Source organism: Micromonospora sp. NPDC005161 (genome assembly GCF_053599855.1).
Window position 1 is genome coordinate 55,961 of record NZ_JBSFYQ010000020.1, and the last position, 57,671, is coordinate 113,631.

The following is a 57,671-nucleotide window of genomic DNA, read 5'->3' on the forward strand; positions in this document are numbered from 1 at the left end:
CCGGTGGCCGGGTGTTCGAAGGCCGTCTGCCGGGCACCCCAGTGCACCAGGTCCCGGCTGGTGCGGTAGGCGACGATGTGGTGGCCACCGGCCGGTGTGCTGTTGGCGGTGTAGTACATCACCCACTGGCTGCCGACGCGGGTGACCATCGGGTCCCGGCCGTCGAAGCCGTCGGTGAACAGGGGGTTCGCCGGGTGGCGGGTCCAGGTCTTGAGATCCTTCGACGTGGCCAGCTGCATCCGGTAGGCCGTGTGGTCCGCCGTGCCGCCCGCGTAGTACATGTAGTACGTGCCGCCGTGGAACAGGACGTACGGCGCCCAGATGTGGCTCTCGCCGGCGGCGGGGTCGGCCTCCAGCGCGAACGGCTGCTTCGTCCAGGGCCCGCGCGGAGACGGCGCCGTGGCGTGGCCGAAGAACCGCTCGTCGAGCGGGTTGGCGGGCTCAGCGTGGGTGATCGCGAAGATGTGCCACTCGCCGGTACGGCGGTCGCGCACCATGGTGTGGTCGTTGTAGTACCAGCGCTCGTTCTCGCCGACGCTGGGGTCGTAGACGGGCACGAAGTCACCGGCGCCGACCACGGTGGACCGGTTCTCGTACGGCTGGTTGTCGATCGCAGGCGGGTCGGCCGCCCAAGCCGGAACCGGTGTCGCGATCAGGCTCAGGGCGGCCGCTAGCAGCACGGACAGCCGGCCAACGCGGGACGGTAGGCGGGACATCGCTTTCCTCCAGGGCTCGATGCGGGTTTGCGGTGACGGCTTCCGGTGGCTGATTCGCCGGTCGTTCGGTGGTGCGGGCCCGCCCAGCCATCGCGGCGGGCCCGCAGCCGCGGAACTGTTACTGCTTGCCGCCGAGCTCGGTGTAGGCCTGCACAGCGTTGTCCTTGGTGATCTGCATCGTGCCGAGGGTCGTCGACTTCGGCACGTCCTTCGTGCAGTCGACCAGGATCTTCTTGGCCAGGTCGATCGCTTCGCGTCCGCCGGTCGCGTACTGGAACGTCGCCTGCAGGCGACCCTGCTCGACCGCCTTGATGCCGCCGGACGGGACCGGCAACGCGTCGATCCCGGTGAACTTGATCGCGGTCTCCTTGCCGGCGGCCTTCGCCGCCAGGTAGGCGCCCTCCGCCATCGGGTCGTTGTGCGCGTACACCGCGTCGATGTCCGGCTGGGCCTTGAGCATCGCGTCCATCACGCTCTGCCCCTTCTCCCGCAGCCACTCAGCGGTCTGGGTGGCAACGATCTCGATCTTCGGGTTGCTCGCGATGCCGTCTCGGAAGCCCTGGGCGCGCTCGGCGGCCGGGGTGGAGCCGGGCAGGCCGGAGATCTCGACGACCTTGCCGCCCTGCGGCAGCAGCGTCTTGGCGTAGTACTCGCCCGCCGCCTTGCCGATCGCCACGTTGTCGCCGCCGATGAACGCGGTGTACGCGTCACCCTCGACCTTGCGGTCGAGCACGATGACCGGGATGCCCTGGTCGTACGCCTTCTTCACCACGCCGGTGAGCGGCTTCGCCTCGTTCGGCGAGATGATCAGCAGGTTGATCTGCTGGGAGAGGAAGTTCTCCACGTCGGCGACCTGCTTGCTGTTGTCCTGGGCCGCGTCCGAGACGACGACACGGAACCCGGGCACGGCCTTCGCCGCGGTGGTCACGTCGTCGTTCATGACCTGCCGGTACGGCTCGGCGTTGTTGGCCTGCGACATGCCGATCAGGAACTCCTTGCCGCTGCCGCACTGGGAGGAGGCGTCGGTGCCACCGTCGCCGCCGTCCTTCTCGACGCTGCATCCCGTGGTGACCGCGAGCGCGGCCAGTGTGAGGATCGTGATGGCTCTTCGGGCGTAGCGCATGTTTCCTCCATGGTGGTGGTGGGTCAGGCGATGCGGGGACGAAGCCTCTGCAACGCGGCGGCAGCGACGATGACCAGTCCCTTGACGACCAGCTGCACGTTCGCGTCGATGTTGTTGAGGGCGAGGATGTTGTTCAGGATCCCGAGCAGCAGGGCGCCGGCGATCGTGCCGCCCATGGATCCACTGCCACCGGCGAGACTCGTCCCGCCGATGACCACGGCCGCGATCGCGTCCAGTTCGTAGCCGGCACCGTCGTTCGGGCTGCCCTGGTTGAGCTGACCGGCGTGGATGATCCCGGCCAGCGCGGCGAGCAGGCCGGAGATCGCGAAGACGGTGACCCGGACGCGCCGTACGGGCACGCCGGAGAGCCGGGCGGCCTTTTCGTTGCCGCCGATGGCGTAGACGTGTCGCGCGAAGGCGGTGCTGCGCAGCACGAGGAGCGCGCCGACGCCGATGGCGAGGAAGAGCAGGGCCGGCACCGGTAGTACCCCGTTGATCGAGCCGCTCAGCAGCGAGAACGTCTCGGGCGCCTCCTGCGGCCCGTCGCCGTAGGCGATCGGGATGCCCAGCCCGCCCGACCACATCCGGGCGATGCCCCGGGCCGCCTGCAGGCCGGCCAGGGTGACGATGAAGGACTGGATCCCGAGGCGGGCGACGATCGCGCCCTGGGTGGCCCCGAACGCGGTGCCGATGAAGAGCACGATCAGGACCGTCGGCACGATGCCCAGGCCGCTGTCGACCATCAGGGTGGCCGACCCGACCGCGGCGAGCCCGAGCACCGCCCCGACGGAGAGGTCGATGCCGCCGATCAGGATGACGAACGTCATGCCGACGGCGATGATGCCGATCTCCGAGACCGCCCGGACGATGTTGGCGAGGTTTCCGGAGCTGAGGAAGACGTTCTCGCCGTTGCGGGACGGCGACACGGCGATCGCGATGAGGAAGACAGCGACGAGCCCGAACAGGCTCTGGAATCGGAAGAAGTTGTCGACGATCGCCTGCCGGTCGTTCGGCAGTCGGATCGCCCGGCGGCGGGGCGGTGTCTCCGGCGGCGATTCGGCGAGGCTGGTGGGGTTGGGCGGATTCATCGAGACTCCTTGACGTCGTCCCCGTTGGCCGCGGCGAGGATGGCTTGTTGGGTGGCGGAGGCGCGGGGCAGCACGGCAACCGTGCGACCGCGGTGCAGGACGACCACCCGGTCACAGAGGCTCAGCAGCTCCGGCAGCTCCGACGAGGCGAGCAGGATCGCCATGCCGGAGTCGGCGAGCCGGTGCAGCAGGTGGTAGATCTCGGCCTTGGCGCCGATGTCCACCCCTCGGGTCGGCTCGTCGAGCAGGAGCAGTCGCGGACGCATCAGCAGTTGCTTGGCGAACACGATCTTCTGCTGGTTTCCGCCGGAGAGGGTGGCCACGGCGATCGACGGTGACGCCGCCTTCACCGCCAGGGTGGTGAGCTGTGCGGCGACCGTTCGGCGCAGCAGCGGGCGGCGTACCAGCCCGAGTGTGGTCAGCGACGACAGCGCGGAGAGCACGACGTTGTCCGCCACGGAGTGCTCCAGCATCAGCCCCGCGCCGCGCCGGTCCTCGGGCACGAACGCCACCCCGTGCGCCAGTGCCGCCCGGGGCCCACCCGGACGGTACGGCCGGTCGCCGATCAGCACCTGGCCGGTGTGCCGGCCGGAGCCGCCCGCGCCGAACAACGTCTCCAGCAGTTCGGTACGCCCGGCGCCCATCAACCCGGCGAGGCCGACGATCTCTCCGGAGCGCACCGTGAGGTCCACGCCGGCCGGCTCGGTCCGCCCGGGTACCGGCCGGCGGGGCGTCACGGCGAACCCTCGTACGTCGAGCAGCACGTCACCGGGTTCGTTGCGGCCCTCGCCGAAGAGCGCGTCGACCGACCGGCCGACCATGAGCTGGATGATGTCGTCGCGGGAGGCGACCCGTGGGTCGACGGTGCCGGCGACGCTGCCGTTGCGCAGCACGGTGACCCGGTCCGCGATGACCTCGATCTCCGCCATCCGGTGCGAGATGTAGACGATGCCGACTCCGGCTCGGCGCAGCTCGGCGATCGTCGCGAAGAGCCGTTCGACCTCGGCGTCGGCCAGTGCCGCAGTGGGTTCGTCCATGATCAGGACTCGCGCGCGCAGCGACAGGGCCCGGCCGATCTCGACCAGCTGTTGCTCGCCGACGCGCAGTGACCCCACGAGCCGACGCGGGTCCAGGTCGGCGCCGAGTGTCCGCAGGTGCGCCGCGGCCCGCCGGCGCATCTCCCGGATGTCGACGGTACCCAGGCGGGTGCGCGGCTCCCGCCCGAGGAACATGTTCTCCGCGATGGACAGCCCGGCCACCAGGTCCAGCTCCTGGTGGATGGTCGCGATACCAGCGCGTTGCGCATCGGCCGGGCCGCCGAAGCTCACCGGCTCCCCGTCCACCTCGATCGTCCCGTCGTACTCGGTGATCACACCGGAGAGAACGTTGATCAGCGTGGATTTGCCGGCTCCGTTCTCGCCGAGCAGCGCGTGCACCTCACCGGCGGTGACGGTGAGGTCGATGTCGCGGCAGGCGTGCACGCCGCCGAACCGCTTGCCGATGCCGGTCATCCGGACCAGCGGCCGATCTGTCATGCGGCACCTCGTGGCTCGTCTGCGGGATCTGGGTTGGACGGAGTCGGAGACCCGTGCTCTGGGCCTCCGACTCCGACCGGTCACGAGGTTAGGCGAGCCTCGATGTAGTCGAGGCCGGCCAGGTAGCCGCTCGACGCGGCGGCCTTGCCGGTCACCGTGAGGGTGAGCGTGTGCCGGCCCGCGGTCAGCTCCCGCTGGCCGTAGTCCAGCGGGTCGCTGACGATCACCCCCGGCGAGTGGTACGCGTCGAACGCCTCGCCGATCCCGGTGCCGTCGATCGCCACCGTGTTGGTGCCGTAGTCCCCCGCCAGCGTCTGCACCAGCCGCAGCTGGTAGGTGCCGGTCGTGGGCACCTCGAACGCCACCGTCACACTCCGGTTCGGCGCGTTTGGTCGGAACCACAGCTGTGCGCTCCGCGACCATTGGATGCCACAGCAGTCGCCCTGCACCTCCGCCGGTGCGTCGGCGGAGACCGCGGGCAGCAGCGATTCGGCTTCGATCCGCAGCGTGTCGCCGGTGGCGGCCGACGCCGGCGCCGAGTAGGCGCCGAGGTTGCCCGCGGCGTCCACCGCGCGTACCCGGTAGTACCAGGTCTCACGAAGGCCCAGACCGCTGTGCTCGAAGCTCGGCCGTGTCGTGGTGCCCACCCGGTTGTCCGGTCCGGGCGTGAACCCGGCCTTCCGCGAGGCGAACACCTGGTAGCTCGGCGCGTACACGTCGTCGGAGGCCGGCCGCCAGGCCAGCGCCACCGCGTTGGTGGTGGCGCTGGTCGCGGTGAGCCCGGTGGTCTGGCTAGGCCTGGTCCTGTCGACGAAGGGGGTGACCTCGCTCAGCACCGCGTACCGTGCCGCGGACCAGGCCGGGGCTCCGGCGGTCGGCGTCAACGTGACGGTCACCGTCGACCTGTCGCGGGTGAGCGTGGGCGGCAGTCGGAACTCGTCCTCCAACCAGCGGTGGGAACCGTTGGCCAGCGGCTGCGACCAGGTGCCGGCGTCCCGCCCGTCGACCTGCACGGCCACCGACTGGTACCCGGTGGACTGGTCCCCCACCCGGCGCAGGACGGCACCGGTGTTGTCCCGGTCCAGGGCCACCCGGAACCGGATCGGCGTGGCCGAGGCGCGGGTGTCGTCGGTGACCGGCCGGGGTGCGCCGTCGTCGCCCTCGAAGGTCGCGGTGAGGACTTGGCGCTCGCCGCCGGAGGAGTACGCGTGCGCCGACTCGCTGGCGGCGTCGCCGACGTCGACGGTGTCGGTCCAGCGCTGAGCGACGGTGTCCTGCCCGTACCAGTAGGCGGTCGAGCCGTACCGGGCCGGATCCTGGTCGCCCGGACCGTGCTCGATGCCGAAACGCAGGTCGGTCGCGAATGACACCGCCTCGGCGAGCATCAGCCGGTACGCGCCGGTGCAGTCGTACTGGCAGCCGTAGTCGCTGACCTCGTGGGCCGGGTTGCCGTTGGTGGGCGCCGAGAACGTGCCGTGGTTGAAGTACCAGCCGCTCTCGTAGAAGTCCTCGGTCCCGGTGCCGTGGATGCTCGGGCTCTGCGCGCCGTCCACGTAGACCCGCTCATCGCCCTCGAGGTAGTTGCGTTGGTTGCCCGCGGGGATGTGCCCCTCCATGGTGTGCGTGACACCGACGAACTTTCCACGGCCGGCGACGTCGAGGAAGGCGTGGTCGGCGCCGGGGGTGGTGTCGGCGCTCGTCGCGGTGGCCCGGAAGTGTCCCGCCGTGCCGGTTGGGCGCAGTGCCGGCGCCCAGTGCGCGGAGCGTGCGGTGGTCACGGAGGCCGCCGACGTTGTGATCGGCACGCTGGATCCGTTGCGCAACTCGATGCTGAACCGTGACCGGTAGGGCATCGGCCACCAGGCCGACAGCGTCGCGGTCGCCGGATCGACACCGAACATCAGCGATCGCACCGGGTGCAGCCCGAGGCCGGTGCCGAAGAACTCGCCGAGTGGCGCGTCCACGGTGGTCTCGCCGTCGAAGGTGATGCGCAGCCGGCTGTCCCGCAGCACCGCGTCGGAGGCCGCGACGGCCGCCTTGCGGTCGGCGTCCGCCGGGTAGCTCATGGTGTTGCTGCCCTGCCAGGTCTGGGTGGTGATCCGGTAGCTGTGGGCGGCCTCGGCGTCGGTGTGGGACGGGCCGAGGTCGAGGGTGTCGGTCCGCTTGGCGGTGCCGGCGACGAGGCTGTCGACCCAGTAGGTGAACTCGTTGACGTCCAGGTCTGAGGAGATGAACTGGTTCCGGATGGTGATCGTGGACTTGCCGGCCGTGGCACTCGCCGGAAGGTCGACGGTCTGGTCGAGCCAGGTGCCGAAGGGCACCGGGTCGTTGGCCGGCCACTCGGCGACCGGCACGCCATCCACGACGACCTGCGCCCGCTGGTGCCCGATGTGCGGGTCCAGCCGGCGGGTCAGCCGTACTCCGGCGTTCGCCGGGTCGACAGCCACCCGGAATTCGCTGCCGCCGCCGGAGCCGTAGGCGCGCCCGTCATCGGCGACCGGCGTCGGCGGCCCGACGAGTTGCGGGATCCGCAGTTGCAACGCGCTGATCGCGCCGGGGCCGACGCCGCTGGCGAGGGTCACCGCGCCCTTGGCGGGGACGCTGAACTGCCGGTCGGCGGTGGTCGCGCCGGGCTCCGGGCGCTTGGGGTCGCGGGTCCCGGCGGCCTTGAGCTGGTCGATGACGTCCAACGCGCGGTCCGACGGGTCGAAGGTGCGCACCCCGTCGGCGGTGGTGAACCTGCGGTAGGTGACGTGGTAGAAGATCGGGTTCTTCTCGGTCGTCACCCGCATCGAGCTGCGGTAGGTCATGGGCGCCTTGATGTAGACACCGCCGGAGCTCTGCGCCGCGTTGCCGACGACCGGGTAGACGAAGGGCGCGCCGAGCTTGCCGTCCACGATGTCCTGGAGCTTGGCGTCGAGCACGGTCACACCGTCGAGCACGACCTTGATGGTGCCGGTGGCGGAGACGTTGCCCTCGTCGCGGGTGAACCAGATCGAGTCGATCTCACCGGCGCCGGCAGCCTCGGCGAGGACGCAGCCCTCGGCGCCGGTGCGCAGGCACGAGTACTGGCCGGAGAAGCCGTCGTCGTTGCCGCCACCGCGGTCGAAACTGGAGAATTGGTAGGCCCGTGGTCCGTCGGGAAGTTCGGCGAGGCGGTCGAGCCTGCGGTAGACGTCCCATCCGGTGGGACCGTTGTCGGAGGGGCTGTGCGCCGCAGCCGAGGCTGGCACGGCTGGGCCGACCAGGGCGGTTCCGGCGAGCAGCGCCGCGGTGAACGCGGCGCGCAGCAGGCGGCGAGCGGAGGTACGCGGTGCGGGGGTGGTGGGTGTCATGAATCGCCTTCCACGTCGGTGGGTGGGGCGGATCGCGGTGCAGTGGAGCAAGGAATCGATTTCTCACTGCAACAGCGATCAGGGTAGGCACGCCTCCACGCGACGGTCAATCCTCGATCGGTGTCGACGGCCGATGCTGTTGACAGCGACCCAACCTGCTTTTATCGTCCTCGCTCAGACGAGCAAACGATTTCTTCGATCGTGCGAGCACGCCACAGCACCACGTGGCGCACGGGCGTATTCTCGTTGCGGTGAGTCGAGGTGGTGGTGGATCGCGGTGACACCCTGTGGCTCAGCGTCAACCCGTGACCGTCGCAGACCCCCGTAGGATGCCGGGTTCCGGCACCGGAGCGCGCTCGGCGGACGCGCCGAAGCACCGCAGCGGACCAGTCGAGCGAATGGAGGCGGATGGAGGCGCATGGCGACGATCTATGACGTGGCACGGCAGGCTCAGGTTTCACCCGCGACGGTATCGCGGGTGCTGAACGGACGGACCACGGTCGATCCAGTCATGGCGGCGCGGGTGCAGCAGGCGATGCGGGAGCTCGACTACCGCCCCAACGCCGTCGCCCGCAACCTGCGCCTGAGCCAGACCAGCCTCTGGGCGGTCATCATCTCCGACATTGGAAACCCCTTCTTCACCTCGATGGTGCGAGGGGTCGAAGACGTCGCGCAGGGCGCCGGCTACTCCGTGGTCCTGTGCAACAGCGACGAGGACCCGGAGAAGGAGTCCCGGTACATCGCCGCCGCTCTGGCCGAGCGGATGGCGGGTGTCATCATCTCCACGTCGGGCCGACCGACCGTCATCAACCGGCTCGTCGAGGCGCGCATCCCGGTCGTGGCGATCGACCGTCAACTGCGCGGCGTCAGCATCGACACGGTACTCGTCGACAACGTGCACGGGGCCGAGCTGGCGACCACCCACCTTCTCGACAACGGCTACCAGCGGGTCGCCTGTATCACCGGTCCACGCCGGATCTCCACCGCCGCCCAGCGACTCCGCGGCTACCAGCGGGCGTTGCGGTCGCACGAGCGGGAGGCGACCGACAACCTGGTGCGATACGCGGACTTCCGCGAGGAGGGTGGCTATCGGGCCATGGCCTCGCTGCTCGACAGTGACAACCCGCCCGACAGCGTCTTCGCGACGAACAACCTGATGACCGTCGGCGCGGTCGAGTGTCTCGTCGACCGCGGGGTCAAGGTGCCGGCCGAGTTCGGGGTGGTCGGGTTCGACGACATCCCCTGGGCCCACCTGGTCAGACCATCGCTGAGCACCGTCTCCCAGCCGACATACGACCTGGGGCGGGCGGCCGGGGTGCTGCTCACCGAACGGATCGCCAACCCGGCGCGACCGCCGTCGACCGTCACCCTCAGCACAGGCCTCCAGGTACGCGAGAGCTCCAGCCGCCCGAGGTGACGGAGCGGGTGGCCAGCCGCCCGCGGTGGAGGCGGGGAGCCTGCCCCCACTGGCCCGTCAGGCTCCCCGCCCGTCATCCACCGGGCTCCGATCCCTCGCCGTCACTCAGGTGACGCGCCCGCCGTCAGAGGTTGACCTCACCGCACAGGTGCACCCGGACGCCGAGTTCGGCGAACATGGCCGCCTTCACCCGCAGCGCCTTGTCGGCGGTCGCCGCATCCGGCGCGTAGGCGACGTTGACGTGGTTGGCCTTGTGCCGCGCCATCAACTGGTCCCGGTCGACCCCGTGCAGGACGGCGTGCATGATCGGCCACTGCGGGGTGGTGGCATCCAACCGGCGCTGGGTCTCCTCGGCCGGCAGCTCGACGACGGTGCCGCGGCCCAGATCCACGTGCAGCGCGCCGTCCATGATGAACACCCGGGACCAGACGATCTCCCCCGGCTTCGACACCCCGCTCAGGGTGCCCCCACCCAACGGGAAGAACATCGGCGGCTGGCGCATGCTGTACGACCTGTCGTAGCCACCGTTGTGTGACGCCGGCACCGAGCCGGAAATTTCGAACACCCAGACGAAGTCGTCGCCGTACCGCTCGCCCCACCGGATGTCGTGCAGCGTCGTCGCCGGGTCGAGACCCATCGCCGTCCAGATCCGGTTGGTGACGAGCGAGTCGACCGCCACCCCCTCGTCGACCTCGTTGAAGTGCGGCAACGGCGCCCCCGGGTACAGTTCGCGGCTCCCGTCGCGGCTGAGCACCGGCGGCCGCTGGACGTTGTTCAGCAGTCCCTCGGCGAGGTCGCTCGCCGGGACGGTGTCCTTCAGGCCCTGCTGGTACTGGATGCCCACCGCGTCCAGGCCGTAGTCGTCGGAGATGCGCAGGGCGGCGACGTACATCTTGAACTGGCTGAGCAGCTGCGCCTCGGTCAGCTCGCTGGCCTCGTCGGTGCCCACGTGAAAGGTCATCCCGGCGTCGTCCAGCCACCGGCGGACCGCTCGGGCCTCCTCGTCGGGTACCCGCGCCATCTCAGCGACCAAGGCGCTCTGCGACAGCCGCTCCTTGTAGATGCCAAGCGGATTGATCAACTCGTCGTCGAAGATGGCGTTGTACATCCCCATGCACCCCTCGTCGAAGACGCCGATGATCGCCTTCTCGGTCGCGAGCTGGACGGCCAGCGACCGGCCCAGCGCGACCTCCGGGTCGCCGGACAGGGCGGGCAGGTCGCGTACGTGGCTGGTGTCGTGGCGCAGCTCGCCGGTCTCGAGCCAGGTCCGCAGCCCGTCGACCGCCCACTCGTCGGTGAAGTCCCGGCTCCACAACGCGGAGTGCCGGACGCCGGCCTTGGTGAGGCTCGCGGTGAGGTTGAGCAGACCGACCAGGCCGGGGAACTCGCCGCTCCAGTTCGCCACGATGAGGATCGGCCCGCGGTGGCTGCGCAGCCCGGCCAGGACGTGGTGGCTGTACTGCCAGACGGCCTCGACCACGATCAGTGGCGCGTCGGCGGGGATCCGCTTGAAGACCTCGATGCCCGCGCGCTGGCTGTCGATGAAGCCGTGTCCCTTGCCCGCGTCGACGCCGTGCCCGCGCTCGACCTTCCAGCCGAGCGCGTTGACCGCCGCGGTGAGGTCCGCCTCCAATTTCTGCTGGGTGGGCCAGCAGGTGACGTTCGCGCTGAGCCGGAGATCGCCGCTGGCAACCGTGTAGACCGTGCCGGGTGCCGCCGACGGCGGGTTGGCGGGCACGGGCAGCGTGTAACTAGTCATGGGGCGACTCCTCTTGTGCGTTGCTCTTCGCTGGCGTCCGTCCGAGCGGCGGCCAGGAAACGGACCTGACGTGCGGCGAGCGCGTGAGCGACCCGCTTGGAACTCGTGTAGAGCTCGCGATACAGCCCGTACAGCTCGTCGTAGTCGGCGGCGAACTCGGCCCGTGGCTCGCAAACCTCCGTGACGGGGTTCCACGCCTCGATCGAGACGGTCCACCCCGTCTGCGCGGCCAGGAACGCCGCGCCGTAACTGGCTCCGATGGTCTGCGCGGGGATCACCTGGGCGCGTCCGGTGACGTCGGAGACGATCTGCGTCCAGAGCCCACCCCGGGTGCCCCCGCCGACCGCGACGACGCGCCGGATGTCACCGCCGCTCGCCTCGATGGTCTCGATGTTGTGGCGTACGCCGAGGCCGGTCGCCTCCAGCGCGGCTCGGTAGAGGTCACCGCGGTCGTGCGAGACGGTGAGGCCGGCGAGGATGCCCCGGGCCTGCGGATCCAGGATCGGCGTACGTTCGCCGGCGAAGTACGGCAGCATGAGCAGCCCTCGGGCGCCCGGACCCGAGGCCTCGGCGAGGCGGAGCAGGTCGGGATAGTCCGGCGAGCCGAACAGCTCGCGCAGCCACGCCGTGATCGCCCCGGACGTCGCCAGGCCACCGGCGAGATTGCGGGTCCCGGGCAGGGCGCCAACGGTCCCCCACAGCGCCGGGTCGGTGACCCGGGCCGCGACCGTGTGCACCAGGAACATGGTCGTGCCGTACATCAGCATGAGGTCGCCGACGCCCTGAGCGCCGACGCTGATCGCCTCCGACCAGGCGTCGATGGTTCCGGTGATCACGGGGACGCCCGGCGGCAGTCCGGTCATCGCCGCCGCTTCCGCCGTCACCCGGCCTGCCACATCGCCGGGCCAGCGCAGTGGAGGCAGGATCAACCCGGGGGCGATCTCGGCGGCCCACGGGTGGTACCAGTCGTGGCCGTCGGTGTCGTACAGCGGCGTGCACTGGCTCGCCGAGTGGTGGTCCAGCACGTACTCGTCGGTGAGCTTGACGGCGAGCCATGAGCTGGGCATGAACAGCCGACGGGCGCGGCGGAAGAGGTCCGGTTCGTGGTCGGCCACCCAGGCCACCTTCGCGCCCGCCGCCTGACTGGACAGCGCAGAGCCGCACCGACGCAGGATCTCGTCCGCGCCGAACCGCTCGTTGAGCCGGTCGATCTGCTCGGTCGCGCGGGTGTCGACGTCGTACAGGATCGCCGGGCGGAGCGGGACGTTCGCGGCGTCGGTGAGCAGTACGCACGGGCCCATGCCGCTCACCCCGACCGCGACGACCTCGGCGTCGCCGGGTGCCAGCAGGTCGCCGCTGAGCGAGACGAACTCCTGCCACCAGACGTCGGCGTCCATCTCGACCCACCCGGGCCGTGGCCGGCTCACCTCGTGCGTCCGGATGGACGACCGCAGGACCCGGCCATCGATGTCGACGAGCACGCCCTTGCTGCTCGATGTGCCGATGTCCACGCCGAGGACAGCCGCGACCTTCATGGCGCCACTGTTCCAGCAATCGATTTCCGAATCAAGGCCGAGCCGCTCACGTATCTCTCCGGCCACCGGCGCCAGGCCGAACCTTCGTCGACCCACACCCGGTCCACGGAACGGGCTTCGAGCAGGCTCAGCGAGAAATCGTTAACCGATCAGCAGGCCGTGCCGGTGCGGTTCACACCCGAGCTTCGGCGGGTTGCGGAGGTGCGTCGAGCGGCAGGTCACGCAGCCGGCGGATCGGGGTCGACAGGTAGATGATCGGGGACAGCACGGTGAGCCCACCGAAGATCAGCAGAGTGGTGCGGGCACCGATCGGCCCGGCCAGGGCGCCGGCGAGCAGGCTGCCGAGCGGGATGGCGCCCCAGGAGACGAACTTGACCGTGGCGATCACCCGCGACAGGAGCTCCGGCGGACTGGCGAGCATCCGGTAGGTGCGGGTGGTCACGCTGAGCACCACCGAGGAACCGGCGAAGATGAGGTTGCCGGCGGCGAAGGCGAGGTAGGCGGCGGTGCCTGTGCCCAGCGGGATGATGAGTGCGCCGGCCACGCCGACGAAGGCCGCGACGATCAGGCCGCGTGCGGTGCCGACCCGATCGGTGAACCGGGTGGTGAGCGCGGCGCCGATTAGCGTGCCGAGGCCGTCGGCGGCGAGCAGCAGCCCGACCATGAGCGGCGACGCGTGCAGCTCGCGCACCAGGTAGTACGGGAAGAGGGCCAGCATCGCGCCGCAGACGAAGTTCGTCGCGGTCGCGTCCCACATGGCCGGCCCGATGATCGGGTGTCGGAGTACGAAGTGCCAGCCCTCGCGGATCATCGTGACCATCGGTGGCCGCTCGGCCGGTCGCTGCACCCGCCGGGCCGGGAGGGTGCGCAGCAGCACGGCGGAGACCAGATAGCTGACGGCGTCCACGAACAGCGTCGGCACCGCACCCAGCAGTTGCACCGCGAGTCCGCCCAGGGACGGCCCGCCCAGCTGGGTGGCGGCGTGCGTACCGGAGTTGAGGCTGTTGCGCGCCTGCAGCTGCGCGGCGGGCACGATCTCCGGCAGGAAGGTCTGGTTCGCCACGTCGAACAGCACGTTGGCGAAGCTCACGACCAGGGCGACCGCGATCAGCTGGGCGACCGTCAGTGCCTCGAACCACCAGGCCAGGGGGACGGACGCGATCGCGAGGGCCCGGATCAGATCCAGGGAGACCTGCATGCCGCGCAGTGGCACGCGCTGAACGATCACCCCCGCCGGCAGGCTGATCAACAGGTACGCGAGATAGCCGGCCGCCGTGATCAGACCCATTTCGAGCGCCGACGCGTCCAGCACGGTCAGTGCGGTCAGCGGCAGGGCCACCGCGCCGACTGCCGAGCCGAGGTGACTGGTGGTGCCGGCGACCCACCAACGCCAGAAGACAGTAAGTCTCATAATGGAACTGACTATAGTGGTGGGTGGGGAAGGAGTCGACCCCACCGATGCGGACTCGACTCGTCACGGCCGGTGTCGTGCACGAGGCCGCCGGGCAGCACGACGTCAGCCGCGCAGTCGCACGTGATAAACCGGGTGACGTCGGTGGTCATCCCGCGATAATGACCAAGGTGAATAAGGTCGAGGTCGTCGTCGCCCTATCACGAGCGCGCGACCCTGCGCGTCGGCGACGTGTTCCTGAAGATCGACGCTGACCAGATGCGCACCGATGTCGAGGTCGAGGCGATGGTTATGGCGCCGATCCCGACTCCGGAGGTCCTGTGGCGGAAGCCGCCCGTGCTCGCGCTCGCCGCCCTCCCAGGCACGGCACTCGGCCGCCTCGGCGAGCCGTCGATCGCGTCGACGGCGGCCTGGGCCGCGGCGGGTGCCGCCGCACGGATGCTGCACGACGCGCCGCTGCCGCCATGGCCCGGCCGGAGCCTCGACGAGATCGCATCGCACCTCGACGGCGAATGCGAGTGGCTCGTTAGGAACGACGTCCTTCCCACCGACGTGGTCACGCGCAACCGACGGTTGCCGAGGCGGCGCTCCGGCCGTGGACACCGGTGTTCACGCACGGCTACCTGCAGGTGGCCCATGTGTTCGTCGATGTTGACGAGATCACCGGCGTGGTCGACTGGTCCGAGGCGGGCCAGGGGCGATGCCCTGTACGACCTCGCCAGCTTGACGCTTGGACACGAGGACCACCTTGGCGACGTCGTCGCTGGCTACGGCACCGACGTCGACCTCGACGTGATCCGCGCGTGGTGGTCGTTGCGAAGCCTGCTGGCGGTCCGTTGGCTGGTCGAGCACGGCTTCGACCCGTGGCCCGAGGTCGCGGTACTGAGATCCCGGCTGTGAGGCTGCACGACCTCAGCTGAGGACCAGCGACCGTCAGCCGCTCACCCCCCGGACCGCCTCGATGATGGTCTCGGCGACCTCGCTCGGCCGCGACACCGCCATCGCGTGCGAGCCCCCAGCGACCTCACGCTGGCCCTGCGGGGCGGCCCGTTCGGCCATGAACCGATGCGCGGCGACCGGGATGTTCATGTCGGCGTCCCCGAACACGAACCAGCTGGGCAGCGATCGCCAGGCGGGATCGCCGGAGAGCGTGTCACTCAAGGCCTGTTCGGTGATCGGCCGCTGGGTCCGGGCCATCAGCGCGGCAAGGTCGGTCGGCACGTCCGCGGCGAACTGCGCATGGTAGGCGTCCTGGCCGATCGCCACCTCGTTGCCACCGGTCGACACCGGGTACTGCACCAGCGTGTCGGCGAGCGTGCTGCCGGGGAACTTCCCGGACAGCGACAGCGCCGACTCGCCGGTGTCCGGGCACAAGGCATTGACGTACACGAGGGCCCGCACCGACGTTTCGTCAGCCGCGGCCTGCGTGATCACCATGCCACCGTACGAATGGCCGACGAGGACGACCGGGCCGCCGATCCCCCGCATCACGTCCCGCACGTACGCGGCGTCGCCTGCGACGCCCCGCAGCGGATTGGCGGCGGCCACCACGTCGTACGCGGCGCCCAGCCGCTCGATCACACCGTTCCAGCTCGCCGACTCGGCGAACGCGCCGTGCACGAGGACGACGGTGGTCTGCGGATCGGGCATGACACGCACTCCCTCACTCCGTGACGCTGTTCACCCGCCGGCCGCGCCGGTACGCCCGAATACCCGTTACGCGAGGGTGAAACATTCCGCCCCTATCGCAGCTCGTCCGAGGGCTGCTCCTTCGTCAGGTGAAGCAGCCACCCCTCGCCCGTACGGATTAGCGCGTACCGTCGGCGGCCGGCGCGGCCGTGCAACGTGAACAGCAGTCGACGCTCGGTGCGGTCGTGCTCTTCCCACGTACCGATGTCGGCGATCGACTTGTCAGCGTCCTCGTAGGTGAGGTGGTCGAGGTGGTGGTCGGCCACCGCGATCGCGAGCCGGTTGTCGCTGGGATTGTCCGGCAGGCCGCGGGGAACCGCCCAGGAACGCAGCACACCGCCCTCTTCGAGCCGCAGGTCGAAGTGCGGTCGCGGCTTGCGGTGGTGGTGCAGCACGAAGGCGAGTGACACTCCTCCGATTGTCGGCGCCCGCCCACCCTCTCGCTACCGCGGCGGACGACGGACACGATCAGGGGACCCGTTCCGCCCGCCGCCGCACCGATTGGCCGGTTCGGCACCGAGCAGGGCGAGCGCGGTCGCGCCCACGACGGCGCCGCGGCGGGACGAGGGCTCGGTTCACCGTCAGCGGCCGTATGTCTCCAGCAGCCGCAGCCAAACCTCGCTGACGGTCGGATACGCGGGGACCGCGTGCCACAGTCGGTCCAGCGGGACCTCGCCGACGATGGCGATCGTCGCGGCGTGGATCAGTTCCGCGACGTCCGGGCCGACGAGGGTGAAGCCGACGATCACCTTCCGGTCCTCGTCGACGACCATGCGGGCGTGGCCCTTGTAGCCGTCGGCCTGGAGGGAAGATCCGGCAACGGCGCCCAGGTCGTAGTCCACAACCCGGATCCGCAGTCCGGCCGTCGCGGCCGCGGCCGCGGTCAGCCCCACCGACGCGATCTCCGGGTCGGTGAAGACCACCTGCGGCACCGCACGCACGTCGGCCGTGGCCGCGTGCCGGCCCCACCGGCCGTCCTCGACCTTCTCACTCTTCGCCCGGGCCACGATCACGTCGCCCACCGCGCGCGCCTGATACTTGCCCTGATGGGTCAGCAGCACCCGCCGGTTCACGTCACCGGCGGCGTACAGCCACTCCCCACCGCCGGCGACGCGCAGGGTGTCGTCGACCGGCAGCCAGCCACCCGGCGCCAGTCCGACGCTGTCGAGGCCGATGTCCTGGGTGTTCGGCGTACGGCCGATCGCCACCAGTACCTCGTCGGCCTCGACCCGCTCGCCGTCGGCGGTCTCGATGTGGACGGTTCCGCTGTTGTCGCGGTTGACGGAAACGGCCTCCGCGCCGAGACGTATCGACACACCGGTTGCCTGCAACGACTTCGTCACCAGCTCACCGGCGAACGGCTCCACCAGCGGCAGCACACCGTCACGGGCCAGCAGCGTCACCGCGGATCCCAGCGCGGAGTACGCGGTTGCCATCTCGGTCGCCACCACGCCGCCACCTATGATGGCGAGGCGGCGGGGAACCGACCCGGCCGAGGCGGAATCGCGGCTGGTCCACGGCGCCGCCGCTCGCAGACCCGGGATATCCGGCAGCAACGCACTGCTCCCGGTCGCGACGACCACCGCATGCCGCGCGGTCAACCTCGTCGTGACACCGTCGTCACCGGTCACCTCGACGACCCGGGCGCCGCTGATCCGCCCCTGGCCGCGGTACAACGCGATCCCGGCCGACTCCAGCCACGACACCTGCCCGTCGTCCTTCCAGTGCGACACGAAGGAGTCCCGGCGATTCAGCACCGCCGCCACGTCGAGGTCACCAGTCACCGCCTCGCGGGCACCCGGCACCTGCCGCGCCGCCCGCAACGCGGACGCGCTACGCAGCAACGCCTTGGTCGGCATGCACGCCCAGTACGAGCACTCCCCGCCGACCAACTCCCGCTCGACGATCGCGGCGGTCAGACCGCCCTGCACCACCCGGTCGGCGACGTTCTCCCCGACCGGGCCGGCGCCAATCACGACGACGTCGTACTCCGTGGTGGTCATGTCAGTTGGCCTTCGCGCTGCGGCCGAGGCGGAAGGCGGCGATGAGGAAGAAGATGGCGCCGGGGATGGCGTAACCAGCCGCGTTGGTCAGCGACGGGTTGTCCACGGAAGCACCGGCGATGAAGGACCCACCGGCCAGCACCGAGATGCCTCCGCTGATGATCATCGGCCACTGCCCGCCCATCTTGCGACGAGTGACACCCACGATCAGCTGAACCAGCCCGGCCACGACCGCCCAGGCACCCCACACCCGCAGCACCGCCGGAATGCCGGACGCGCTGGCGACGCCCACGCCAACGGCGGCGACCAGGCTGACCGCGATGTTCACGTACAGCAGGGCCGGCGAGCTGGTGGCCCGCGACGAGCGAAGGTCGTAGATGGCGGCGCCCACGTCGAACAGCGGGTAGAGCACGAAAAGCACCACCGTGAGCGGACTGATCTCCTTGGCGGTCGCGATCGTCACGAGTGCCCACACGATGGCGAACGCGAAGCGGGTGAAGTACAGCCGCCGCAGTGCGGAGGCGGTCTGGGAGATAGCGGGCGAAGCAGCGATGGTGGTCACGGCGACCCTTCCAGTGGAGGCGTGGGGATATCGGGCGTTCTGTCACGTTCAGCATTGGCGACTCACACCGCGCGTCGTCAAGACCGAACGTTCTGTCTAGCCCAGCATCTCAGCCTCGCCGCGCGATGTCAAGACCGAACGTTCTCCCCCAGGCTGCGGAAGGCCTCAGGCCTGCCGGTTCGAGTCCACGGCCTGAACCTCGGGGGCGGCTGAGCGAGCGAGTCGGCGACGGTGTCAGGCTCGGCGAGGTCGTCGACGCAGCCGCCCAGCCAGCGGCGCGCGGAGTGCACCGCGGAGGCCGTTCACGCATGTCAGACCGAACGTTCTATCGCTAAGGTGGTGGTATGACCCGCACCGGACCCGACACCAGGCCCTCTGAGGCGCGACTCCGGCTCCTCACCACGGCAACCCGGATCTTCTACGCCGAGGGCATCCACTCCGTCGGCGTTGACCGGATCATCGCCGAGGCAAAGGTGACCCGGGCCACCTTTTACCGGCACTTCCCCAGCAAGGAAGACCTTATTCTCGCCTACCTGCGGGAAGTCCATCAGATGGATCGCGCCGCGGTCGACGCGGCCATCGCCGCCAACCCGTCGCCGGTCGACCCCCTCCTGGCCATCGCCAACTCCATCACTCAGGGCATCCAGTCCCCCGGGTTCCGGGGATGCGCCTTCCTGAACGCCGCAGCGGAGTATCCCGACACCGACCATCCCGTGCGCCAGGAGATCATCGCCCACCGCCAATGGTTCCTGGACACGCTCACCACACTGATGGCGCAGGTCCACGAGGAAACGGCGGACCCTGCCGCGCGCCACTTCGTCATGCTCCGCGACGGCGCCATGGCAGCCGGCTGCCTGTTCGACCCCGCGTTGGTGTCCGAGACCTTCCTCCGCGGAGTCGAAGGACTCCTCCGGATCAATGCCGAGCGCCACGGATCCCCCCGCTAGTGCCGTGACCACGAACGTTCACGGTGTTGGTTGACACGCCGTCCGGCCTGTCGGTCTGGCGGCGTTGCGGCGGTCAGGCTGTGGCGGTGGCAGATCTTGTACGCGTGCGGCGGCTGAGTGATCAGGAAGGTCAGCAGCTGCTCAGAATCACCCGCCGGGGAACCGGTTCACCAATCCGACTACGTCGGGCGATGGTCGTGCTCGCGTCTGCCGGCGGGAACACGGTGCCGGCGATCGCCCGTCTCGTTCAGGCCGACGAGGACACGATCCGGCAGGTCATCCACCGGTTCAACGAGATGGGGATGGCCAGCCTGGACCCTCAGTGGGCGGGTGGCCGTCCCCGCCAGATCAGTCCTGACGAGGAACAGTTCATCGTCGAGACGGCCAACACCCGCCCCGAGAAACTCGGGCGCCCGTTCACCCGCTGGAGCGTGCGCAAGCTCGCCGACCACCTGGGCTCGCATGCGGCCCGCCGGATCCGCATCGGGCGCGAACGGCTGCGTCAGATCCTGCACCGGCACCGGATCACCTTCCAGCGGACCAAGACGTGGAAGGAGTCCACCGACCCTGACCGGGACGCCAAACTCGCCCGGATCGAGTACGTGAGCACCTGTTTCCCGCAGCGGGTGTTCGCGTTCGACGAGTTCGGTCCCCTGGTGATCCGTCCGCAGGCCGGCGCAGGGTGGGCGCCGGCCGGGCACCCGCACCGGTTGCCCGCGAACTACCACAAGCTGCACGGGGTCCGGCAGTTCCACGGCTGCTACAGCGTCGGCGACGACCAACTCTGGGGCGTCGTGCGGCGCCGCAAGAGTGCCGCGAACACCCTGGCCGCACTCAAGTCGATCCGCGCCGCGCGTCCGGACGGGGCGCCGATCTACGTCATCCTGGACAACCTGTCCGCGCACAAAGGCCTCAAGATTCGCAGGTGGGCGGCCCGGAACAAGGTCGAACTCTGCTTCACCCCGACCTACGCCTCCTGGGCCAATCCGATCGAGGCCCAGTTCGGGCCGCTACGCACCTTCGTGATCGCCGGCTCGAACCACCCCAACCACACCGTCCTGGCCCGTCGGCTGCAGGCCTACCTACGCTGGCGCAACGCCAACGCCCGCCACCCCGACGTCCTGGCCGCCCAACGCCGAGAACGCGCCCGCATCCGCAGCGAACGCCAACGACGATGGGGCCAACCCGCCGCCCGCGCAGCCTGACCCCAACACCGTGAACGTTCGTGGTCAGAGCACTAGCACCACGACAGCGTGCGCGGACGTCGCGGCGGCAGGTTCCAGGGCTGCTCCGCATCCTCGACGACACCATGCCGATCAGCGTCCACGACGGACGCCTCGACCTGCTGGCCTACAACGCCGCCGCCGCTGACTTGCTCGGACAACTCTCGGCCTCCGGGCGGTATCGGCGCAACATCGTCTATCAGTGCGTGGCGGTCGGCCGTCAAGCGCCTGCACCACCCGACCGGCGGGTGGCTGACCTTCGACACCGAGGTTCTCCACGATCCCGAACGAGATCACGGGATCATGCTCTACACACCACGCGACACGTTGGCCACCACGATTGGGCGGTGATGAGCGAGCGGCAGGTCTCAGGCCGGCCGCAGGCAGAAGGGATGTCCGGTACCCGGGTGTGTCGCTGGCGGGGACCGCCGGGCGTAGGGAGCGCCACCGCGGGTACGAGCCGGGCGTGGCTGTGATCAGTGACTACGCACTTCTCGGCGACTGTCAGGGCGCGGCATTGGTCTCCTCGGACGGGTCCGTGGACTGGTGGTGCCCGCCCCGGTTCGACGCGCCGAGCATCTTCGCGCGTCTGCTCGGCTCTGCCGGCGGCTTCTGGTCGATCCGACCGCTCGGGCCGTACACAACCTCCCGTCACTACCTTGATGGGACGATGGTGCTCCGCACGGAGTTCCACACCCAGAGCGGCGTGCTGCGGTTGACCGACGCCCTCAGCCTCGGTGCCGGGGAACGCGGTCACCGGATCGGCTACACGTCCCCGCACGTCCTGTTACGGCAGGTCGAGGTCGTCGCCGGCGCAGTGGAGGTGGCGATCGAGGTCGCGGCCCGACCGGAGTACGGACTGGTCAGTCCCACGGTTGCCGAAACTCCGGTGGGGATAGAGATATCCGGAGGTGGCGACCGCTTGGTCCTGGCCGCTGATCGTGATCTTGCCGTCGATGGTTCGCTGGTGACCGGGCGATTCACTCTCGCAGCGGGCGACAGCGCCGTGTTCGCGCTGCACCACCGCCGGGCCGCCGACCCGCTGACCGTGCCGATCGACGGGCGCGCCGCGCTGCGGGACACCGTCGCCGCCTGGCAGTCCTGGGACCACCTCCACCAGGACTACCAGGGAGCCTATCGGGAGCAGGTCCGGCGCAGCGCCCTGGTCCTTCAGGCGTTGACCTACCAGCCGACCGGTGCGGTGATCGCGGCAGCCACCACCTCGCTGCCGGAAGAGGTCGGCGGCGCGGCGAACTGGGACTACCGGTTCGGCTGGCTCCGCGACGGCAGCTTCACCCTCAAGGCGCTGTGGGTCGCGGCCTGTCCCGACGAGGCACACCGCTTCTTCGACTGGATGGCCGCCTCCATGGGGTCGGTGGACGCGGAGGACCACGTGCCGATCATGTTCGGCGCGGGTGGCGAGCGGGACCTGACCGAACACACCCTGGAGCACCTGGAGGGTTACCAGGGCAGCCGACCGGTGCGGATCGGCAACGACGCCTGGCAGCAGAAGCAACTCGACGTCCTCGGCGAGATCCTGGAGTGCGCCTGGGTCCTGCGGAACGAACTCGCGGATCTGTCGCCCGCCGCCTCGGGCCTGCTGCGATCACTGGCCGACCGGGCCGCCGACAGTTGGCGGGAGCGCGACGCCGGCATCTGGGAAGGGCGCGAGGGCGAGCGGCACTACCTGACGTCGAAGGTGATGTGCTGGGTAGCCCTGGACCGGGCCATCAAGCTGGCGCAGGCCATGGACGCGGAGGCGCACGTCCCGCGGTGGTCGCAGGCCATGAAGCAGCTCCGCGCGGCGATCCTCACCGAAGGCTGGAGCGCCGAGGCCCGGACGTTCACCGGCGCGTTCGGGTCCGACCACCTCGACGTCGGGGTGCTCGTCATGTCGACCGTCGGGTTTCTCCCCGGCGACGACGACCGGGTCCTCGCCACCATGGACGCCATCAGGCGGGAACTGGGAGTGGGGCGGGACGGCCTCTTGCAGCGCTGGACGGGGTCGGGGTTGGAGGGCGCCTTCATCATCTGCTCGTACGTGCTTGTGGAGGCTCTGGCCCTGGCCGGGCAGGTCGACGAAGCCAAACGAATCTTCGAGAGCGTCACCGCCCGGGCAAACGATCTTGGTCTGCTGTCGGAGGAGATCGACCACCGCGACGGCAACCTGATCGGGAACTTTCCCCAGGCGCTGTCCCACATCGGTCTCATCAACGCCGCCTGGGTCATCGATCAAGTCCAGTCCGGCAGCAAACCGTAAGGCGGACGGCAGCGCCACCTCCCGTTCGCTTAGGGCCACGGCAAGCGGGTAAGCCCGCCGACGTGACAGCCACGGAGGGAGCGTGCTGATGACCGGACGCCTGACGGGCAGGACTGCCCTGATCACCGGCTCCGACTCGGGGATCGGGCAGGCCACCGCTATCGAATTCGGCCGGGAGGGCGCCGACGTGGTGGTGCACTACCTGCACGACCACGCGGGCGCGAACCACACGAAGTCCGAGATCGAGAGGACCGGCCAACGGGCTGTCGTGGTGCAGGGCGACATCAGCGTCGAGCACCAGGTGGAGGCGATGTTCGACGAGGCCCTTGCGGAATTCAGCAGGCTGGACATTCTGATGAACGACGCGGGCGTGGACGCCTCCGGCACCCCGGTGGCCGACCTGGACACCGCGACCTGGGACCGGGCCATCCGCACCAACCTGTACGGGATGTTCTTCTGCTGCGGGCGGTTCATCCAGCACCGCCGCGACCAGGGCGGACACGGGAAGATCATCAACATCAACTCCGTCCATCAGGAGGTGGCCCGGGCCGGCGGCTCCGACTACGACGCCAGCAAGGGCGGCATGCTGGAGTTGGCCAAGAGCATCGCCCTGGAGGTCGCCCCGATGCACATGAACGTCAACAACATCGGACCGGCATGGTGCTCACCCCGTTCAACCAGCAGGCGATCGACGACCCGAAGTTCCTGGAAGAGCAGGTGCAGTCCATCCCGTGGAAGCGGGCCGCGCAGCCGGAGGAGATCGCCAAGCTCGCCGTCTTCCTGGCCAGCGACGACGCCGACTACGTCACCGGCTCGACGTACTTCATGGACGGCGGGTTGATGCAGAACCAGGGACAGGGCGCGTAGGCCACTCGAAGGAACACCTCAAGAACGGCCACGCCAACAAACGGTCAGCCCGTCCTGGTGGCGAAGGGGCCACCGTCGCCGAACGCGAGCCGCGCGAAGTTCTCAGCGATGCGGCGATGCCCAGCAGGGTCGGGGTGGACCTCGTTGGGTAGCGGGATTTCGGCGTAGTCCGCCTCGCCGTACAGGTCGCGTCCGTCGAGGTAGTGCAGGTTCGGGTCGTCGGCCGCGCGCTGTTCGACGATCCCGGCGAGCTCGGCACGGATGACGTTGAGCGTCAGCCGGCCGGCGGTGCGCTCGGCCGGATCGCCCGTAGCCTTGAACCGCAGGGTCCCGCCCCCCGCGCGGTCGTCTCCACGTCGACGAAGCCGCGCAGGAGGTCAGCGGTGACCGGGGTGATGCAGGGATGTTCAGTGGTCATTACCTCAGGCCTCTCGACCGAAATCTCGGCTTCATCGCCGCGCCGCGCGGCGAACATCTCGCGGCGGTGCGGTCGTTGTCGGGTCAGGGGGTGCTGCGGCTGCGTAACAGCGCGTCGAGCGAATCCACGACCCAGTCCCAGGATTCCTGAGCACCGGGGGCGCTGCGTTCGAAACCACCGGCCAGCTCCAGGCTGACGTACCCGTGGAAGACGCTGCCCAGCATCCGGACCGCGTGCGTCGCATCCGGCTCGTCCAACTCGTAGCCCCGAAGGATCGCCCTGGCCATCTGCGCGTGCCGAACGCCAGCGCTGGCGGCCGCCGTTTCCGGACCGAGCCGGAGCCGGGCCGCGGCATAGCGGCCCGGGTGCTCGGGACGTTGACGTCGAACCGCCGGGCGAGCGCCGAAATAGTTGTAGGCAAAGTGGCCCGCGGCTCGCGGACTCCGGACTCGGCAATGTTCAGGGGGTGACCGGACGGGCAGCCATCGAGGTCCGACAATGCTATTTTCGATAGTCATCGATCCCGACGGGGGAGATCATGACGAGTCGCAACCAAACACGCCGTACGATCTGGTCACGCGTCATTCCCGCAACCATCGCGCTGGGCTCGCTGGTCGCGTCCACGATGACCGGGCCGGTGCCCCGCGCCGCAGCCGCGATCTCCAGCACCGGCCCCGCCAATCCGGTTGTCACATGGGACATCAATGCTCAGACGGCGATCTGGGACGTCGCGGCTCAGCAACCGAACGAGCAGGTGCGCAGCTTCGCGATGGTCAGCGGGGCCGTCTACGACGCGCTGAACGCGATCGCCGGCACCCCGTACCAGCCGTACCTTGCCCCACCGCCGTCGATCGGGACCGAGTCGGTGGACGCTGCCGTCGCCGCCGCCGCCCACGACGTACTCGCCGCCCTCTTCCCCGATCAGCAGGAGCGGCTTCGGGCACAGTACGACACGGCTCTCGCCGTGATTCCCGACGGACGGTCGAAGCAGCGCGGCATCACGATCGGGGCACGAGCCGCGGCCACGATGGTCACCGCACGGCAGGACGACGGCGCGTTCGGGGACCAGCAATGGAGGAACGGGACAAGGCCCGGCCAGTGGCGACCCACGCCGCCGCTGTTCCTGTCCCAGGGCGCATGGACCGGACACATGCGGCCGTTCCTCATCCCCCGTACGTCGATGTTCCGCACACCCGAGCCGCCACGATTGACCAGCAGCGCGTACACCCGCGACCTCAACGAGGTGAAGGAAGTCGGCTCGGCGACGAGCACGGTGCGCACCCGGGATCAGACGGAGGCCGCGATCTGGTGGCACGACCGGCGTTCCGGCTCCTGGGAGATCAAGCGCCAGCTCGCCACCACCCAGCAGCTGGACCCCCTGCAGACCGCGCGTTTCTTCGCGATGACCGACCTCATCGTGGCCGACTCAGGAGTGGCGTGCTTCAGCCAGAAGGACTTCTGGAGCTACTGGCGTCCGGTCACGGCGGTCCAACTGGCCGACACGGACGGTAACCCGAGGACGACCGCCGACCCAGGCTGGCAGCCGTTGCTCGTCACGCCTCCCTTCCCCGAGTACCCCTCCGGCCACGCCTGCGGCACCGGTGCGCGGATGTCGCTGTACCGGCACTTCTTCGGCCGAGATGACATCACGTTCAGCGGATCCAGCGTCGACTCCGGCACCACCAGGGAATTCAACAGCTTCTCGCAAGCGCTCAACGAACTCATCGGCGCGCGCGTCTGGGGCGGCGTCCACTTCCGCACCGCTGACGTCGAGGGGGCGAAACTCGGTGAGAAGGTCTACCGCTACGCGGTCCGGCACTACTTCCGCCCCCTGAGGTAGCCCGTCGCCGCCACGAATCCGCACATGTCGCCGGTACCGGCGCCCAGCCTCGCGCCGGACGCCGGTACCGGTCAGGCCCGGCGGAGGTGGCGGGACAGGAACGCGTCGCCGGTCAGCAGCGCTCGCCGGTCTCCTTCTGCGCCACGTCGGAGATTCCGCCGAGGGCCCGGGTGCACTCCGCCAGCGTGTTGGCACCCGAGGACCAGACGTCCGGGCCACTCGAGCACTGCAGGTCGCGCAGCGTACGCCCGGTCACGATCGAGGTGCAGACCTGGTACGAGCCGTGGGTCGCCCGGTACTGCTGCCACACGTACGTGTATGCGTAGTTCTTGCCGCAGCCCTTGTACTGCTTGACCGATGCGGCGGTCTGCCCGCCGACGGTGACGTACGCCGTCGCGCCGATCTGCACCGAGCCCGCGCAGTGCGGGTTGGTCTCGGCGTAGGCGGGTCCGGAGACCGCCAGCGCCGCGAGCACAGCCAGCCCGGCGGCCGCGAGGATGCGCACGCCACGTCGGGAAAGGCTCTTCATCGGTGACCTCCTTCAATGCACCGGGACCGTCGCGCCCGGTGTCGTCATCGATCACGGTGAACGCCGTGGAGGTCCGTTCGGTAACCTCTTACACGCTCTGACAACGCCTGACGACGACGTCTGACATTGGGGATAGATGGAAACCCAGCCTGCTGCCGACGAGTCGAGTCAAGACGGCGGGGCCACCCAGACATTTGCCGAACAGTTGCGGACGCTGCGGGCCGCCGCAGGCAACCCGTCATTCCGGAAGATGGCTGGGCGGTCGGGCCGGATCTCGCACACGACGCTGCACGAGGCTGCCGCCGGGACCAGGTTTCCCTCGTGGGAGACCACGCGCGAGTTCGTCCGGGCGTGCGAGGCGGACGAGGTTCAGTGGCGGCGCGGATGGGAGGACGCTCAGCGCCGGGGGGCGAACCACGCTGCCCCGGACGGCGACCTGGCGCCGGTCAGCACCGACTCCTCGGCCGGGGTCGACACGCCCGGCACCCTGGACACTGTGCCAACCGGCGCCGTGGGCGCCGAGACGTTCGACGCCGTGGCCACACCGGCGGCCGGTAGGTCCCTGGTGTCCAGCGTCGCCGCATCTTCGGACCTCGTGCCGCAGGGCCAACGCGCGCTGCGGGCGGCCGAGCACCCACAGGCAGTTGCGCAGGACGAGGTCACGGGCGCGCGACGGCATCGAATGCCGTGGCTCGCCACCGCCGCAGTGGTGGCGGTGGCGGCGATGGCGGCGATGGTCGCCGTTCTGGCCGCCACCGTCCGCGACCGGTCGTCCCTGGACGACGCCGACGCCGTCGCGGTGGCGCCGACATCGGCAGGATTCTCGGACGCGTTGATTCCCGGGGACTCGACCCAGTTTGTCGCCGACGTCACCATCCCCGACGGTACGCAGGTGAAGGTGAACGCCCACTTCGTGAAGGTGTGGGCGCTCAAGAACACGGGATCGGTCGACTGGCACAACCGCTTCCTGGCGCGGACGAACCCCACCGGTGACGATGACGGTTGCCCGGTGCCGGATCGCGTGGCGGTCGGCGACACGCCGCCCGGCGGGCAGGTGATGATCAGTGTTGCGGTCACCGCGCCGAACCGCCCCGGGAAATGCTGGGTCAGCTGGAAGATGGTCGACGAGCACGGGAAGGCCTACTTTCCCAGTCGCCGGCCGGTGTACTTCATGGTGACCGTCATCTGAGCAGGCCTGGCGGCAACGGGTCCCGGGCCGCCCCACCGGTGTCAGGCGCGAGCGCTCCATGTCAGACCTGGGCGCCACCCGATCTGACAACACCGCATCCATCGAGGTCGGTGACGACCCAATAGATCTGACAGGACGGCGGGGTACCGAACAACAGGCCGCTTCTCGCAGGGTGATGTCCGTTCCGAACGCGACTCACCACCTACGAGGAGGATCGACCATGCGCCGTCCCTGGTTAGCCGTCGGGCTCGCCGCGCTGTGTGCGGCCGTCGGCGTCCCGGCCCATGCGTGGGCGGCGACACCCGGTGCCACAGCGCAGCGAACGGTGTCCACGGCCGCGCTGCCGGTCGTGGACATGGAGGCCACCGTCCTGGCCGCCCAGATCGACCCCCGCCGTGCCGACCACACACTGACCCCGGGCGCGAAGAGTTCCGTGCTTGCCGTCGAGCAGGCGCTCCAGGCTCAGAACCTGCTCAGCGGGCAGTGGCTCGACGGCTACTTCGGCACCGAGACCATCTCGGCGTACGCGGCGTACCAGCGCTCGCTCGGCTACACCGGCCTGGCCGCGAACGGGCTGCCCGGCACGACGTCGCTGACGAAGCTCGGGCGGAACCGGTACACCGTCGGCAACACGATCGGCCCGGGCGCGAAGGTCCAGCGGGACGGGTACGTCGTCGACGCCCGTACGCAGGCGATGTTGGCCGAGGCGCAGCGTCTGCTCGGTTACACCCTGGTGCTCGAGCAGGGCTCGTACAACCCCGGGGGCGACCCGACCTCGGCCGGTACGCACGACGGCGGCGGTGTGGTGGACATCGCGGTCACCGGCATGACCGCGGTCAAGCGTACGGCCGTCGTCCGGGCTCTACGCCAGGTCGGCTTCGCCGCCTGGGTCCGGAACCCGAGTCAGGGTGACTGGCCGTGGCACATCCACGCCGCGGCGATCAGCGACACGGACCTGTCCAGCCAGGCGCAGCACCAGACCGGCGACTACTACCTCGGCCTGAACGGCCTGGCCAACCAGGGCCCGGACGACGGTCCCCGGATTCCGATCAAAACCTGGGAGCAGTACCAGCGCGGGCAGTGACCCGCACCCGAACCGATCCATCAACCATCACTCACTGTTCACGAGAGGGCACCATGAGCATCCGTAAGAGCCTCGCCGTCGCGGGCGCCGCGCTCGCCATGACCACGTCCATCCTGGCCGTCGCCTCGCCGGCGCAGGCGGCGTCGCGGGACGGGGTCTGCGACAGTGGCGAGTTCTGCTACTACTACAACAGCGGCTACGCCGGCTCGATCTCGGACTTCACCGGGTCGATCGACGACTACGGCACGACCCAGCCGTCCTGCTACGAGTTCAAGGGCGCGGGCAATGGCCAGGGCCTGTGCGTGAGGAACAACGCCGCGTCGGTGTGGAACCGCACCAGCAAGACCGTGGTGGTCTATTTCAACAGCAACTACGGCGGAGCGAGCCAGTCGTTCGCGGCCGGGGCGAAGGCCAACCTCAACGCGACGCTGAAGAACAACAACGCCTCGCACAACATCGGCGGCACCAGCGGCACCAACCCGGCCGACCCGCGCGCGGCCGAGGCCGTCGCGTTCGCCAAGGCCCGCCTCGGGCACTCCGACTGGAACAACGAGTGCGAGCTGTTCGTCGAGCGGGCCTTCGGCACCAGCGGCCGGTTCGCCACGGCCCGTACGCACTACCAGTGGCAGAAGGACAACGGGCGCATTCACACCGGCTCGGTGCCGCCGGCCGGAACCGCGGTGTTCTTCACGTCCACCACGTCGGCGGGGCACGTCATGCTCTCCATCGGCGGTAACAGCGCCATCAGCACCGGACCGACCGTCTACCAGACCAGCACGTTCCGGGATCGGTCCGACTACCTGGGCTGGGCCTACGTTCCGAGCGGCTGGTGACCGGGTATGCACTCCACTTCTGATCGACGGCCGCGGATGACCATCCTGAGAAGAGTTCCGGGCCTTCTGGCCGTCGTGGTGGCGGCGCTCGTCGGCGTCGCGGTGGCGCCCTGTGCGGCGTCCGCCGCCGATCGCGACGGGGGCTGCGACAGCGGCGAGTTCTGCTACTACTACAACAGCAACCAGGCCGGCTCGGTCTCCGACTTCACCGACTCCCTGGACGACTACGGCACCACCCAGCCAACCTGCTACGACTTCAAGGGAACGGGCGCTGGCAAGGGCCTGTGCGTGAAGAACAACGCCGCGTCGGTGTGGAACCGCACCGGCAAGACCGTGCGGGTCTACTTCAACAGCAACTTCGCCGGTGCGAGCCAGGACTTCGCGGCCGGGGCGAAGGGCAACCTCAACGCCACGCTGAAGAACAACAACGCCTCGCACGAACTTGTGAGCGGGCCGACGGGCTGTAGCACCGACGGCACCAACAGCAAGCTGCCGACCACCATCCTGGTCTACCGGGTCAGTCTCGGGCGAGTCGACCGGGTCGACTTCCAGACGTACGTCAAGAACGTCCTCCCGAACGAGTGGGTGACCAGCTGGCCGGCCGCCTCGCTGGAGGCCGGTGCCATGGCCGTCAAGAGTTACGGCTGGTACTGGGCGCTGCACTCGACCCGGAAGACCTCCGGCGGACAGTGCTACGACGTCCGTGACGACACCGGCGACCAGGTCTACCGGCCGTCGTCGGCGCAGGCGTTGACGTCCGCCGCGGTGGACCGCACCTGGTCAACCCGGCTGACCCGCAGCGGCAACATTCTGCGGGCGCACTACTGCGCCACCACGACCGCTTGCGGTGGCTGGGTGGACGGGGACTGGCTGTCGCAGTACGGCTCGCGTGATCTCGCGAACGCGGGCAACAACTACCAGGCGATTCTGCGCTACTACTACAGAGACGTGAACGTTTCCTGACGTCACGCACCAACCGCGCCGCCCGCCGCAGATCCGCGGCGGGCGGCGCGCTCGTGGCTACGGCGCGACCCGTCAGCCCCGTGCGTCGAGCTGCGCCAGGATCGCCGGGTCGGTGATCCTCTCGTCCTCATTGAGCAGGAGGACCTTACTGAGGATGACGCTGGTCATCCGGTCCTCGTCGGCGAATGGCAGAAACAGGCTCCGATGGGCGGTGCCACCGAACGAGGCGGGAACCACGCACAGGTAGCCGCCGGGCTCGACGTGGATACTGCCGCTGTTCAGGTGCACGCGATAGGTGGCCCGGGAACCACGGACCACGGCCGACGTGCCGTCGACGGCCACTCGCTCCAGCCCGAGATCGTCGATCAGGCTGGCCAGCAACTGGACCCGGCTCGCCGCCTGTGGCGGCGAGGCGTACCCCGCCGGGTCGATCCCGGCCACCGACACGACGAGGTCCAGATCCCGCATGACTTCGGAGAACGCCACCGGCGGCACGTCGGCCAGGGGAACTACCGAGCCGGCGGTCAGGAAACGCAACTCGCCGACGACCACCTCTCCCCCGCCGAAGTAGCCACGCAGGTCGCAGACCAGCGCGGCGGTGATGTCGGTGGTAATCAGCTTGGTTGCCTGGTGCTCGTCATATTGGTCATGGGTCGACCAGCCGCGCCCGGACAGCAGCTGGCCCGACACCTTGCCGTCGACCGTGTGTCCGGCAAACCGCCTCGACACGTCGACAGCGTCGCGTTCAGCCGGAGTCAACAGGTACAACTCCCGGAACGCCTGCTTCACGGGCTGCCGGATCCGGTGCCGGACGACCTTCGCCTGCCAGTGGGCGAGCAGGCCCCGCTCGTACAACCGCAACGGATGCACCACCGTGACCGGACCGTCGAGGTCGACCTGGTCGAGCAGGCCGATCATGCCCGCCTGGTCCTCCCAGATCAGTGCAGGGAGCAGCACCGCGCCGGCCGGCAGGCTGCGCAGGCGGGCGAGCTCGTCGGCGGCGACCGTGCCACCAGTGGCGACGAGCCGCTCGATCAACCCGGTACGCATGCGGCGAGCCTGGTCCCGTACCCGTTCCTGGTGTTCGCGGACTTCGGTGTACCGCGGGTCGGTGCGTACGGCGGCCGGCACCGACTTCAGCTGCTTGCCTGCCTTGCTGACCGTGATGAGCGGCTCGGCGCCGGACAGCCGCAGCGCGACCGTGTAGTCGCCGACGTGCCAGTCGCCGGGCGCCTCGGCGGCGATGCGCGCCTCACAGTCCCACTCAAGGCGACTGGCGTCCGGGAAAGCTGCCACCTGGGCGAGATGATCAAGGGCCACCGCGACCGCGGCGGCGTGGCTGTGCCTGCGGTTCGGGCCCAGCTTCAGACCCCGCTTTGCCACCTCTCGCAGCGCCAGATAGCGGTCGAGCACCGTCTCGTCGTCGGCCAGCGGCAGCAGGCCGAAAGCGGCGATGGCCGCCAGGGCGTTGTGCTTGACTCGCTTGGAGACGGCTGGGCGGTTCCAGCCCAGAGCGGCGGAGACGATCTCGCTCGGGCAGAGCTGCAGCAGCGAGCGCGCACCGTCGACGCCGGCCTGCCGCACGGCGGCGAGGATCGCGCTCCGGTCCTGCCGTACGGCTTCCGTTGTGGAGGTCGCCCGCACCAACCGCAGCAACGGCGCCGCCCCGGGCAGCCCGAGCAGTGGCAGCAGCACCTCGGCGTCTCCCGCCGGCAGTCGCAGGTCGAAGGCGTATCGCTGCTGCTCGGCTGGGCGGTCCCGCAGGTGTTCCACCAGAGCAGTCCGCTCGTCACCGGTCAGCTCGGCGGCGCCGAGGCGCACGGCCATCCGGCGATCCGTTCGTCGCTCCACGGCCCGAAGCACGAACCGCAGGCCTCGTGGCACCAGCACCTCGGGCAGCGCGGCCCACTCGGGCTCGGACGGCGAGGTCAGGCGCCAAGCCAGCTCGTCGAAGTAGTCGCGCACGGCGGGCGCACAGGCAGCGGGCGTCAACCGCGCGGCGCTGTCCGTCGGGGAGCGTCCGACGATGGCATTTCCCAGGTACATGTCGTCGGTGAACGCCCGCTCGATGATCTCGACATCGAGCGCCCCCACCCCGTGCAGGGCGTCCAGGACCCGCACCACAGTTTCCCGACGTGCGCGGCCCAGCGGAGTGCGGATCAGCAGCCGCAGCAGGTGCACATCGCCGGCGTCGATGGCCCGGTCGGCCAGGGGCTCGAGTGGCGGTTCGCGCCAACCCTCGTGGTCCACAATGGAGGCGAGCAGGGCCGTCCGGCTGGCGGTCGGCCATGGGGCATCCAGGACGTCTGTCGGATCATCGGGCCTCTGCACGGGAAGCGCCGCATCGTAGATGTCATTCAACGCCGCGTAGACGTCACCGACGTTCGAGTCCAGATGCCCACCGGTGCGGTCAATGCTGTTGCCGGCCTCCAGCGCACGCCGGATCAAGTCGGCGTAGGCCCGCAGACCTGGCAGGTCACCGGCTTTCGCCAAGGCCGAGGCCTCGTCGACCATCCGCCACAGGGCGTCTCGCTGGTGACGGACCTCGTCGGCAAACATCTCCGGCACATCCACCATGGTCACCCACCGACCAGAGCGGTCAGCCGCAGGAACACGACGGGCTCGCCGGGACGGAGCACGATCTCCTCGGCGAGCCGGTGGACCTGGCGTCCTCCCACGAACAACACGAACACGTCTCGCTCGAACGCTCGATACGCCCGAGCTACCTCCTCCGTGACGTCCGGCGGATCGAGCCGCGGCGACGGCGTCCGGACCATGCCGGTGGATGCCTGTGCCCGGATCTCCGCTGCGGAAAGATACTGGCGCCTGAGCACGGTGCGGCAACGCGGGACGTCGACGCCCAACGACCGGATCTGCTCCTCAACCGCCCTGCGGATCAGCTCACCCACCGTCGTACGCTCGCTCGCGAGCTCGACCAGCACGTCCGGCATGCCGTCCCGATCCGCGCCGGACACCACCGCACGCACCTTCACCTGCAACACCGACACGCGTCCATCCTGTCGACCGCAACCCGAGCATCAAAGTATCGATCACTCCCTCGGCGGCGCTAATCGCGACGCTCAGCCAACTCAGCACGGCGGTCCGACATGGAATCCGGCATTTCGGGGTAAACGGGTGCGATAGATGCGTAACGTGCCGGACATGGTTTCTCGTACCTGGCATAACCTTTTGCTCACAGCGCTCGGGATGGGCGTGCTCGCCGCTGCCGGCCAGCTCGGAGTCGCATTCAGCTTCGGCATCGTCCAGCTCACCAGCGCCTCCGCCGGCGCCACCGTCAACCAGTGGCCCGCCCAGCTCGTCTGGGTGGGCTGGTTCGCGGCACACGCCGCCGTAGCCGGCACCGTCGTCACCGCACGCCTGGCCCGCCGGCACGGGCTGCTGGGGAGCACGGGCAGACTGGCGGCCATCGCCGCCGCCGCCGCGCTGGGTGCCACCGTCGTGGCCCCGCTCTGCGTCCGGCCGGCCCAGGCCGCCGAGCGCTTCTCTGTGGACCAGATCTGGGCCGTCGGCATCTGCGCGACCCTCGGCGCGCTGGTCGGCGCGGGTGCCGCGATCGCCGTACTGGTGAAGCCGCCGCTGGGCTGGAGCATGACGGCGGTGGGCGGCGTGGTCTGGCTGCTGGCGTTCGTCTCGGTCGTCCCGTCGCTCGCAACCGCCGGACCGTTGCCCGCCGTACGGCTCGGTGTGCTGGAGTCGGCCGGGCTCAACGCCGACGCGGCGAGCCGGCTGGCGATCCTGGTTCTGCCGGCGGTGGCCCTGCTCATCGGCGCGGTGACCGGCGGGCTGGCCCGCTGGCGCGGGCATCCGCCGCTGGTCAACCTCGCGACCGGCATGGCCGGCACGGTGCTGGTCGCGTTCGCCTACCTGACCGCCGGTCCCGGCGACGCGGTCGACCGGTACCAGATCACGCCGTACTACGGCGCGCTGCTCGCCGTCGCCGCCGGTGTGCTCGGTTCGGCCGCCGCCGCGTCGTTCCGCTGGCCGCTCCTGCCGCGCACCGCCGAAGCGCGGGTCGTCGAGCCGACCGACGTCCTTCGTCCGCTGTCCGCCGGCCCCGCCGCGCCGCAGGCCATCACGCCGGCCGCCGGTGGTGCGACCGACGAGCCGGAGCCCGTCGACCTGGTCGGCACGAGGCCGCTCGTCGGCGCGATCGCGGCGAAGCTCCCGACCGCGGCCGAACCGCTCGGTCTCGGTGCGCCGGCTGGCGATCGGGACGCCAACGCCGTACCGGCCGACGCCGCGACGCGGACCCCCGCACCGGCTGTCACCGCCGCGCCAGCCGCGCCCGCCGACACCCCGCCGACATCGGAACCGGCCCCCGCGACGGCGACCCACCTTCCCGCGGGACCCGGCGGGGACGGCTCCGGGACGGCGGAGGCGGAGGCCGACGGGGCACGCGTCGCCCCGGGGACCAGCCGGATGTACCAGCCGCCGAAGACCGACCGGACGCCGGTTCAGGCGACCCGGCAGGTCGTTCCGGCGCGGCGGGTGCCGCCCTCGGCCGAGCCCGCGCCGGGCGCCGAGGCGACCCACTCGGCCGGCACGCCGGAGAGGCTCGAACCGGCGCTCCACCCTCGGCACCGGCCGCCCCTGCCCAACCTGAACCGGGCCGCGAACTGGGACGCCCTCGCGACCGCCCAGCGCGCTGGGCCCCGGCCCACGACCGACCCCGCGTCGGCCAGCCCCACCGGGACCGATCCGGTCGCCGCGGTCCCCGCGCCGGCTGCCCCGGCACCCGTCGTCGAGTCGGGACGGGACAGCGGGCGGGCCAGCGGCCGGCTGGGCCTGTTCCGGCGCAACAGGTCCCGGGCCGACGGGGACGGCGCGGGCACACCGGCGGACGGCGAGCCGCTGCCGAGTCAGGACGCGGAGTTCGTCGACTGGGTGACCCGGCTGGGCAAGCCGGTGGCGGACCACGAGCCGGATCAAGAGAGGGATCACCGGTCACTCCACTCCACCGGCCGCCGCCACAACGACTGACCTCCACGGTCAGGCCCACCGATGCACCAACGGCCTGACCTGGCAACGCCCGCGTACGGCGCGCTGAAGTGGGCAGGGTTCGCGCTGCTCAGCCGACCGGTCCCGTTGTCGTGTGCGGTCGTACCGCCGGTTCGAGCAGCGACAGCGTCCGCTGCTGCGCATCGAGGCCGACGCTGATGCCGACCGGCATCGGCAGATTCGGGCCGGCGTGTCCGAACTCGACATTGCCCAGGACCGGGATGTCACGATCGCCGAGGACGTCGAGGACTATCTCGGGCAGGGTGGGGGACGCGTCCGGCGCCCCGAGCCCGTCGATCGCGTACGGGACGCCCACGACCATGCCGGAGATCCGATCGAGGATGCCGCAGTGCCGCAGCACCTGCAGATAGCTCCACACGTACGACGCTTGGCCGCCCATCTCCTCCCAGAACAGCACCGCACCGTCGAACCACTCGAGCGGCAGTGCGTAAGGCGTCGCCTGCGCCAGCACGATGCGATTGAGCACCCCGCCGATCAGCCGGCCTTCGGCACGACCGGCACGCCAGCACTCCCATGACGGGGTGGCAGGCAGCGCACCGATCGCCTCCGTACCGGTCAGCAACGCCGAGTAGAGCTTTTCAAGTTCCGCCCGACGCGCTACGGGCGCGGCCTGCCACGCCCCGCCGAGTCCAGGCGTGGCCAAGTCGGCGTGGAACCCGACCAGACCCGTGCGTGCGTAGAGCACCAGATGCAGCAGTGAGATGTCGCTGTAGCCGAGGATCGGCTTGGGGTCGGCAGTGATCGCCTCAACGTCGATCAGGTCGAGATAGCCGAGCGCCGTCTGGCCGCCGTCGTGCGCGATGATGGCGCGTACCTCGGGATCACGCAGAAGAGCGTTGAATTCCCTGGCGATCTCCGCCGGCGTGGCCGCGCTCCACCAATGGTGCCGCCCTGCTACGAGTAGCGGTGCCCGACGCACGCGGAATCCCATCCGCTCGAGCACGACTACCGCCTGCTCGAGGTCGGGCTCGTAAGCGGCATGGAGCGGCCCGGACAGCGATGCGACAACGACGACATCTCCGGGCCTCAGGGCACGAGGTCGAAGCGGTAGAGGCAGTACGGATCCGGTCACCGGCGCAGTGTCCCAACACTCGCAACGCTCCATGTGGGCGACACTGGGATCGAACCAGTGCCTCTTCGGTGTGAACCCTCGGCGAGGCGGCTGGTTCGGGCTTGATACGAGGCAGACGGCCGCTGATGCCCTTCTCGGCTCGGCTTCGCTTGGCACGGCTGCTGTACGTTCGCTGCTGTACTGCTGGCATCAGACGAGGCGCTTGATGCGGACGTTCGGGTGTTCGCCGAGAAAGCGGTGGTGCAGCTGGCCGACGGGCCGCCCAGTCGGCCCCCATCCCGCACGCGTGGAAGGAATGCCATGACCAGTTCGGCAGGACCCCAGACGGGCGAAACCCCGACCGCTCGGCAGAAGCGGGTGTGGAACACGATGGCACCCGGCTATGACAAGCAGATCGCTCTCTTCGAGAAGATCTGGTTCGCCGGTGGACGCGAGTGGCTTGGCCGACGTGCGCACGGCCGGGTCCTCGAGGTCGCGATCGGCACCGGCCGCAACATGCCCCATTACCCGTCCGACACGTCCCTCACCGGCATCGACCTGAGCCCGGCGATGCTGGCCATCGCCCGACGGCGCGCCGCCGCTCTGGACAGTCCGGTCGAGCTACGTGAAGGCGACGCCGAGCATCTGCCCTTCGACGACGCGTCGTTCGACACGGTGGTGTGTGCGCTGTCGCTGTGCAGCATCCCCGACCCCGGTACCGCGATCGCCGAGATGTACCGGGTCCTGGTACCAGGCGGCACACTGCTGCTGGTGGACCACATCGCCAGCAGCTGGCAGCCTCTCCGGGCAGCTCAGTGGCTGCTCGAACGCATGACGATCCGGGCGGGCGGGGAGCACTTCACCCGCCGTCAACTGCCCCTGGTGGAAGTCGCCGGATTCGAGATCGCCGAGACCGTACGGCTCAAGGCCGGCACCATCGAGCGCATCCTCGCCCGCAAACCGACCGCACGCGAGGCAGACGCATGAACGCCGTCTCGAACGCGCCCGGGGCCGGTCAGTCGGCTGTCCGCCTCCTGACCCGCCGGGTGAGCAGCAACAGCACGGCCCCACCCGCCAGCATGACGAGGCCGATTCCGAAGGTCAGCCCGGTCTGCGGCCCGGTGATCGGCAAACCACCACCGCCGCCATCACTACCGCCGTCATCGCCACCGTCGCCGCCATCGCCTCCACCGCTGCTGTTCGCGGCCAGGACGACGGCGAATCCGTCCTGGTTGTCGCTGTCGTCCACGTCGGCGGCGCGTACGGCGACGGCGTTCGCGGGAAGTTCGGTCCGCGCCGCGTCCGAGCCGTCTGACCGCTGATCGCCCAAGCCCTCGACGTGCACTTTCCCGTCTCTCAATGTGGCGGGCGCTGTCACGGAGGCCGAGACCGTCACCAGGTTGTACAGCTCGACGGCGGAGTGCCGCTTGTCGTTCGGGTCGGTGTCCTGGTCGGCAGGAATGAGTGTGAGCTCGTCGTAGGTGCAGACCGCCGACCGTCGAGCGTCACCAAGAACGCACTCATCCAGAGGCTTGGTGAAGGTCACGCCCTCAGGCAGACGTAGCTCGACCTTGACGCCACTGACCGGCTTCAGTCCCTGGTTGGCGATGGTGTAACGGACCGCACCCGTCTCGCCCGGATTCAACGTCCCGGTGGGCTCGATGCTGCCGCCGGCACCGATCCGCACCGACTGCGTCACGTCCGGCGCGACCACGGAAAGGTCGGCCTCGGGATGGTCCACGACCTCGATGGGGAACCACTTGGTGTTGTCGGCCGGATTCGTGTCATCCGGTCTCACATCGACCGTTACCTTGATCCTGCCCTCAAGGGGCTCCTTGGTCTGGACGGTGGCGGTGACGGGAAGCTCCACCGTCTCGCCGGGCCCGGGAAGCTGGTCCGGCAGCAGACTGCAGTACCACCCCGTGGTATCGCCGTCACACTCGCCTACACCGCCGGTGGGCCAGAGTGTGACCCTCTGTCTGTAACCGTCCAGCTCGGACGCGTCGATCCGGACGGTGACCTCGGTCGGCGTCTCCTGTCCCTGGTTGCCGATCTTCAGGTAGAGCATCTTGCTCGTGACGCCCAGCGGAATCGTCGCTCCGGCCAGGTCGACGGTGAGGTCGGCACCCGCCTGTGCCGCCGAGGCGGAACCGACGGGCACGCCGACCCCTCCGAGAACGAGCAGCACTGTGGCCACTGTTCGTGGCAGCCCTCGTCGTCCGAATCTCATGGCGCGCCCTTCAACAGAATAGACAGTGCGGTCAGCAGTGGATCTGATAGTGGCGGGCCGTCTCACGCAGCCGGGCGTGCACCCCCTCGTACGCGCCGACCCCGCCCAGATAGCGCTTGTCCACCTTCGCCACCATCGTGTAGTTCGAGTCGCACACGTTGCCGACCGGGGCCTCACCGGCCTGGCTGACCAGTTGGTACGCGTCGAGCTGGTCCAGCCCGACCAGCTCGGCGGTCCAGGTGACCAGGTCGTGCTGGCTGATCCGGTAGGCGTCCTCCAGCGGACGGGCCGAGCCGGTGGACATCAGCGCGTCGTCCGACTCCAGCCGCGGCCACGGGGTGCCGACCCCCTTGACGACGTCCACCACGACCGTGGTGTTCATGGCCGCCTCGATGCCGGTGCCGCACACCTCGCCGTGACCCTGCCGGCAGTGCCCGTCACCGAGGGCGAAGAGCGCTCCCGACACGTTCACACCGAAGTACGCGGTGACGCCGGCCCGCAGCTCCGGGGTGTCCATGTTGCCGCCGTGCGCGTCCGGGGTGATCGTCATCCGCGCCTCGAAGGCACCCGGCGCCACCCCCGCGGTGCCGTGCATCGGATCCAGCGGCAGTGCCACGGTGTAGTCGCCCCGGCGTGCCTGGTACGTCGCCGTGCCCGCGGCGACGTCGATGTCGTACCGCCAGACCACCTCGTCGAGCGGAGGTTGCAGGGTCGCCGTGGTGTGGGTGCCGGTGAGCGCGCCGAAGTGCGGAAAGGTGGTGGACACGGCCCAGTCCCGGGCCGGCTCGATGGAGATGAAGTGCACGGCGAGGGTGTCCCCGGGCTCGGCCCCCTCGACGTGGATCGGCCCGGTCACCGGGTTGAGGTACGGGAACTGGCAGACCTGCGACGGCAGGTCGTCGGTGCTGCGGACCCGGCCGCCGAAGCAGTCCTCGGTGTAGAGCTCGAGGATCGTGCCGGGGCGCACCCGGCGCACCGCCTCGCGCCCGCCGAAGGTGTAGGAGAGTTCGTCCGGCTCCGGCCGGTACTTCACCACGTCCGTGTTCACTGCGGCTCCTTCACCGGCTCGTCGGTGCTGTCGTGGGTGACTTCGACGAGCGCGGCGAGTTCGGGACGCCGGCCCGTCAGGTAGAAGGCCAGCAGGACCAGCAGCCCGACGCCCAACCAGACGAAGCCGAGCACCTGGGCGGCGACCTTGGCGTTGATGACGACGTAGAGCAGGATCAGGAACCCGATCACCGGCACCACCAGATGCCGCAGCCAGTCCCGGCTGCCGTTGCGCACCACGTAGTGGGTTACGACGGAGACGTGCAGCGCCAGGAAGGCGGTCATCGCGCCGAAGTTGACCAGTGTGGACAGCAGTGAAATGCCGTCGTCCCGGCTGGCCATGTAGAGGCCGAGCGCCAGGGAGATGGCGGCGACCAGCATGGTCGCGTTGGCCGGCACCTTGTGTTTCGGGTTGATCCGGGCGAGGAAGCGCGGCATCTGCCGGTCGCGGGCCATCGCGTACAGCAGGCGGGAGGTCGCGGCCTGCGCGACCAGGGAGTTGGCGAAGCCCCAGGCGATCGCGGTGGCCAAGGCGGTCAGCCCGGCCAGCCAGCCCCCGCCGGCCGCCCGGGCCGCGTCGTAGAACGCCGTTCCCTCGGGGTCGCCGTTGTCGAGCAGGCCGGGCGCGTCCGGCACCAGCAGGGCCGCGACCCACGTCTGCACGACGAACAGGGCACCGGCCAGCAGCAGCGCCGCGACCATCGCCCGGCCGATCTGCCGGGCCTCCTCGCGGCTCTCCTCGGCCAGCATGGAGATCCCGTCGAAGCCGAGGAATGAGAGGACGGCGATCGACACCGCGCCGAAGACCAGCGGCCAGGAGAAGGTGTCCGCGTCGAACAGCGGCCGGAGCGAGAAGCCCGCACCCTTGCCCTGCGCCAGCGCGACCACGCCGACGACCAGGAAGATCACGAGGATGACCAGCTCGGCGGCGAGCATCACCCGGTTGACCCGGGCGGTCATCCGGATGCCGAAGAAGTTGACGACGGTGTTGAGCACGACGAAGGCCACCAGCCACGCCCACACCGGCACGCCGGGCACGAGGGAGTGCATGGCCACGCTGGCCACCAGGTAGAGCAGACCCGGCACGAGGACGTAGTCGAGCAGGATCACCCAGCCGGCGAGGAAGCCGACGGGCGGTGCGATGCCGCGACCGGCGTAGCTGTAGACGGAGCCGGCCATGGGGAACGCGCGGACCATCTGCGCGTACGACATGGCGGTGAACATCATCGCCACCATGCCGATGATGTAGGCCAGCGCGACCATGCCGCCGGAGCCGGCGTACACGCTGCCGAAGATGCCGAAGGGTGCGATCGGCACCATGAAGATCAGTCCGTAGATCAGCAGGTCGGTGAAGCTGAGGGTCCGACTCAGCTCCTGCCGGTAGCCGAACTGTTCGACCTTGGTGACTGTGTGGGGTGGGTCGGGAGGTTGAGTCATGGCACGCCTCCTTGATCTGCTCAGGCCGCACGTTAGTCCAGCCATCGACGAACAGCTAGATCTATGTGGCTGGATTGAGAGCATCGCGAATTCGCGACTCAGAAAAAGTCAGGTCCATCGACCCTCGGCGGGTGACGTGCGTGCTCAGGACGAGCGGAGCTGCTCGCGGAACCAGGCCCGGTCGGGGTTCACGACAGCCTGGTCGCCGAGCACGACGGTGGGCACGGTCTCGTTGCCGCCGGCCACCGCCCGGACGGCGGCAGCACCCGCCGGATCGCGCCAGATGTCCACCCAGTGCGCCCGCCGGGCGAGCCGGCCAAGGGAGAATCGGAGCTGGAGGCAGTAGCGACAGCCGGGGCGCCAGTACACGATCGGCCGGCCGTCCGCCGCGCTGGCCCGCTGCGCTTCGGCGGCGTCCACCGAGCGGGGGAAGGCCCACGGCGACAGCAGCAGCGCCAGCGCCAAGAAGATCAGGAACTCGACGCCGCCGACGGCGGACATACCGGCGGCCAGTTGCGCCACCAGGACCAGCACGCCGCACGCCGCCATCAGGATCGTCAGAGTCCACCGCCGCAGCACGCCGAGGACCTTACCAAGGAGCCCGCGCGCGTCAGGGCGCGCGAGAGGGTGGCTGACCACGAATACGAGACGAACTCGACAATTCGTACCTTAGGTTACTGCGGAGGAGGCTGTCGAGACCGGGAGGCGACGTGGAGAGCTATCCGGCGATCGAAGATCACGGGCTCATCGGCGACCTGCAGACCGCCGCGCTGGTGACCTGCGACGGAACGATCGACTGGTTCTGCGCACCGCGCTTCGACTCGCCGAGCATCTTCGCCGCGCTGCTGGACCGCGAGCGGGGTGGCTACTTCCGCATCGCCCCGCACGACGTCCGGTACGTCACCAAGCAGCTCTACCTGCCTGGCACTCCGATCCTGATCACCCGATTCATCAGCGCGGACGGCGTCGCCGAGGTGATGGACTTCATGCCGGTCACCGGCGATCGGGCCACTGACACGCACCGCCTGGTCCGCATGGTCAACATGGTCCGGGGCAGCATGCGGTTCCGCGTGGAGTGCCGACCCCGGTTCGACTACGCCCGGGAGAGGCACCAACTGGAGCGCCACCGCCACGGGTACGTCTTCCGCAGCCAGTCAGCGGCGCTCACCTTCAACCCGGTCGACCCCGTACGGCAGCTGATCTCGCAGGGAGGCGACATCAGCCTGGAAAACGGCGACCTGGTCGCGTACGGCACCCTGAACGAGGGTGACACCGGCGGGGTGGTCCTGGACACGGCCGGCACGGAGCCACGGATCATCCCACCGGTGGAGGTCCAGGGGATGTTGGAGTGGACCCGGGACTACTGGCGGCGCTGGGTCGAGCGCTCCCGCTACACCGGGCGGTGGCGGGAAATGGTCGAGCGCTCGGCCATCACGCTGAAGCTCATGACGTACGCGCCGACCGGCGCGATGATCGCCGCGCCCACCGCCGCGCTGCCCGAACTGGTCGGCGGCACGCGCAACTGGGACTACCGCTACACCTGGGTACGCGACACGTCGTTCTCGGTGCACGCGCTACTCGGCCTCGGCTTCACCGAGGAGGTCAGCCAGTACATGAACTGGCTGGACGAGCGGATTCGCGAGGCCGGTGACCACCAGGACCCGCTGAAGATCATGTATCGGGTGGATGGCTCCTCCGACCTGCATGAGGAGATTCTCGACCACCTGGAGGGCTACCGCGGCTCCCGACCGGTGCGGATCGGCAACGGCGCCGCCGACCAGATCCAACTCGACATCCACGGCGAGGCCCTCTACGCCATGCACCTCGCCGACGAGCAGGGCATCCGTGTCTCGCACCAGGTGTGGAAGAGCACCATACGGCTCGTCGACTGGCTCTGCCAGCACTGGGACCAGGCCGACGCCGGCATCTGGGAGAGCCGCCACCATCCCCGCAACTACACCTTCGGCCGGGTGATGTCCTGGGTCGCGCTGGACCGGGCCATCCGCCTCGCCACCCGCACCGGGCGCCCCGGCGACATCACCCGGTGGGCGGAGCAGCGCAACCAGATCTACAACCAGGTCATGGCCCGCGGATACCACCGGGGACGCGGCAGCTTCGTGCAGGCGTACGACGAGAACGTGCTGGACGCGGCGTTGCTCGCCATGCCGGCGGTCGGCTTCATGACGCCGAGCGACCCCCTCTGGCAGTCCACCCTGAATGCGATCGAGCGCGAGTTGGTCTCCGACAGTCTGGTCCACCGGTACGACCCGGTCCACTCCCCCGACGGCCTTCCCGGGCACGAGGGCACCTTCAACATGTGCACGTTCTGGTACGTCGAGGCGCTGGCCCGCTCCGGTCGCCTGGACGACGCCCGGCTCACCTTCGAGAAGATGTTCACCTTCAGCAACCACCTCGGCCTGTATGCCGAGGAGATCGCCGCGACCGGTGAGCAGATCGGCAACTACCCGCAGGCGTTCAGTCACCTCTCCCTGATCAACTCGGCGCTGGCGCTGAACGACCTGCTCGACGTCGAGGCCGACGCCCGGCGTCGCCGGTAGCTCGGGTCAGCCCATGGGGCCGCGACCGGCGGCGCCGATGACCGCCATCATGATCAGGGTGCGCTGCCGCCGTCGGCTCATCAGCGCGAAACAGGCGGTGAGCGCCACCAGTTCCACCTCGGCCCACTCACCGGTGACGTCGACGCGAATCGGCCCACCCGGCCGGCCGGGGAGGCGCACTTCGAGCCGGTGCCCGTCGCGTACCAGCTCACCGCCGCAGGGACCGGACGCCCAGCGCGCCGCCCCACCCGGCCCCGGCACGTGCGACCGGCTCGGGTCGAGCCGCACCGCGGCGCCGTGCTCGGCCTTGGCGGTGACCCCGATGCGCCGGCGGTCGGTCGGCTCGACCGTCCAGAGGCCCACGTCGGTCCGGATCTCGCCGCACCGCCAGGTCCAGCCGGTACGCAGCGAGGCGCGCGGCCCGGCACCGGAGTCGAGGACGAAGGCGCCGTCCTGCTTGCGTACGGTCAGCGCGGTCATCGGTTCAGCCCTTCCGGGCGCGGCCGGGGCAGGCCGAGGATGAGGACGACGCCGACGCTCAGGTGCAGCAGTGCGAGCGCCGCCTTCCCTCCCCCGCCGACGCCGCTCGGCGGCCCGGCCAGCAGTGACAGCAGCAGGGCTGCGACCGCGATCGAGGTCCACCAGACGCGCGCCCGGTTGGTGAGGCGTTCCAGCAGCGCGAGCAGCGCCCAGCCGGCCAGTGCCGCGACCGCGGCGGCCACCACGACCGCGGCCACCGTGATCTGCCGGGTCGCGTTTCCGGTGCCGGCCGCCAGGTCGACGCCGGCCGCCGAGTGCAGGATCGCGAACTCCGCCGTCGCCACCAGGATCGCGCCGGCCGCCACTGCGGCTCGTTGCAGGAGAAGGTTGTTCGTCATGCCCTGAGTCTGTGGATCGGCCCGGGTCGGGCACGTCGGTCCGGACGCCGCGGTGTGTACATCCGTCGGCGGCGCCGCCTACTACCAAAGGAGGTGGTCCGGCCCTCCGCGAGCCCAGTAGCCTGCGCTGGTGGATGTGGCGACGTGCGACGTGAACCCGCCGCGGACGTGGCGTTCCGCCCCGGTGGGCGTGGCGACCGGGGCGATGGGCGTGCTCATCGCGACCGTGCTGTGGTCCGCCACCCGCTCCGGGTCGACCGCCCTGGTCCGCGCCGATGTCGCGCTGGCGGTGGCCGCCCTGGCCCTCGTCCCGGTGGTCGTCCGCCGCCCGGAGGTCGCGGGCGTGCTGGCGGGCCTGCTGGTGGCGCTGTCGCCGGTGGCCACTCCGGTGGCGAGCTTCGCGGTGCTGTTCACCGCCCGCAACCGGCCGTTCCGGCAGGCCGCGGTGGTGGCGGCGGTCGGCGTGGCGGGCGAGGCGGTGCAGGCGGTGTGGCGGCCGATGCCCAGCCTGCCGTACGGGTGGCGGCTGGTGCTGATGACGGCCGCGTACGCGGCGCTGCTGGGCTGGGGCACCTGGGCGCAGGCCCGGCACGCCCTGCTGGCGGCGCTGCGGGACCGGGCCTGGCGGGCGGAGCAGGAGCAGGAACGCCGGGTCGTCGAGGCCCGGGCGGCCGAGCGCAGCCGGATCGCGCGGGAGATGCACGACGTGCTGGCCCACCGGCTGTCGCTGTTGGCGGCGGCCGCCGGCGCGATGGAGTACCGGCCGGACGCGCCACCCGAGCGGCTCAGCGCCGCCGCCGGGGTGATCCGGGCCAGCGCGCACCACGCCCTCGACGAGCTGCGCGAGGTCATCACGCTGCTGCGCCGCGACGACGCCGAGGCGCCGGCGGACGCGCCGCCCGGGCAGACCCTCGCCGACCTGCCGCGCCTGGTCGAGGAGGCCCGGGCGGCCGGGCAGCACATCGAGGTCGACGACCCGCTCGGCCCGCCGGTCGAGGTCCCGCCGGCGGTCGGTCGCACCGCCTACCGGATCGCGCAGGAGGCGCTGACCAACGCCCGCAAGCACGCCGCCGGGCAGCCGGTCCGACTCGCCGTCGGCGGCGCGCCGGGCTCCGGCCTGAGCATCGCGGTGAGCAACCCAACCACACCCGACGGCGGTGCTGCCGGGCACGACGGCGCGGGCCTGATCGGTCTCGCCGAACGGGCCACCCTCACCGGTGGCCGCGTCGCCCACCACATTGACGCCTCGGGTCGGTTCCACCTCACCGCGTGGCTGCCGTGGCCGAGGTGACGGGCCCGGTCCGGGTCGTCATCGTCGACGACGACCCTCTGGTACGGGGAATGCTGACGATGATGCTCGACGGCGCCGACGGGATCGTCGTCGTGGGCGAGGCCGCCGACGGCGGTGCGGCGATCACCGCGGTGGACCGGCACATGCCCGACGTGGTGCTGATGGACATCCGGATGCCCGGCGTCAACGGCATCACCGCCACCGAGCGTCTGCGCCGCCGCCCCCGGCCCCCGGAGATCATCGTGCTCACCACGTTCGACACCGACGAGCACGTGGTGCGGGCCCTGCGGGCCGGCGCCAGCGGGTTCCTGCTCAAGGACACCCCGCCGGAGCGGATCAGCCAGGCCGTCCGCGCCGTCGCCGCCGGCAACCCGATGCTGTCGCCGGGCGTCACGCGCCGCCTCATGCAGCGGGTGGCCTCCGGCGCCGAGTCCTACGAGCACGCGCGTGCCCGGCTGGCCCTGCTCACGCCCCGTGAACGCGACGTCGTGCTGGCCATCGCGCAGGGACGCTCCAACGCCGAGATCGCCACCGGGCTGCTGATGAGCGTGACCACCGTGAAGGCCCACGTCTCGCACATCCTGACCAAGCTGGACCTCGACAACCGCACCCAGATCGCCCTGCTCGCCCACGACGGCCGGCTGGCCTGAGCCGGACGCGCGGCCACCCTGTCGACGAACAGGACAGCTCGGCGGCCCTCCGAAGTGGCTTCTCAGGCGACGGCGGTGGCCATCCGGCGTACCGCCTCGGTGATCAACTCCGGTGCGGTGGCCAGATTCAGCCGGACGTGGCCGTCGCCGCCGGTGCCGAAGGCCGAACCGGAGTTGAGCGCCACCCGGCCACGTTCGAGGAACACGGTGGCGGGGTCGTCACCGAGGCCCAGGGCACGGCAGTCGAGCCAGGCGAGATAGGTGGCCTGACCGGGTTGGTAACGGATGGCCGGCAGGTGCTCGGCGAGCAGCGCGGCGAGGAGCCGGCGATTGTCGTCCAGGCCGGTCAACAGGGCGTCGAGCCACTCGCCGCCGTCGCGGAAGGCGGCGGTGTGGGCGATCACGGCGAGGTGGCTGGTGCTGACGCTGGCCTCGAACGGAACGCGGGCGAGGTCTCCGACCGCGGCCGGGCCGGCGATGAGGAGCGCACCGCGCAGGCCGGCCAGGTTCCACCCCTTGGAGGCGGACATCAGCGACAGGCCGTTCTCCGCGCCGGGCACCGAGAGGTACGGCACGAACCGCTCTCCCCCAGCCACCACCGGAGCGTGGATCTCGTCGGCGACCACCCGCACCCCGTGCCGCTCGGCCAGACTGGCGACGGCGGCCAACTCGTCCGCGGTGTGCAGGACGCCGGTCGGGTTGTGCGGGCTGCACAGCAGGTACGCCGCTGGCCGGCCACCGGCCCGAGCCTGCCGGAACGCGTCCTCCAGTGTGGCGAGGTCGATCCGCAGGTCCCCGCCGAGCGGCGCCTCCACGATCCGGCGGCCGGCGTGCGCCACGAACTCGTAGAACGGCGGGTAGACCGGGCAGTTGACGACCACCGCGTCCCCCGGGTCGGTGACCAGCCGCAGCGCCTCGACGACGCCGTGCATCACGTCGGGCACCAGCGCGGTGCGCTCCACGGCCAGCCCGTCCCAACCCCACCGACGCCGGGCGAACTCCGCCAGCGCCTGCGGGTACGCCGTGCCGGCGGTGTAGCCGGTGTCGCCGCGCGCGACGGCCTCGGTGATCGCCCTCGCGACCGGCTCGGCCAGCGGCACGTCCATCTCCGCCACCCAGAGCGGCAGCACGTCGTCCGGGTATTCCCGCCACTTGAGGCTCGTCCGTTGCCGGAGCTGGTCGATCGTGAGCTGGCGAAGCGGATTCACCGCGTTGCGGGCACCACGAAGCACAGCACTCATGGCTGAAGCCTATTCCGCTCCGGCCACGTCGCGATCACGGCCGAGGGTGGAAATGGCACCCGGTGCGGGCTGTCGGGGCTGGTCGCTGTGCACGGCCGCGCGGTCACGCCTCGAAGTCGCGATCGTCGGGCGTCTCCCGCCCGATCGGCGAGGCGGAAACCTCCAGCGGCCGTCCCCGGCTCCGCAGCGCGTCGAGCAGTGCGACCAGGGCCAGCACTACGGCCACCACGCTCAGCCCGACCATCGGCGACCAGCGGGCCAACGCCGGTGTGCACAGCAGCAGGGCCACCAAGCCGATCATCCGGGGTCCGGAAACCCGGCCGAAGATCTCGTACTCCAGCCGCAGACGGGCGACGAGGAAGAGCACCGGACCGCCCACCACGAACAGAAGCCAACTGAGCCGCGGCGACCCGAACGGATGGTCGATCACCAGCTCGTAGCCGACCGAGGTGACCAGCACGCTGAGCACGATCAACGCATGCGTCCGTTCCGACGCCGTACCCAGCCGGCCGGGCATACCCGCCCGATCCAACGCCTCGGTCAACAGCAGCCCGGCGCGGTGGAAGTAGATCCGCCACAGCAGCGCGCTGGTGGCGAACGCGACCCCGAACGCGACGGCCCGCTCCGCGGAGTAGTCCCTGCCGCTGAAAACCGTGCCGGTGACGAGGATCGACTCACCGAGTGCGATGAGGAACATCTGCTGGTGACGTTCGGCCAGATGCTTTCCGGTGATCCGCCAGCGGCTCACCGCCGCAGCCCCGAGCCGCGGCAGCGGCCAGCCCAGAGCCCAGGCGAGGTAGTCGACAGCGAGGGCGGCAGCCCACAGCGGCAGGCGAAACCGGTCCGGGCCCAACGCGCCGGCCAGCCAGAGCGGCGCGGAAATCGCCGCCCATCCGGCAAGTCGGAACGGCACCAGCCGTCGCGGATGGCCACGCAGCGCGGCGGCGACCACCAGCGGCCGCACCACCATCACCATCAGGTACGCGACCGCGAACGGCAGCGCTCGCCCCTCCATCGCGCGCGGCAGCGCCACCGCCATCACCAGGCTGGCGAACATGGTGCCGACCACGACGGCCTGGATGATCGACCGCTCTGGTTCGTAGCGACTGGTGATCCAGGTGGTGTGCGACCAGATCAGCCAGAGCGCCAGGAAGAGCAACAGGGTACGACCGAAACCTTCGAGCAGCGCCCAACCAGTGTCATCGTTCAGGTCGGCGAATCGTTGCGAGACCCGGGCGAGGGCCACGACGAAAGCCAGATCGAAGAAGAGCTCCAGGAACGTGGCGCGGCCTGAACTCGCCGGAGGGCGCAGCAGATCGGCTCCGCGTCCCGCCCCCATCGTCCGCCTCCGCCCCCCTCGTCGCACCAACGAGTCGGCCGCCCGAGGGGTTGCGTCAACCCCTTGGGCATCCCCCTCGCTGTGGTGGATCCACGGTGTGGTCCGCTGAGGCCCGCGAGCTGAGCGGGGGTCGGGCCTCGATTACGGTGACCATGAAGGGGGTGGGCCATGGCGCCGGAGGTATCGCCGCGAAGGGCCAGGGCCGTGCTCGTCGCGCTCTCCCTCGCCGCGTTCGCGTTCATCACGACCGAACTGCTGCCCGTCGGCCTGCTGACCCACATCGCACCCGACCTCGACCGGTCGCGCACGCAGGTGGGTCTGCTGGTCAGCGGGTACGCCGTCGTGGTCGTGCTGGCGTCCGTGCCGCTGGCCCGGCTGACCCAGCGGGTACCCAGGCGTCAACTGCTCGGCGGCACGATGCTCCTGTTCGCCGCCGCGAACGTCACCTCCGCGCTCGCGCCGACGTACTCCGTGCTGGCCGGCTCCCGCCTCGTGACCGCCCTCGCCCAGGCGCTGTTCTGGTCCATCGCCACGGCGACCGTGACCGGGCCCTTCCCGGTCGCGGTGCGCGGCCGGGTGGTAGCGCTCTTCGCGACCGGGGCGACGCTCGCCCCGGTGCTCGGCGTACCCCTGGGCACCTGGCTCGGGCAGCAGGCCGGTTGGCGCGCGGCGTTCGCGGTGCTGGCCGGGGTCGGTCTGGCGATCGCCGCCGCGGTGCTCGTCCTCCTTCCCTCCTACCCGCCGGCCGCTGGCGGCGCCGCCCGGGGCACCGCACCGGACGGGCGGCGCTTTGCCCTGCTGTTGATCGCGACCGCCCTCGGCATCGGCGGCTTCATGACCCTGCAGACCTACGTCACACCGTTCCTGCTCGACGTCAGCGGTTTCGCCGACGCGGTGCTGGCGTCGCTGCTGTTCGTCTCCGGCGCGGCCGGCGTCGTCGGCACCCTGGCCGCGGCCCGGACCCTGGACACCCGGCCGATCGCCTCCCTGCTGACGCCGCTGAGCATCGGCACGGCCTCGCTGTTCGGCCTGTACGCGCTCGGCGCGCTCCGGCCCGGCGCGGTCGCACTCCTCGCCGGGATGGGCCTCGGTTACGCGGCGTTCGGCTCCGCCGTGCAGAGCCGGATGCTGCAACTGGCTCCGGGCAGCACCGACATCGCGTCGGCCGGCGTCAGCACCGCCTTCAACGCCGGCATCGCCGGCGGATCACTGCTCGGCGGCGCCCTCCTGCCCACCTCGGGAGCACGCCCGCTGGCACTCGTCGGCGGGTTGCTGACGCTGGCCGCCCTCACACTGCTCGCCCTGGACGCGCGGCGGTGTCGCGCCGCCGGGCCGGCGCCGACCGCCGCCCGTTCCGCCACCAGCCCCGCAGCTACGCGGCAGGTCACACCTACCCGGACGGGAAGGCCACTGCACGATCGGCAGAGTGCGCCCTAGGCTGTCTCAGTCGCATCGCCGCAGGTGATGTCGAACGGGATACCGCGGTTGCGGTACTCCTCGCGGACCTTGACTGACTGGATGTCGCCGTACCACCGGTCCAGCGACTCGTTACTGGGCACCCGTTGTTTCTTGGGTTCGGCTCGGGCGAGGTCACCGTCGAGGAGCAGGGTTTGGGTCCAGGCGAGTAGGTCGATGCCGGTCAGGGCCAGTTGGAGCCATGCCTGGTTGATCGCGAACACTCGGGACGGGAACCGGCCGAAGCCGGTGTCCTTGCCGGTGCGGATACGGTCCTCGACACGGGCGTGGGCGCGGTGCCGGGCCTCCAGGTGCTGGATGCCGCCGTCGCCGGGTGGGGTGTCGGTGGCGACGACCTGGTGCCGCCAGCCTTCGACAGTGTCGAACAGTGACAGTTGGGCGCCGGGATGCGGGCGTTCACGGCGGACCAGGAACCGGGTGCCCGCAGGCCAGCCGGCCGCTTCGAACAGGCCGGTGATCTCGCAGACCTCGGCGTGTTCCCGCAGTTCACCGTCGGTGTCGACAGCGGGGACCCAGCCGGTCGCAGCCTGAATCGCGACCCGGAGGGGTTCGGTGATCGCGGCGCCGACGGAGAACCGGATGTCCAGGTGGTGCTGCTCGCGCAGGGACCGGATGTGGGCGAGGAAGCCGTGGCTGGAGCCGGCCGAATCGCTGCGCAGCAGGATCGGGGTGCCGTGCCGGACAGCGTCGGGGATCTGGGCCAGGGCCTGGTCCAGGACGGTGATGTGGTCGGCGGTGGTGTTCGAGCCGGCCCGGCCCTCCCGCAACAAGCCGGCGAGGGCCTCGCCGGTGTTGTCCAGGAAGCAGAGCAACGGGTGATAGCCGAAGGTCTTCTTCCAGGTACGAGTCGCCGACTCCTTTTCGGAATGGCAGATCACGATCGTCGCGTCGATGTCCAGGACCAGACCGTTGACCTGCCGGCCGGCCGCCTTCACCGCCGGCAGGTCACCGTTGACCTCGGCGTGCTGGGCCCAGGCGACCTCGCGGGCTCGAGCCCGCGCGGCACGTAGTTCGGCCAGCATCGCCTCGTCGAGTCGGGACAACAGCCGCCACGCGGTCGGGTCGGAGGCGACCAGCCCGAACAGGGCCGACTGGTCACGCAGCACCGCCAGATCGGCGATCACCTCACCACCGTCGGCGAGCATCACCGCCAGATCCACGGCGACGCGGCCCGGGTCGTGGCCGCTGCGCCGTTGCCGCAACGCCGCCAACGCGAGGCTGAACGCGCCGGTCAACCCAGTTACGTCGGCCAGATCGGCGAGCAGGCGGGCACCGACGTGCCCGACAACGCCCCGCCCGCCGCCGGTCACCATGATCTTCGGACGTGTTGCGGTAGCCTTCACCCAGCAAGTGCCTTCCGTGACAGGAACATCGGACCCTCAGCAAGTCCTATTTTCCCTGATCAGAAGGCACTTCTTCATTTCTGCCCAGCCCTTGGACAGCCCTTAATGAAGGGCCGAGGCTAGCGCTCGTACCGCTCGAATCGGATGACAACGTCCCGCAGGTGGTCGTTGGGTCTGCGGACGAACAGGCCGCGGATCTCGATGAACGGGTTGCAGATCGGCGGGAGATTGTCCTCGTCCACGTAGTCGTCCTCGTCCTCGTACTCCTCCTGCGCTCCGGGGTCCTTCAAGAACTGGACGAACGGGGTTTTCGGCTGGTCGGGGTGGGTGGGCTCGACCGGGTTGCGGTGCCACACGGTGCCGTAATTGCGGTTGAGCACCTCGCCGAGGTACCACCCCGGCACCATGACCGCGGGCTGCTCGGCCTCCTCGGCCGCGAGCAGGTCGTCCCAGCCGGCGAACCGCTCACGCAGCAGCTGCTCCAGGCGGTCCAGGGAGTCCACGGTGAAGTCCCACGCCTGCCCAGTCTCACGGGACCAGACCGGAAAGGCCGTTTGCTGGGCCGCCAACCAGGTGTTCAGCCGCGGGTTGTCGGCCCAGTCGCTCATGCGCGGTCTCCACTCAGCATTTGATAACGAAAAGATACCCATAGTTGTCGATTGGTCGCATCGGGACACGCCAATACGACTCCGTTCCATATGGTGCCACACGGCGCCGGGGACCAGACGACTACGACGGGGAGGCACCGGCGTCTCCCTCCCTGGATGGGATCTACATGAGCTACCCCAGAGTCCGGCTCCGTGCGCACCTGCTGTTCCGCGGCCTGGTAGCGGCCGTCTGCGCCGTGCTGTTGTCCGCCGGCACCATGCCCGTCGCCTCGGCGGCTGCGCCGCCCATGCTGACCGGCAAGCGCTGCGACGTGAAGTTCAAGCTGACCGGCAACCCATCGAAACCGGGGACGCTGCCGGTCGGTGACGCCAGCCGGATCAAGTCGGCGTGGGACACGTACGACTACGTGAATCAACGGCAGTCGATGGACGGGCTCGCGGCGCCCACAGCGAATGACCTCGCGGAGGCCGGCGTCGACTCGACGAAGTGGAAAGAGGGCGACCCGCGCAAGGTCTACGCCAGCTACAACTACCGGCAGCTCAGCTCGAACCCGTACAAGGGCACGTTCCAGGACTGGCTCAACGACGCGTACATCGACAACGCCGCCCGCCGCACGCGTGGCGATGCCTTCCACAAGAAAATTGCCCAAGACCTGAACCTGGTCGGCCCGGACTGGCTCTGCGAGGTCGAGGTCAAGGACGCGGACGGCAAGGTCATCCGCCGGTACGACGCGGTCAACCAGAGGACCAAGGAGTTCGTCGAAATCAAGTCGGGTGGCGGGATCGTCGACAAGCAGCTGCCCAACGACCGCCAGGTGCTCAAGGACCCGCGGTTCAAGGAATATTCGCTGCGCTACGTCTACGGCCAGGAGCCGGAGCCCCGCAGCACCACCAAGCTGCGCGAGCTCGGCGCCGACGCCGGACAGCACCCGGACGGCAAGTCCCGGGTCACCACCTACCAGCACCGCTCCACCCCTGTCGTGCGGTTCACCCCCGGCCCACACACCAAGTTCGACCCGACGCTGAACCCGAACCCGCAGGCGAACTCCGGCTCGCGCGGCGGCCTCAACGACATGCTCAACCAGTCGAAGCCGACCCCGGAGACCATGCGCCAGCAGATGGAGCGCATCCGACAGGGCGACACCACCGGTCAGCGCCTGCGCGGCCCCGGCGGCGTCGACTTCTCCACCCTCGAGCTGCGTTTTGTCGGCGCCCCGGTCAAGGGCGAGGGCCTGGACTACTCGTTCACCGCCGACAAGATGCCCGACCCGGACACCAACCCCGGCTTCGGCGGCCAGGAGAAGGCCCAGCTGATCTCCGACTCGTTCTTCACCTGGCTGGCGCTCACCCCAGAGAAGTTCTGGGTGAACCTCAACCCGGACGAGCCGCAGCGCGTGATGGACGCCAAGTTCGGCAAGACCGACGCCGGGCGAGTGCTGCTCGAGGCCGACCTGCAGATGAAGCACGACTTCGCCGCGGCCATGAACCCGAAGACCGACCTGGGCAGGAAGTTCTGGAACGAGAACCAGTTGACCGACGGGCTGCCCTGCCTGCACGGCATCCGCAACTGGATCGAACCGGAGCCCGCCCAGGTGCGTGAGCAGGACGGCGGCATCTACATTCTGGACGCCCCGCTCAAGGTCAACTCGGTGCCGCAGGAGGTCGACTTCGACCTGCCCGGCGACCCGTGCGAGCCCACCAAGGCGCAGATCGAGCACAACCAGAAGGTCGTCGAAAAGCTGATCGTTCCGGCGGTCGAGAAGAAGATCAATCAAGATGCCGCGTACGCCGACCTGCGCCGTGTCTACACGTCCCGGGTAGCGGCCGAGTGGATCCGGCTGCAGGACGCGAAGAAGGCCACCGACTACCACAAGATCATCAACAGCGACGACGCGTCGAAGTGGCCGATCCGCGGCGAGAAGTGGGACTTCAACGAGACCTGGCAGCGGTACCTCAAGTCGTTCCGCGACGGCGACTACACGTTCGAGTGGGAGGCCGGCGGGCAGGTCTACGTCTACACGATGGGCGGCGTCGACTTCTCCAAGTCGCCCAAGGAGAACGTGTCGAAGCAGCAGTTCACGGCGCAGCACCAGTACCTGCCGCGGAGCACGAAAACGTCGGTGCAGACGATGACCGACGACGCCGAGAGCGACGACCTGCTGCTGCTCGGCGGCAACACCAGGGCCAGGCCGACGACCGGCGACACTGCCACGCCTCCGGCGGACGACGACTCCGACGAGCCGCCGTCCGACGGTGCGGGTGGCGGCGACAACGACGGCGGCCTGCCGGTCACCGGCGACAACGTTCCGGTGCCCGTGCTGGTCTCCGTCGCGCTCGCCCTGATCATCGCGGGCGCGGCTCTGACCTGGCGGGCCCGTCGGCGGCGGCGCATCTTCGTCAGCTAGCGATCGTGTTTCGCACAGCGGCGGCATCGTTCCCGGTGCCGCCGCTGTGTCCGGCGAGGACGCGAAGGCGCACAGAAATTCGGTCGTAGGGCACGGTGGCCGCCGGGTCGTTGAGCGCCGCGTCGATTACTGGCCGGCACATGCTGACCGAATCTCGGTCAGTGCGGCTATGCCCTCTGGGGCTTGGGCGTGCCGGGTGTGTAGTCGTACAGCCATGCGGTGGCCTTCTCATAAACCAATGGCACGAACACGTGCATGATCAGCGCCTGCAGGTGCCGCTTGACCGGTCCGGCCTTCTTGGCACCGCGGTTGTCCTCGGCCGCGCCGAGGAGCTTGACGATGCGGGGGCGGCGTTCCGCGTCGTACGCCTTCAACCCGGCGGCGGTCGTCGGCTCGGCCTGCAATGCCGCGGCGAGGACGACGGCGTCTTCGATCGCCATCGACGCGCCCTGCCCGGCGCCGACTGGGTGGGCCGCGTCGCCGACCAGGACGATGCGGTCGCTGTGCCAGGTCGGGACCGGGTCGACCGCGTGCATGATGACGGTCGGGTGCAGCCTGGTGGTGGCGGCTATGACCGCCGACGGCGCCGTCTCGGCCTCATAGAGCTGCGCGGTTCGGTGCACCCATTCGGCGTCGCTCACGCCGGTGCGGTCGGGCTCGACGGCGTCGGCGATCTGGGCCGACCACCACACCTCTCCGTCGCCAGCGGCAAGGTGGATGAAGGCGCCGTTGCGAGCGAAGGCCGCGCAGACCCGTGAGGCGCTACTGGACGCGGCCCGGCAGGTGTTCGCGGAGCGCGGCTACCTCAACACCAAGATCACGGACATCACGGCGGCGGCAGGCCGGGCCACCGGCTCGTTCTACGAGCACTTTGCCGACAAGGACGAGCTGCTGCAGGCGCTCCTCGCCGACCTGGAAGCCGCGGCCGACGCACACCTCGCCGACCACGACCACCCCAAGGACCACGACCTGACCGACCGTGCCCAACTGCGCGACCACCTCGAAATCGCCTGGACCGTCATGCGCGAGCACCGGCCGATCAGCATCGCCCTGTTCCAGTCCATGGTCGCCGCCGACCCCGCATCGGGCCGGGCCTGGCACGACCTGACCGGCCAGACCACCCCCCTGCGCGATCACCTGGAATACTTGGAATACCTGCGCGAGCGGGGCCACTCCCTGCCCGGTGATCCGCAGCTGATCGGGGCTGCCATCGGCGCGATGCTCGCCACCCTCGGCTACGCAATGCCAGCCACGGGCAAGGACGCCCATGACGAACAGGTCATCGACGCCCTCACCGATCTGCTGCTCTACGGGCTGACCGGGCCACGTCACAACAACACAGCCTCCGCATAAGCGTTGCCGTTGACCACGTCGCTCTGGTGTCAGCGTGGCGGCGAGGCCTGCTCCAGTGGGCGTCCGTGGGCTCGGATCGCGTCCGAGACGGCGATGCCGAGCAGGACCGAGGCAGCTGCTGCAGCGACCCAGAGTGGCGGCAGGCCGACCATCACCGGCGCCATGGCCGCGAGGGCGAGGATCCCGATCGGCCGTGGCCGGGACACGCGGGCGAAGGCCACGTACTCGAATAGTGAGCGCCCGGCGAGGAAGAGCGCGGGCCCGCCGAGGATGGCGCCGACCCAGGCGGGTCTGGTGTGGTCGAATGGATCCATCAAGACGAGCTCGGAACCGGCCGAGGTGGCGAGGATGCCGGCCACCATGAGCAGGTGGGACAACTCGGCCGACCGACCGAGCCGGCCGGGGTCGGCGGACGCTTCGATGGCCTCGCCCAGGATCTGGCCGGCTCGGTAGAAGTAGATCCGCCACAGCAACACCGTCGTGAGGAACGACAACGTAAGGGCCAATGTTCGTTCCGCCACGATCGGACCGCGTAGAAGACTCGAGCCGGAGGTCAGGATCGTCTCACCAAGTGCGACGATGACGAGCTGCCAGTAGCGTTCGGCCAGGTGCTCGCCCGCGACGGCCCACGGGGACACCCGCGAGCGACCCATCCCCGGTACCGGCCAGCCGAGTCTGCCCCCCAGGTAGTCGATCGCCAGGGCCAGCGTCCACAGCGAATTGCGCGTCACCTCCCCCGGTGCGAGGGCTCCGGCGATCCACGGCACCGCCGACGCGCCGAACCAGACGAGCGCCAGCATGTTGACGCGGCGCAGGGCGTCACCCCGCAGGGTGACGACGAAGAAGAGGGTACGGCCCACCTGGATCGCGACGTACGTGCTCGCGAAGAGCAGGCCGGTCTCGGCGAGAGCCCCGGATATCGCGACCGCCAGAAACAGACTCCCGAGCATCGTCGCGAGGACAACGAACTGGATCGCCGGCTGGAACGGGTCGAATCTGCTGGTCGTCCACGACGTCTGAGTCCAGATCCACCAGACGGCCAATAGCAGCAGCAGAGTCTCGCCGTTTTCCGCGAGGGAAGTGGTCAACGTCTCGGCGACGTGACCCCTGGTGTAGTCCAGCACCAACTCGTGCACGATCCGGGTGAGCGCGAATACGTACACCAGATCGAAGAACAGTTCCAGGAACGTCGGCCGCTGCGGACTCTCACGCCTACGCAGCATATTGGCCACTCTGTTCGTCGTCACCGGCCCGTCCGCTTCGTCGGCATGTCGCTGAAGCAGTCGTACCACGTCGCCGCGCCGCCCACGGACAGAACGCACCCTCGATACCTCGCCGTCGCCGCCCGCGCGGCAGCGGCGCGGAGAGCACCGCGATGGACGCTGTCACCACCGTTGA

General features: G+C 69.9%; 47 protein-coding genes and 2 pseudogenes (1 of these 49 cut by a window edge). 20 read left to right on the plus strand and 29 right to left on the minus strand.

The window, feature by feature from the left end:
* From ACWD5O_RS20065 to ACWD5O_RS20085, 5 genes are all read right to left on the minus strand, one after another.
* Positions 1-716 carry the 5' portion of a family 43 glycosylhydrolase gene (locus ACWD5O_RS20065; protein ID WP_450086186.1) on the minus strand. The gene continues 976 nt to the left of window position 1, outside the view, so 716 of the gene's 1,692 nt are visible here — the first part of the coding sequence; the start codon lies at positions 714-716; its stop codon lies beyond the left edge, outside the window.
* A gap of 118 nt (positions 717-834) precedes the next feature.
* Complete coding sequence (locus tag ACWD5O_RS20070; protein WP_354965812.1) at positions 835-1,839, minus strand: substrate-binding domain-containing protein; 1,005 nt, start codon at positions 1,837-1,839, stop codon at positions 835-837.
* A gap of 23 nt (positions 1,840-1,862) precedes the next feature.
* Positions 1,863-2,927 carry an ABC transporter permease gene (locus tag ACWD5O_RS20075; protein ID WP_387329081.1) on the minus strand — a complete coding sequence of 355 codons (1,065 nt, stop codon included), beginning with the start codon at positions 2,925-2,927 and terminating at the stop codon, positions 1,863-1,865.
* Positions 2,924-4,462, minus strand: a complete 1,539-nt coding sequence (locus tag ACWD5O_RS20080) for a sugar ABC transporter ATP-binding protein (RefSeq protein WP_450086187.1) — start codon at positions 4,460-4,462, stop codon at positions 2,924-2,926. Before ACWD5O_RS20080 ends, ACWD5O_RS20075 begins: the two co-directional genes overlap by 4 nt.
* Positions 4,463-4,542: 80 nt before the next feature.
* The gene (locus ACWD5O_RS20085) at positions 4,543-7,797 is read right to left on the minus strand and encodes a DUF2961 domain-containing protein (RefSeq protein WP_450086188.1); all 3,255 of its coding nucleotides are present in this window, start codon (positions 7,795-7,797) and stop codon (positions 4,543-4,545) included.
* 418 nt (positions 7,798-8,215) lie between these two features.
* Between ACWD5O_RS20085 and ACWD5O_RS20090 the strand changes: the two genes are divergently transcribed.
* On the plus strand, positions 8,216-9,214 hold the full coding sequence (locus ACWD5O_RS20090; RefSeq protein ID WP_387329075.1) for a LacI family DNA-binding transcriptional regulator: 999 nt from the start codon (positions 8,216-8,218) through the stop codon (positions 9,212-9,214).
* A 124-nt stretch (positions 9,215-9,338) separates the two neighbouring features.
* Here ACWD5O_RS20090 and ACWD5O_RS20095 read toward each other — a convergent pair whose 3' ends face one another.
* The 3 genes from ACWD5O_RS20095 to ACWD5O_RS20105 all read right to left on the minus strand — a co-directional run bounded on the left by ACWD5O_RS20095 (position 9,339) and on the right by ACWD5O_RS20105 (position 13,919).
* Complete coding sequence (locus ACWD5O_RS20095; protein ID WP_354965817.1) at positions 9,339-10,973, minus strand: fucose isomerase; 1,635 nt, start codon at positions 10,971-10,973, stop codon at positions 9,339-9,341.
* Entirely contained in the window at positions 10,970-12,508 is a 1,539-nt protein-coding gene (locus ACWD5O_RS20100; protein WP_450086189.1) for an FGGY-family carbohydrate kinase, read from the minus strand. The genes ACWD5O_RS20095 and ACWD5O_RS20100 overlap by 4 nt, the downstream gene beginning before the upstream one ends.
* Positions 12,509-12,680: 172 nt before the next feature.
* Positions 12,681-13,919, minus strand: a complete 1,239-nt coding sequence (locus tag ACWD5O_RS20105; RefSeq protein WP_354965819.1) for an MFS transporter — start codon at positions 13,917-13,919, stop codon at positions 12,681-12,683.
* 723 nt (positions 13,920-14,642) lie between these two features.
* Here ACWD5O_RS20105 and ACWD5O_RS20110 point away from each other — a divergent pair.
* Positions 14,643-14,819, plus strand: coding sequence for a hypothetical protein (locus ACWD5O_RS20110; protein ID WP_354965820.1), 177 nt, complete (start codon positions 14,643-14,645; stop codon positions 14,817-14,819).
* Positions 14,820-14,852: 33 nt separating this feature from the next.
* On the opposite strand, the gene ACWD5O_RS20115 is transcribed toward ACWD5O_RS20110, so the two are convergent.
* The 4 genes from ACWD5O_RS20115 to ACWD5O_RS20130 all read right to left on the minus strand — a co-directional run bounded on the left by ACWD5O_RS20115 (position 14,853) and on the right by ACWD5O_RS20130 (position 18,173).
* Entirely contained in the window at positions 14,853-15,569 is a 717-nt protein-coding gene (locus tag ACWD5O_RS20115; RefSeq protein WP_450086190.1) for an alpha/beta fold hydrolase, read from the minus strand.
* 92 nt (positions 15,570-15,661) lie between these two features.
* On the minus strand, positions 15,662-16,018 hold the full coding sequence (locus ACWD5O_RS20120) for a DNA polymerase ligase N-terminal domain-containing protein (protein WP_450086191.1): 357 nt from the start codon (positions 16,016-16,018) through the stop codon (positions 15,662-15,664).
* 171 nt (positions 16,019-16,189) lie between these two features.
* Positions 16,190-17,611: a dihydrolipoyl dehydrogenase family protein gene (locus ACWD5O_RS20125; RefSeq protein WP_354965823.1), complete on the minus strand. Its 1,422-nt coding sequence runs from the start codon at positions 17,609-17,611 to the stop codon at positions 16,190-16,192.
* 1 nt (position 17,612) lies between these two features.
* Complete coding sequence (locus ACWD5O_RS20130) at positions 17,613-18,173, minus strand: hypothetical protein (RefSeq protein WP_354965824.1); 561 nt, start codon at positions 18,171-18,173, stop codon at positions 17,613-17,615.
* Between the two features lie 344 nt (positions 18,174-18,517).
* Here ACWD5O_RS20130 and ACWD5O_RS20135 point away from each other — a divergent pair, with 344 nt between their 5' ends.
* The 5 genes and pseudogenes from ACWD5O_RS20135 (at position 18,518) to ACWD5O_RS20155 (ending at position 23,470) form a co-directional block, all read left to right on the plus strand.
* Positions 18,518-19,120 carry a TetR/AcrR family transcriptional regulator gene (locus ACWD5O_RS20135; RefSeq protein WP_450086192.1) on the plus strand — a complete coding sequence of 201 codons (603 nt, stop codon included), beginning with the start codon at positions 18,518-18,520 and terminating at the stop codon, positions 19,118-19,120.
* An 86-nt stretch (positions 19,121-19,206) separates the two neighbouring features.
* Positions 19,207-20,325 carry an IS630 family transposase gene (locus ACWD5O_RS20140; RefSeq protein WP_450086193.1) on the plus strand — a complete coding sequence of 373 codons (1,119 nt, stop codon included), beginning with the start codon at positions 19,207-19,209 and terminating at the stop codon, positions 20,323-20,325.
* A 20-nt stretch (positions 20,326-20,345) separates the two neighbouring features.
* Positions 20,346-20,819 (plus strand): MmyB family transcriptional regulator, encoded by a 474-nt coding sequence (locus ACWD5O_RS20145; protein ID WP_450086194.1) that lies wholly within the window; start codon positions 20,346-20,348, stop codon positions 20,817-20,819.
* Positions 20,810-22,603, plus strand: a complete 1,794-nt coding sequence (locus ACWD5O_RS20150) for a glycoside hydrolase family 15 protein (protein ID WP_450086195.1) — start codon at positions 20,810-20,812, stop codon at positions 22,601-22,603. The genes ACWD5O_RS20145 and ACWD5O_RS20150 overlap by 10 nt, the downstream gene beginning before the upstream one ends.
* A gap of 88 nt (positions 22,604-22,691) precedes the next feature.
* A pseudogene (locus tag ACWD5O_RS20155) lies at positions 22,692-23,470 on the plus strand (SDR family oxidoreductase).
* 501 nt (positions 23,471-23,971) lie between these two features.
* Here the strand turns inward: ACWD5O_RS20155 and ACWD5O_RS20160 are convergent.
* A complete protein-coding gene (locus tag ACWD5O_RS20160; RefSeq protein ID WP_450086196.1) occupies positions 23,972-24,406 on the minus strand; it encodes a TetR-like C-terminal domain-containing protein in 435 nt (144 codons plus the stop codon).
* Positions 24,407-24,426: 20 nt separating this feature from the next.
* On the opposite strand from ACWD5O_RS20160, the gene ACWD5O_RS20165 reads away from it, so the two are divergent.
* Positions 24,427-25,728: a vanadium-dependent haloperoxidase gene (locus tag ACWD5O_RS20165; RefSeq protein ID WP_450086197.1), complete on the plus strand. Its 1,302-nt coding sequence runs from the start codon at positions 24,427-24,429 to the stop codon at positions 25,726-25,728.
* A gap of 112 nt (positions 25,729-25,840) precedes the next feature.
* Here the strand turns inward: ACWD5O_RS20165 and ACWD5O_RS20170 are convergent, their stop codons facing one another.
* A complete protein-coding gene (locus tag ACWD5O_RS20170; RefSeq protein WP_354965829.1) occupies positions 25,841-26,257 on the minus strand; it encodes a hypothetical protein in 417 nt (138 codons plus the stop codon).
* 136 nt (positions 26,258-26,393) lie between these two features.
* Between ACWD5O_RS20170 and ACWD5O_RS20175 the strand changes: the two genes are divergently transcribed.
* The 4 genes from ACWD5O_RS20175 (at position 26,394) to ACWD5O_RS20190 (ending at position 30,326) form a co-directional block, all read left to right on the plus strand.
* Positions 26,394-27,446: an NBR1-Ig-like domain-containing protein gene (locus tag ACWD5O_RS20175; protein WP_450086198.1), complete on the plus strand. Its 1,053-nt coding sequence runs from the start codon at positions 26,394-26,396 to the stop codon at positions 27,444-27,446.
* Positions 27,447-27,666: 220 nt separating this feature from the next.
* Complete coding sequence (locus ACWD5O_RS20180; RefSeq protein ID WP_450086199.1) at positions 27,667-28,530, plus strand: peptidoglycan-binding domain-containing protein; 864 nt, start codon at positions 27,667-27,669, stop codon at positions 28,528-28,530.
* A 53-nt stretch (positions 28,531-28,583) separates the two neighbouring features.
* Positions 28,584-29,363: a peptidase inhibitor family I36 protein gene (locus ACWD5O_RS20185; protein WP_450086200.1), complete on the plus strand. Its 780-nt coding sequence runs from the start codon at positions 28,584-28,586 to the stop codon at positions 29,361-29,363.
* Between the two features lie 36 nt (positions 29,364-29,399).
* Positions 29,400-30,326, plus strand: coding sequence for a peptidase inhibitor family I36 protein (locus ACWD5O_RS20190; protein ID WP_354965833.1), 927 nt, complete (start codon positions 29,400-29,402; stop codon positions 30,324-30,326).
* A gap of 72 nt (positions 30,327-30,398) precedes the next feature.
* Here ACWD5O_RS20190 and ACWD5O_RS20195 read toward each other — a convergent pair whose 3' ends face one another.
* Together ACWD5O_RS20195 and ACWD5O_RS20200 are read right to left on the minus strand one after the other, a co-directional pair.
* A complete protein-coding gene (locus ACWD5O_RS20195) occupies positions 30,399-32,903 on the minus strand; it encodes a DUF7737 domain-containing protein (protein ID WP_450086237.1) in 2,505 nt (834 codons plus the stop codon).
* Between the two features lie 2 nt (positions 32,904-32,905).
* The gene (locus ACWD5O_RS20200) at positions 32,906-33,304 is read right to left on the minus strand and encodes a hypothetical protein (protein WP_450086201.1); all 399 of its coding nucleotides are present in this window, start codon (positions 33,302-33,304) and stop codon (positions 32,906-32,908) included.
* 211 nt (positions 33,305-33,515) lie between these two features.
* On the opposite strand from ACWD5O_RS20200, the gene ACWD5O_RS20205 reads away from it, so the two are divergent.
* Positions 33,516-35,327 (plus strand): hypothetical protein, encoded by a 1,812-nt coding sequence (locus tag ACWD5O_RS20205; RefSeq protein ID WP_450086202.1) that lies wholly within the window; start codon positions 33,516-33,518, stop codon positions 35,325-35,327.
* An 88-nt stretch (positions 35,328-35,415) separates the two neighbouring features.
* On the opposite strand, the gene ACWD5O_RS20210 is transcribed toward ACWD5O_RS20205, so the two are convergent.
* Positions 35,416-36,438 (minus strand): S66 peptidase family protein, encoded by a 1,023-nt coding sequence (locus tag ACWD5O_RS20210; RefSeq protein ID WP_450086203.1) that lies wholly within the window; start codon positions 36,436-36,438, stop codon positions 35,416-35,418.
* 300 nt (positions 36,439-36,738) lie between these two features.
* On the opposite strand from ACWD5O_RS20210, the gene ACWD5O_RS20215 reads away from it, so the two are divergent.
* Entirely contained in the window at positions 36,739-37,404 is a 666-nt protein-coding gene (locus ACWD5O_RS20215; RefSeq protein WP_450086204.1) for a class I SAM-dependent methyltransferase, read from the plus strand.
* Between the two features lie 28 nt (positions 37,405-37,432).
* Here the strand turns inward: ACWD5O_RS20215 and ACWD5O_RS20220 are convergent, their stop codons facing one another.
* From ACWD5O_RS20220 to ACWD5O_RS20235, 4 genes are all read right to left on the minus strand, one after another.
* A complete protein-coding gene (locus tag ACWD5O_RS20220; RefSeq protein WP_354965838.1) occupies positions 37,433-38,605 on the minus strand; it encodes a COG1361 family protein in 1,173 nt (390 codons plus the stop codon).
* 73 nt (positions 38,606-38,678) lie between these two features.
* Complete coding sequence (locus ACWD5O_RS20225; RefSeq protein ID WP_450086205.1) at positions 38,679-39,695, minus strand: acetamidase/formamidase family protein; 1,017 nt, start codon at positions 39,693-39,695, stop codon at positions 38,679-38,681.
* On the minus strand, positions 39,692-41,131 hold the full coding sequence (locus tag ACWD5O_RS20230; protein WP_450086206.1) for an APC family permease: 1,440 nt from the start codon (positions 41,129-41,131) through the stop codon (positions 39,692-39,694). Before ACWD5O_RS20230 ends, ACWD5O_RS20225 begins: the two co-directional genes overlap by 4 nt.
* Before the next feature lie 144 nt (positions 41,132-41,275).
* A complete protein-coding gene (locus ACWD5O_RS20235) occupies positions 41,276-41,710 on the minus strand; it encodes a glutaredoxin domain-containing protein (protein WP_450086207.1) in 435 nt (144 codons plus the stop codon).
* A gap of 131 nt (positions 41,711-41,841) precedes the next feature.
* Here ACWD5O_RS20235 and ACWD5O_RS20240 point away from each other — a divergent pair, with 131 nt between their 5' ends.
* Positions 41,842-43,689: a glycoside hydrolase family 15 protein gene (locus ACWD5O_RS20240; RefSeq protein WP_450086208.1), complete on the plus strand. Its 1,848-nt coding sequence runs from the start codon at positions 41,842-41,844 to the stop codon at positions 43,687-43,689.
* Positions 43,690-43,695: 6 nt separating this feature from the next.
* On the opposite strand, the gene ACWD5O_RS20245 is transcribed toward ACWD5O_RS20240, so the two are convergent.
* Positions 43,696-44,169 carry a hypothetical protein gene (locus tag ACWD5O_RS20245; protein ID WP_450086209.1) on the minus strand — a complete coding sequence of 158 codons (474 nt, stop codon included), beginning with the start codon at positions 44,167-44,169 and terminating at the stop codon, positions 43,696-43,698.
* Positions 44,166-44,567: a DUF6069 family protein gene (locus tag ACWD5O_RS20250; protein ID WP_450086210.1), complete on the minus strand. Its 402-nt coding sequence runs from the start codon at positions 44,565-44,567 to the stop codon at positions 44,166-44,168. Before ACWD5O_RS20250 ends, ACWD5O_RS20245 begins: the two co-directional genes overlap by 4 nt.
* Positions 44,568-44,697: 130 nt before the next feature.
* Between ACWD5O_RS20250 and ACWD5O_RS20255 the strand changes: the two genes are divergently transcribed.
* Together ACWD5O_RS20255 and ACWD5O_RS20260 are read left to right on the plus strand one after the other, a co-directional pair.
* Entirely contained in the window at positions 44,698-45,858 is a 1,161-nt protein-coding gene (locus ACWD5O_RS20255) for a sensor histidine kinase (RefSeq protein WP_450086211.1), read from the plus strand.
* Positions 45,846-46,508, plus strand: coding sequence for a response regulator (locus tag ACWD5O_RS20260; RefSeq protein WP_450086212.1), 663 nt, complete (start codon positions 45,846-45,848; stop codon positions 46,506-46,508). Before ACWD5O_RS20255 ends, ACWD5O_RS20260 begins: the two co-directional genes overlap by 13 nt.
* Positions 46,509-46,570: 62 nt before the next feature.
* Here the strand turns inward: ACWD5O_RS20260 and ACWD5O_RS20265 are convergent, their stop codons facing one another.
* Together ACWD5O_RS20265 and ACWD5O_RS20270 are read right to left on the minus strand one after the other, a co-directional pair.
* Positions 46,571-47,749, minus strand: a complete 1,179-nt coding sequence (locus ACWD5O_RS20265; RefSeq protein WP_450086213.1) for a MalY/PatB family protein — start codon at positions 47,747-47,749, stop codon at positions 46,571-46,573.
* Between the two features lie 103 nt (positions 47,750-47,852).
* Entirely contained in the window at positions 47,853-49,088 is a 1,236-nt protein-coding gene (locus tag ACWD5O_RS20270; protein ID WP_450086214.1) for a low temperature requirement protein A, read from the minus strand.
* A 168-nt stretch (positions 49,089-49,256) separates the two neighbouring features.
* On the opposite strand from ACWD5O_RS20270, the gene ACWD5O_RS20275 reads away from it, so the two are divergent.
* Positions 49,257-50,525 carry an MFS transporter gene (locus ACWD5O_RS20275; RefSeq protein WP_450086215.1) on the plus strand — a complete coding sequence of 423 codons (1,269 nt, stop codon included), beginning with the start codon at positions 49,257-49,259 and terminating at the stop codon, positions 50,523-50,525.
* Between the two features lie 122 nt (positions 50,526-50,647).
* Here the strand turns inward: ACWD5O_RS20275 and ACWD5O_RS20280 are convergent.
* A pseudogene (locus ACWD5O_RS20280) lies at positions 50,648-51,907 on the minus strand (IS1380 family transposase); the annotation flags it as partial.
* Between the two features lie 119 nt (positions 51,908-52,026).
* The gene (locus ACWD5O_RS20285) at positions 52,027-52,515 is read right to left on the minus strand and encodes a hypothetical protein (RefSeq protein ID WP_450086216.1); all 489 of its coding nucleotides are present in this window, start codon (positions 52,513-52,515) and stop codon (positions 52,027-52,029) included.
* Between the two features lie 167 nt (positions 52,516-52,682).
* On the opposite strand from ACWD5O_RS20285, the gene ACWD5O_RS20290 reads away from it, so the two are divergent.
* Positions 52,683-54,920: a hypothetical protein gene (locus ACWD5O_RS20290; protein ID WP_450086217.1), complete on the plus strand. Its 2,238-nt coding sequence runs from the start codon at positions 52,683-52,685 to the stop codon at positions 54,918-54,920.
* Positions 54,921-55,087: 167 nt separating this feature from the next.
* On the opposite strand, the gene ACWD5O_RS20295 is transcribed toward ACWD5O_RS20290, so the two are convergent.
* Positions 55,088-55,612: an FAD-dependent monooxygenase gene (locus ACWD5O_RS20295; protein ID WP_450086218.1), complete on the minus strand. Its 525-nt coding sequence runs from the start codon at positions 55,610-55,612 to the stop codon at positions 55,088-55,090.
* Positions 55,613-55,649: 37 nt separating this feature from the next.
* Between ACWD5O_RS20295 and ACWD5O_RS20300 the strand changes: the two genes are divergently transcribed.
* Complete coding sequence (locus ACWD5O_RS20300; protein WP_450086219.1) at positions 55,650-56,273, plus strand: TetR/AcrR family transcriptional regulator; 624 nt, start codon at positions 55,650-55,652, stop codon at positions 56,271-56,273.
* Positions 56,274-56,302: 29 nt separating this feature from the next.
* Here ACWD5O_RS20300 and ACWD5O_RS20305 read toward each other — a convergent pair whose 3' ends face one another.
* Positions 56,303-57,496 (minus strand): low temperature requirement protein A, encoded by a 1,194-nt coding sequence (locus ACWD5O_RS20305; RefSeq protein WP_450086220.1) that lies wholly within the window; start codon positions 57,494-57,496, stop codon positions 56,303-56,305.
* Positions 57,497-57,671: the final 175 nt, after the last annotated feature.

Coding starts and splice junctions, on each gene's coding strand:
- ACWD5O_RS20070 (WP_354965812.1), bottom strand. CDS start 1,839: ATGCGCTACGCCCGAAGAGCCATCACGATCCTCACACTGGCCGCGCTC.
- ACWD5O_RS20075 (WP_387329081.1), bottom strand. CDS start 2,927: ATGAATCCGCCCAACCCCACCAGCCTCGCCGAATCGCCGCCGGAGACA.
- ACWD5O_RS20080 (WP_450086187.1), bottom strand. CDS start 4,462: ATGACAGATCGGCCGCTGGTCCGGATGACCGGCATCGGCAAGCGGTTC.
- ACWD5O_RS20085 (WP_450086188.1), bottom strand. CDS start 7,797: ATGACACCCACCACCCCCGCACCGCGTACCTCCGCTCGCCGCCTGCTG.
- ACWD5O_RS20090 (WP_387329075.1), top strand. CDS start 8,216: ATGGCGACGATCTATGACGTGGCACGGCAGGCTCAGGTTTCACCCGCG.
- ACWD5O_RS20095 (WP_354965817.1), bottom strand. CDS start 10,973: ATGACTAGTTACACGCTGCCCGTGCCCGCCAACCCGCCGTCGGCGGCA.
- ACWD5O_RS20100 (WP_450086189.1), bottom strand. CDS start 12,508: ATGAAGGTCGCGGCTGTCCTCGGCGTGGACATCGGCACATCGAGCAGC.
- ACWD5O_RS20105 (WP_354965819.1), bottom strand. CDS start 13,919: ATGAGACTTACTGTCTTCTGGCGTTGGTGGGTCGCCGGCACCACCAGT.
- ACWD5O_RS20115 (WP_450086190.1), bottom strand. CDS start 15,569: ATGCCCGATCCGCAGACCACCGTCGTCCTCGTGCACGGCGCGTTCGCC.
- ACWD5O_RS20125 (WP_354965823.1), bottom strand. CDS start 17,611: ATGACCACCACGGAGTACGACGTCGTCGTGATTGGCGCCGGCCCGGTC.
- ACWD5O_RS20135 (WP_450086192.1), top strand. CDS start 18,518: ATGACCCGCACCGGACCCGACACCAGGCCCTCTGAGGCGCGACTCCGG.
- ACWD5O_RS20160 (WP_450086196.1), bottom strand. CDS start 24,406: ATGACTATCGAAAATAGCATTGTCGGACCTCGATGGCTGCCCGTCCGG.
- ACWD5O_RS20165 (WP_450086197.1), top strand. CDS start 24,427: ATGACGAGTCGCAACCAAACACGCCGTACGATCTGGTCACGCGTCATT.
- ACWD5O_RS20170 (WP_354965829.1), bottom strand. CDS start 26,257: ATGAAGAGCCTTTCCCGACGTGGCGTGCGCATCCTCGCGGCCGCCGGG.
- ACWD5O_RS20175 (WP_450086198.1), top strand. CDS start 26,394: ATGGAAACCCAGCCTGCTGCCGACGAGTCGAGTCAAGACGGCGGGGCC.
- ACWD5O_RS20180 (WP_450086199.1), top strand. CDS start 27,667: ATGCGCCGTCCCTGGTTAGCCGTCGGGCTCGCCGCGCTGTGTGCGGCC.
- ACWD5O_RS20185 (WP_450086200.1), top strand. CDS start 28,584: ATGAGCATCCGTAAGAGCCTCGCCGTCGCGGGCGCCGCGCTCGCCATG.
- ACWD5O_RS20190 (WP_354965833.1), top strand. CDS start 29,400: ATGACCATCCTGAGAAGAGTTCCGGGCCTTCTGGCCGTCGTGGTGGCG.
- ACWD5O_RS20195 (WP_450086237.1), bottom strand. CDS start 32,903: ATGGTGGATGTGCCGGAGATGTTTGCCGACGAGGTCCGTCACCAGCGA.
- ACWD5O_RS20215 (WP_450086204.1), top strand. CDS start 36,739: ATGACCAGTTCGGCAGGACCCCAGACGGGCGAAACCCCGACCGCTCGG.
- ACWD5O_RS20230 (WP_450086206.1), bottom strand. CDS start 41,131: ATGACTCAACCTCCCGACCCACCCCACACAGTCACCAAGGTCGAACAG.
- ACWD5O_RS20245 (WP_450086209.1), bottom strand. CDS start 44,169: ATGACCGCGCTGACCGTACGCAAGCAGGACGGCGCCTTCGTCCTCGAC.
- ACWD5O_RS20250 (WP_450086210.1), bottom strand. CDS start 44,567: ATGACGAACAACCTTCTCCTGCAACGAGCCGCAGTGGCGGCCGGCGCG.
- ACWD5O_RS20265 (WP_450086213.1), bottom strand. CDS start 47,749: ATGAGTGCTGTGCTTCGTGGTGCCCGCAACGCGGTGAATCCGCTTCGC.
- ACWD5O_RS20270 (WP_450086214.1), bottom strand. CDS start 49,088: ATGGGGGCGGGACGCGGAGCCGATCTGCTGCGCCCTCCGGCGAGTTCA.
- ACWD5O_RS20275 (WP_450086215.1), top strand. CDS start 49,257: ATGGCGCCGGAGGTATCGCCGCGAAGGGCCAGGGCCGTGCTCGTCGCG.
- ACWD5O_RS20285 (WP_450086216.1), bottom strand. CDS start 52,515: ATGAGCGACTGGGCCGACAACCCGCGGCTGAACACCTGGTTGGCGGCC.
- ACWD5O_RS20290 (WP_450086217.1), top strand. CDS start 52,683: ATGAGCTACCCCAGAGTCCGGCTCCGTGCGCACCTGCTGTTCCGCGGC.
- ACWD5O_RS20305 (WP_450086220.1), bottom strand. CDS start 57,496: ATGCTGCGTAGGCGTGAGAGTCCGCAGCGGCCGACGTTCCTGGAACTG.